At 60.9% G+C, this 57199-nt stretch carries 49 protein-coding genes, 2 tRNA genes, 2 rRNA genes and 2 pseudogenes (2 of these 55 running past the window's edge); 22 read left to right on the top strand and 33 right to left on the bottom strand.

The window, feature by feature from the left end:
• From NE852_RS22355 to NE852_RS22340, 4 genes are all read left to right on the top strand, one after another.
• Positions 1–771 carry the 3' portion of an alpha/beta fold hydrolase gene (locus NE852_RS22355; RefSeq protein WP_008536144.1) on the top strand. It extends 78 nt beyond the left edge of the window, so 771 of the gene's 849 nt are visible here — the last part of the coding sequence; the start codon falls outside the window, past its left edge; the stop codon is at positions 769–771.
• Between the two features lie 150 nt (positions 772–921).
• Positions 922–1191: a 30S ribosomal protein S15 gene (gene rpsO, locus NE852_RS22350; RefSeq protein WP_008536146.1), complete on the top strand. Its 270-nt coding sequence runs from the start codon at positions 922–924 to the stop codon at positions 1189–1191.
• A gap of 342 nt (positions 1192–1533) precedes the next feature.
• Positions 1534–3672 (top strand): polyribonucleotide nucleotidyltransferase, encoded by a 2139-nt coding sequence (gene pnp, locus NE852_RS22345; RefSeq protein WP_008536147.1) that lies wholly within the window; start codon positions 1534–1536, stop codon positions 3670–3672.
• Between the two features lie 124 nt (positions 3673–3796).
• Positions 3797–4813, top strand: coding sequence for a class I SAM-dependent methyltransferase (locus NE852_RS22340; RefSeq protein ID WP_008536149.1), 1017 nt, complete (start codon positions 3797–3799; stop codon positions 4811–4813).
• A 97-nt stretch (positions 4814–4910) separates the two neighbouring features.
• Here the strand turns inward: NE852_RS22340 and fabI are convergent, their stop codons facing one another.
• Genes fabI through fabA form a run of 3 tightly spaced genes read right to left on the bottom strand, consistent with a single transcriptional unit; the run spans position 4911 to position 7515 of the window.
• Positions 4911–5717, bottom strand: a complete 807-nt coding sequence (gene fabI / locus NE852_RS22335; RefSeq protein WP_008536150.1) for an enoyl-ACP reductase FabI — start codon at positions 5715–5717, stop codon at positions 4911–4913.
• A 4-nt stretch (positions 5718–5721) separates the two neighbouring features.
• Entirely contained in the window at positions 5722–6954 is a 1233-nt protein-coding gene (gene fabB / locus NE852_RS22330) for a beta-ketoacyl-ACP synthase I (protein ID WP_008536153.1), read from the bottom strand.
• 45 nt (positions 6955–6999) lie between these two features.
• The gene (gene fabA / locus NE852_RS22325; protein ID WP_008536155.1) at positions 7000–7515 is read right to left on the bottom strand and encodes a 3-hydroxyacyl-[acyl-carrier-protein] dehydratase FabA; all 516 of its coding nucleotides are present in this window, start codon (positions 7513–7515) and stop codon (positions 7000–7002) included.
• 301 nt (positions 7516–7816) lie between these two features.
• Between fabA and irrA the strand changes: the two genes are divergently transcribed.
• Complete coding sequence (gene irrA, locus NE852_RS22320; protein WP_008536158.1) at positions 7817–8236, top strand: iron response transcriptional regulator IrrA; 420 nt, start codon at positions 7817–7819, stop codon at positions 8234–8236.
• A gap of 12 nt (positions 8237–8248) precedes the next feature.
• On the opposite strand, the gene NE852_RS22315 is transcribed toward irrA, so the two are convergent.
• The gene (locus NE852_RS22315; protein ID WP_008536160.1) at positions 8249–8884 is read right to left on the bottom strand and encodes a trimeric intracellular cation channel family protein; all 636 of its coding nucleotides are present in this window, start codon (positions 8882–8884) and stop codon (positions 8249–8251) included.
• Between the two features lie 177 nt (positions 8885–9061).
• Between NE852_RS22315 and NE852_RS22310 the strand changes: the two genes are divergently transcribed.
• Complete coding sequence (locus tag NE852_RS22310) at positions 9062–9535, top strand: hypothetical protein (protein ID WP_008536161.1); 474 nt, start codon at positions 9062–9064, stop codon at positions 9533–9535.
• 53 nt (positions 9536–9588) lie between these two features.
• Here NE852_RS22310 and NE852_RS22305 read toward each other — a convergent pair whose 3' ends face one another.
• Together NE852_RS22305 and NE852_RS22300 are read right to left on the bottom strand one after the other, a co-directional pair.
• Positions 9589–10377: a YdcF family protein gene (locus NE852_RS22305; protein WP_008536162.1), complete on the bottom strand. Its 789-nt coding sequence runs from the start codon at positions 10375–10377 to the stop codon at positions 9589–9591.
• Between the two features lie 68 nt (positions 10378–10445).
• Positions 10446–11168 carry a YoaK family protein gene (locus NE852_RS22300; RefSeq protein WP_037175450.1) on the bottom strand — a complete coding sequence of 241 codons (723 nt, stop codon included), beginning with the start codon at positions 11166–11168 and terminating at the stop codon, positions 10446–10448.
• Positions 11169–11478: 310 nt separating this feature from the next.
• Between NE852_RS22300 and NE852_RS22295 the strand changes: the two genes are divergently transcribed.
• Together NE852_RS22295 and NE852_RS22290 are read left to right on the top strand one after the other, a co-directional pair.
• Positions 11479–12333: a helix-turn-helix transcriptional regulator gene (locus NE852_RS22295; protein ID WP_008536164.1), complete on the top strand. Its 855-nt coding sequence runs from the start codon at positions 11479–11481 to the stop codon at positions 12331–12333.
• Between the two features lie 38 nt (positions 12334–12371).
• Positions 12372–12914: a YbhB/YbcL family Raf kinase inhibitor-like protein gene (locus NE852_RS22290; RefSeq protein WP_008536165.1), complete on the top strand. Its 543-nt coding sequence runs from the start codon at positions 12372–12374 to the stop codon at positions 12912–12914.
• A 35-nt stretch (positions 12915–12949) separates the two neighbouring features.
• On the opposite strand, the pseudogene NE852_RS22285 reads toward NE852_RS22290, so the two are convergent.
• Positions 12950–13092, bottom strand: a pseudogene (locus NE852_RS22285) (DUF1275 domain-containing protein); the annotation flags it as partial.
• A gap of 219 nt (positions 13093–13311) precedes the next feature.
• Here NE852_RS22285 and NE852_RS22280 point away from each other — a divergent pair.
• Positions 13312–13548: a DUF2798 domain-containing protein gene (locus NE852_RS22280; RefSeq protein WP_008536166.1), complete on the top strand. Its 237-nt coding sequence runs from the start codon at positions 13312–13314 to the stop codon at positions 13546–13548.
• A 52-nt stretch (positions 13549–13600) separates the two neighbouring features.
• On the opposite strand, the pseudogene NE852_RS22275 reads toward NE852_RS22280, so the two are convergent.
• The 3 genes and pseudogenes from NE852_RS22275 to NE852_RS22265 all read right to left on the bottom strand — a co-directional run bounded on the left by NE852_RS22275 (position 13601) and on the right by NE852_RS22265 (position 14567).
• A pseudogene (locus tag NE852_RS22275) lies at positions 13601–13839 on the bottom strand (GIY-YIG nuclease family protein).
• A gap of 120 nt (positions 13840–13959) precedes the next feature.
• Positions 13960–14035 (bottom strand) — tRNA-Ala (locus NE852_RS22270).
• Positions 14036–14183: 148 nt separating this feature from the next.
• On the bottom strand, positions 14184–14567 hold the full coding sequence (locus NE852_RS22265) for a TIGR02300 family protein (RefSeq protein WP_008536167.1): 384 nt from the start codon (positions 14565–14567) through the stop codon (positions 14184–14186).
• A gap of 418 nt (positions 14568–14985) precedes the next feature.
• Between NE852_RS22265 and cmk the strand changes: the two genes are divergently transcribed.
• Positions 14986–15633 (top strand): (d)CMP kinase, encoded by a 648-nt coding sequence (gene cmk / locus NE852_RS22260; RefSeq protein WP_258156109.1) that lies wholly within the window; start codon positions 14986–14988, stop codon positions 15631–15633.
• Positions 15634–15809: 176 nt separating this feature from the next.
• Positions 15810–17513, top strand: coding sequence for a 30S ribosomal protein S1 (gene rpsA / locus NE852_RS22255; protein ID WP_008536171.1), 1704 nt, complete (start codon positions 15810–15812; stop codon positions 17511–17513).
• A gap of 77 nt (positions 17514–17590) precedes the next feature.
• Here rpsA and NE852_RS22250 read toward each other — a convergent pair whose 3' ends face one another.
• From NE852_RS22250 to NE852_RS22240, 3 genes are all read right to left on the bottom strand, one after another.
• Positions 17591–19129 carry a hypothetical protein gene (locus NE852_RS22250; RefSeq protein WP_258156108.1) on the bottom strand — a complete coding sequence of 513 codons (1539 nt, stop codon included), beginning with the start codon at positions 19127–19129 and terminating at the stop codon, positions 17591–17593.
• A gap of 227 nt (positions 19130–19356) precedes the next feature.
• Positions 19357–19983 carry a ribonuclease D gene (locus tag NE852_RS22245; RefSeq protein WP_008536176.1) on the bottom strand — a complete coding sequence of 209 codons (627 nt, stop codon included), beginning with the start codon at positions 19981–19983 and terminating at the stop codon, positions 19357–19359.
• Between the two features lie 143 nt (positions 19984–20126).
• The gene (locus NE852_RS22240; protein ID WP_008536177.1) at positions 20127–20936 is read right to left on the bottom strand and encodes a MerR family transcriptional regulator; all 810 of its coding nucleotides are present in this window, start codon (positions 20934–20936) and stop codon (positions 20127–20129) included.
• Positions 20937–21105: 169 nt separating this feature from the next.
• Between NE852_RS22240 and NE852_RS22235 the strand changes: the two genes are divergently transcribed.
• Entirely contained in the window at positions 21106–22386 is a 1281-nt protein-coding gene (locus NE852_RS22235; RefSeq protein ID WP_008536179.1) for a 4-aminobutyrate--2-oxoglutarate transaminase, read from the top strand.
• A 65-nt stretch (positions 22387–22451) separates the two neighbouring features.
• Complete coding sequence (locus NE852_RS22230; protein WP_008536181.1) at positions 22452–23933, top strand: NAD-dependent succinate-semialdehyde dehydrogenase; 1482 nt, start codon at positions 22452–22454, stop codon at positions 23931–23933.
• A gap of 57 nt (positions 23934–23990) precedes the next feature.
• On the opposite strand, the gene NE852_RS22225 is transcribed toward NE852_RS22230, so the two are convergent.
• Positions 23991–24200, bottom strand: a complete 210-nt coding sequence (locus NE852_RS22225) for a SlyX family protein (protein WP_008536184.1) — start codon at positions 24198–24200, stop codon at positions 23991–23993.
• 179 nt (positions 24201–24379) lie between these two features.
• Between NE852_RS22225 and uxaC the strand changes: the two genes are divergently transcribed.
• Both uxaC and NE852_RS22215 read left to right on the top strand, forming a co-directional pair.
• Positions 24380–25795, top strand: a complete 1416-nt coding sequence (gene uxaC / locus NE852_RS22220; RefSeq protein ID WP_258156107.1) for a glucuronate isomerase — start codon at positions 24380–24382, stop codon at positions 25793–25795.
• A complete protein-coding gene (locus NE852_RS22215) occupies positions 25792–27249 on the top strand; it encodes a mannitol dehydrogenase family protein (protein WP_258156106.1) in 1458 nt (485 codons plus the stop codon). The genes uxaC and NE852_RS22215 overlap by 4 nt, the downstream gene beginning before the upstream one ends.
• A 61-nt stretch (positions 27250–27310) precedes the next feature.
• On the opposite strand, the gene NE852_RS22210 is transcribed toward NE852_RS22215, so the two are convergent.
• The 7 genes from NE852_RS22210 to NE852_RS22180 form a co-directional block, all read right to left on the bottom strand.
• Positions 27311–29761 carry an FAD-dependent oxidoreductase gene (locus tag NE852_RS22210; RefSeq protein ID WP_008536198.1) on the bottom strand — a complete coding sequence of 817 codons (2451 nt, stop codon included), beginning with the start codon at positions 29759–29761 and terminating at the stop codon, positions 27311–27313.
• Positions 29762–30637 (bottom strand): phosphotransferase, encoded by an 876-nt coding sequence (locus NE852_RS22205; protein WP_258156105.1) that lies wholly within the window; start codon positions 30635–30637, stop codon positions 29762–29764.
• Between the two features lie 151 nt (positions 30638–30788).
• Positions 30789–31865: an ABC transporter ATP-binding protein gene (locus NE852_RS22200; RefSeq protein ID WP_008536202.1), complete on the bottom strand. Its 1077-nt coding sequence runs from the start codon at positions 31863–31865 to the stop codon at positions 30789–30791.
• 26 nt (positions 31866–31891) lie between these two features.
• Positions 31892–32989, bottom strand: a complete 1098-nt coding sequence (locus NE852_RS22195) for a Gfo/Idh/MocA family protein (protein WP_205622001.1) — start codon at positions 32987–32989, stop codon at positions 31892–31894.
• Positions 32989–33876, bottom strand: coding sequence for a carbohydrate ABC transporter permease (locus NE852_RS22190; protein ID WP_126925108.1), 888 nt, complete (start codon positions 33874–33876; stop codon positions 32989–32991). Before NE852_RS22190 ends, NE852_RS22195 begins: the two co-directional genes overlap by 1 nt.
• Positions 33869–34828, bottom strand: coding sequence for a carbohydrate ABC transporter permease (locus tag NE852_RS22185; RefSeq protein WP_037175466.1), 960 nt, complete (start codon positions 34826–34828; stop codon positions 33869–33871). The genes NE852_RS22190 and NE852_RS22185 overlap by 8 nt, the downstream gene beginning before the upstream one ends.
• 6 nt (positions 34829–34834) lie before the next feature.
• Complete coding sequence (locus NE852_RS22180) at positions 34835–36121, bottom strand: ABC transporter substrate-binding protein (RefSeq protein WP_008536206.1); 1287 nt, start codon at positions 36119–36121, stop codon at positions 34835–34837.
• Between the two features lie 204 nt (positions 36122–36325).
• On the opposite strand from NE852_RS22180, the gene NE852_RS22175 reads away from it, so the two are divergent.
• From NE852_RS22175 to NE852_RS22155, 5 genes are all read left to right on the top strand, one after another.
• Complete coding sequence (locus NE852_RS22175) at positions 36326–37003, top strand: TetR/AcrR family transcriptional regulator (RefSeq protein ID WP_008536207.1); 678 nt, start codon at positions 36326–36328, stop codon at positions 37001–37003.
• 147 nt (positions 37004–37150) lie between these two features.
• Positions 37151–38299, top strand: a complete 1149-nt coding sequence (locus NE852_RS22170; RefSeq protein ID WP_008536208.1) for a Gfo/Idh/MocA family protein — start codon at positions 37151–37153, stop codon at positions 38297–38299.
• A 3-nt stretch (positions 38300–38302) separates the two neighbouring features.
• Positions 38303–39466, top strand: coding sequence for a dihydrodipicolinate synthase family protein (locus NE852_RS22165; RefSeq protein ID WP_008536209.1), 1164 nt, complete (start codon positions 38303–38305; stop codon positions 39464–39466).
• Between the two features lie 29 nt (positions 39467–39495).
• Positions 39496–40326, top strand: a complete 831-nt coding sequence (locus NE852_RS22160; protein WP_258156104.1) for a sugar phosphate isomerase/epimerase — start codon at positions 39496–39498, stop codon at positions 40324–40326.
• Positions 40327–40367: 41 nt separating this feature from the next.
• On the top strand, positions 40368–41642 hold the full coding sequence (locus tag NE852_RS22155; protein ID WP_008536213.1) for a Gfo/Idh/MocA family protein: 1275 nt from the start codon (positions 40368–40370) through the stop codon (positions 41640–41642).
• Between the two features lie 28 nt (positions 41643–41670).
• On the opposite strand, the gene NE852_RS22150 is transcribed toward NE852_RS22155, so the two are convergent.
• The 3 genes from NE852_RS22150 to NE852_RS22140 are packed head-to-tail and all read right to left on the bottom strand — an operon-like array spanning position 41671 to position 45575.
• On the bottom strand, positions 41671–42684 hold the full coding sequence (locus NE852_RS22150; RefSeq protein ID WP_008536215.1) for a hydroxyacid dehydrogenase: 1014 nt from the start codon (positions 42682–42684) through the stop codon (positions 41671–41673).
• Positions 42681–44537: a DUF2264 domain-containing protein gene (locus NE852_RS22145; RefSeq protein ID WP_258156103.1), complete on the bottom strand. Its 1857-nt coding sequence runs from the start codon at positions 44535–44537 to the stop codon at positions 42681–42683. Before NE852_RS22145 ends, NE852_RS22150 begins: the two co-directional genes overlap by 4 nt.
• A 9-nt stretch (positions 44538–44546) precedes the next feature.
• Positions 44547–45575, bottom strand: a complete 1029-nt coding sequence (locus NE852_RS22140) for a LacI family DNA-binding transcriptional regulator (RefSeq protein WP_008536217.1) — start codon at positions 45573–45575, stop codon at positions 44547–44549.
• Positions 45576–45722: 147 nt separating this feature from the next.
• Here NE852_RS22140 and NE852_RS22135 point away from each other — a divergent pair, with 147 nt between their 5' ends.
• On the top strand, positions 45723–47012 hold the full coding sequence (locus NE852_RS22135; RefSeq protein ID WP_258156102.1) for an ABC transporter substrate-binding protein: 1290 nt from the start codon (positions 45723–45725) through the stop codon (positions 47010–47012).
• 64 nt (positions 47013–47076) lie between these two features.
• Here the strand turns inward: NE852_RS22135 and NE852_RS22130 are convergent, their stop codons facing one another.
• Genes NE852_RS22130 through NE852_RS22110 form a run of 5 tightly spaced genes read right to left on the bottom strand, consistent with a single transcriptional unit; the run spans position 47077 to position 52471 of the window.
• A complete protein-coding gene (locus tag NE852_RS22130; protein WP_258156101.1) occupies positions 47077–48048 on the bottom strand; it encodes a glycoside hydrolase family 26 protein in 972 nt (323 codons plus the stop codon).
• Between the two features lie 12 nt (positions 48049–48060).
• A complete protein-coding gene (locus NE852_RS22125; RefSeq protein ID WP_037175483.1) occupies positions 48061–48573 on the bottom strand; it encodes a DUF995 domain-containing protein in 513 nt (170 codons plus the stop codon).
• 37 nt (positions 48574–48610) lie between these two features.
• A complete protein-coding gene (locus tag NE852_RS22120; RefSeq protein ID WP_258156100.1) occupies positions 48611–50467 on the bottom strand; it encodes a glycosyltransferase family 2 protein in 1857 nt (618 codons plus the stop codon).
• A complete protein-coding gene (gene galE, locus NE852_RS22115; RefSeq protein WP_008536235.1) occupies positions 50464–51447 on the bottom strand; it encodes a UDP-glucose 4-epimerase GalE in 984 nt (327 codons plus the stop codon). Before galE ends, NE852_RS22120 begins: the two co-directional genes overlap by 4 nt.
• Position 51448: 1 nt before the next feature.
• Positions 51449–52471 (bottom strand): UDP-glucuronic acid decarboxylase family protein, encoded by a 1023-nt coding sequence (locus tag NE852_RS22110; protein WP_258156099.1) that lies wholly within the window; start codon positions 52469–52471, stop codon positions 51449–51451.
• A gap of 384 nt (positions 52472–52855) precedes the next feature.
• On the opposite strand from NE852_RS22110, the gene NE852_RS22105 reads away from it, so the two are divergent.
• Positions 52856–53161, top strand: a complete 306-nt coding sequence (locus NE852_RS22105; protein ID WP_037175497.1) for a hypothetical protein — start codon at positions 52856–52858, stop codon at positions 53159–53161.
• Between the two features lie 15 nt (positions 53162–53176).
• Here the strand turns inward: NE852_RS22105 and NE852_RS22100 are convergent, their stop codons facing one another.
• From NE852_RS22100 to NE852_RS22085, 4 genes are all read right to left on the bottom strand, one after another.
• Complete coding sequence (locus tag NE852_RS22100) at positions 53177–53959, bottom strand: response regulator transcription factor (protein ID WP_258156098.1); 783 nt, start codon at positions 53957–53959, stop codon at positions 53177–53179.
• A gap of 1113 nt (positions 53960–55072) precedes the next feature.
• Positions 55073–55149 (bottom strand) — tRNA-Met (locus tag NE852_RS22095).
• Between the two features lie 120 nt (positions 55150–55269).
• Positions 55270–55384 (bottom strand): 5S ribosomal RNA (rrf, locus tag NE852_RS22090).
• A 131-nt stretch (positions 55385–55515) separates the two neighbouring features.
• Positions 55516–57199, bottom strand: a 23S ribosomal RNA gene (locus tag NE852_RS22085) (it continues 1114 nt past the right edge of the window).

Raw genomic sequence — 57199 nt, 5'->3', positions numbered from 1 at the left:
GCCGAGCTTCCGGCCTTTCCTTCGATGCCGGCGGCGAAGACGAGCGGCATGGCCGATGTGAACGACATCAAGATGTATTACGCCGAATTTGGCGAAGGCGATCCGATCCTCTTCATCCATGGCGGTCTGGGAAATGCCGACCTCTGGGGCCATCAGGTGGCAGAGTTTGCAAGGGATCATCGGGTCATCGTCGCCGACAGCCGCGGTCACGGGCGTTCGACACGCAGCGGGCAGCCTTTCGGTTACGATCTCATGACCTCGGATTACGTCGCCCTGCTCGACTATCTGAAAATCGACAAGGTGACGCTTGTGGGCTGGTCGGACGGCGGCATTATCGGCATCGACATGGCGATGAACCATCCGGAAAAGCTGACCCGCGTCATTGCCCAGGCAGCCAACGTCACGACTGACGGCGTCAAGCCCGACGTCTTGGAGAACAAGACCTTCAGCCACTACATCGACGTTGCCGGCGACCAATACAGAAAGCTTTCGCCGACGCCGACCGAATACCGAGCCTTCTTCAAGCAGATCTCCAAGATGTGGGACACCCAGCCGGCCTGGACAGCTGCCGATCTTGCGAAGATCTCGGTCCCGGTGACACTTGCGATCGGCGATCACGATGAAGCCGTCAAGCTCGACCATACGGAAATGATGGCAAGGGAGATTCCGGGCGCCAAACTCGTGATCCTGAAGAATGCGAGCCATTTCGCCATGCTGCAGGATCCCGAAGGTTACGACGGGATGATCCGGGATGCCATGGCGGGCCATTGAAGCGCTGGGAACACTCCCTCTTTCCATCGGTGCTTATTTGGTTTATAGGCAGCGCCAGCGTCAGGTCCGCCTGCTCGCATTCACGGCCAAAGCTGGACGGCATCCCGGCTTTTGGCGACTTCAATCTCCTCTCATAGAAAGGATCATCCGATGTCGATCACTGCTGAGCGCAAGGCTGCGCTGATCAAGGAATACGCAACCGCCGAAGGCGACACCGGTTCTCCTGAGGTTCAGGTCGCGATCCTGACCGAACGCATCAACAACCTGACCGAACACTTCAAGGACCACAAGAAGGATAACCATTCCCGCCGTGGCCTGTTGACGATGGTTTCGAGCCGCCGCTCGCTTCTTGACTATCTCAAGAAGAAGGATGAAGGCCGCTATTCCAAGCTGATCGGCAGCCTGGGTATCCGCCGCTAAGATTGTCCGGCGGGCGCTTCCGAGCGTCCGCCGGATCTGTTTCGGGACGATGTTCCCGATGAAATGTTCCAGCCGCGCTCTATCTTATGCGGTGGAACGACCGGCGGACCCGGATGGGCCGGATCTGCCAAACCAACCGCTGACCTGTCATGGGGCAGGATTGCCGGATGCTTTCGGCCAAGGCTTCTCAAAGAGCTTTGGCCCGGTTTCCCTCGCCCGAGGGAACCGAGGATGAAAAGCCTCCCGTTGTCTTGCCCGTGATACGTCACATTGATTGCGGTCGACTGTGCGCTGCGCCTTGATATCGGCGATGGCGCGTGCTCCCGCATTGAAGGACAAGACATGTTCGATACACATACAGTGGAAATCGAGTGGGCCGGACGCCCGCTGAAGCTCGAAACCGGCAAGATCGCCCGTCAGGCCGACGGCGCCGTTCTCGCCACCTACGGCGAAACCGTCGTTCTCGCCACCGTCGTCTCGGCCAAGGCGCCGAAGCCAGGCCAGGACTTCTTTCCCCTCACCGTCAACTATCAGGAAAAGACCTACGCAGCCGGCAAGATCCCCGGCGGCTATTTCAAGCGTGAGGGCCGTCCGAGCGAAAACGAGACCCTCGTTTCCCGCCTGATCGACCGCCCGATCCGCCCGCTCTTCCCGGAAGGCTATAAGAACGACACGCAGGTCGTCGTCACCGTCATCCAGCACGACCTTGAAAACAATCCCGATGTCCTGTCGATGGTCGCGACTTCGGCTGCGCTGACACTGTCGGGCGTTCCCTTCATGGGCCCGGTCGGCGGCGCGCGCGTCGGCTACATCAACGGCGAATACGTTCTCAACCCGCATCTCGACGAGATGGACGAGTCGAGCCTCGACCTCGTCGTCGCCGGCACCTACGACGCCGTGCTGATGGTTGAATCCGAAGCCAAGGAACTCAACGAAGACGTCATGCTCGGCGCCGTCATGTTCGGCCACAAGGGCTTCCAGCCGGTTCTCGACGCGATCATCAAGCTCGCCGAAGTTGCCGCCAAGGAGCCGCGCGACTTCCAGCCGGAAGACTATTCCGCTCTCGAAAGCGAAATGCTCGGCCTCGCCGAAGGCGAACTTCGCGAAGCCTACAAGATCACCCAGAAGGCCGATCGCTACGCCGCCGTCGACGCCGTCAAGGCGAAGGTGAAGGCGCACTTCCTCCCCGAGGAAGGCGAAGCCAAGTACACGGCCGAAGAAGTCGGCGCGATCTTCAAGCACCTGCAGGCCAAGATCGTCCGCTGGAACATTCTCGACACCAAGAGCCGCATCGACGGTCGCGACCTCGAAACCGTTCGTCCGATCGTATCGGAAGTTGGCCTTCTGCCGCGCACGCACGGTTCGGCGCTCTTTACCCGCGGTGAAACGCAGGCGATCGTCGTTGCCACCCTCGGCACCGGCGAAGACGAGCAGTATGTCGACTCCTTGACGGGCATGTACAAGGAGCGCTTCCTGCTCCATTACAACTTCCCTCCCTACTCGGTTGGCGAAACCGGCCGCATGGGCTCCCCAGGCCGTCGCGAAATCGGTCATGGCAAGCTCGCTTGGCGCGCGATCCGTCCGATGCTGCCGTCGGCTGAGCAGTTCCCCTACACGCTGCGCGTCGTCTCCGAGATCACCGAGTCGAACGGCTCGTCCTCGATGGCGACCGTCTGCGGCACCTCGCTCGCTCTGATGGACGCAGGTGTACCGCTTGCCAAGCCGGTTGCCGGTATCGCCATGGGCCTGATCCTGGAAGGCGAGCGTTTCGCCGTCCTCTCCGACATTCTCGGTGACGAAGATCACCTCGGCGACATGGACTTCAAGGTCGCAGGTACCGCCGACGGCATCACCTCGCTGCAGATGGACATCAAGATCGCCGGCATCACCGAAGAGATCATGAAGGTCGCCCTTGGCCAGGCCCAGGGTGGTCGCGCCCACATTCTCGGCGAAATGGCCAAGGCCATCACCGAAAGCCGTGGCCAGCTCGGCGAATTCGCTCCGCGCATCGAAGTCATGAACATTCCGGTCGACAAGATCCGCGAAGTCATCGGCTCCGGCGGCAAGGTCATCCGCGAAATCGTCGAAAAGACCGGCGCGAAGATCAACATCGAGGATGACGGCACCGTCAAGATCGCCTCCTCCTCGGGCAAGGAAATCGAAGCGGCCCGCAAGTGGATCCACTCGATCGTCGCCGAGCCTGAGATCGGCCAGATCTACGAAGGCACTGTTGTCAAGACCGCCGACTTCGGCGCCTTCGTCAACTTCTTCGGCGCCCGTGACGGTCTCGTGCACATCTCGCAGCTTGCTTCCGAGCGTGTTGCCAAGACCCAGGACGTCGTCAAGGAAGGCGACAAGGTCTGGGTCAAGCTGCTCGGCTTCGACGAACGCGGCAAGGTTCGCCTGTCGATGAAGGTTGTCGACCAGGCCACCGGCCAGGAGATCCCGAACGAGAAGAAGAAGGAAGAAGCGGCCGAATAAGCCGCGTCTTCCCGCGCATAACCTCGACAATCGAAAGCGATTTTCGGAAAGGATTATGCGCAGCTTAACTCCGGGCGCGGGACTCTTCCGCGCCCTTTTTCTATTCAAGAACGAGACGAGATCCATGAGCCGCGAGACGCTGAAGACCCTGTTCCATCCCTTTGCCAGCGGCACAGTCCAGGCGCCCGGCAAGGGCGAGCGCGTGCTCTTCCTCGGCGCCGAGGCAGGCTTTGCGCTGCCGGAAGGCTTTGCCGCCTCCCTCAGCGCCGTCCAGGGCTTCCGTCCGCTCTATCGGCAGCTGCTGGCGCAGCGGATCGAAGCGACGCCTGAGATCGACGGCGAGGATTATGACGCGGCGCTGGTGCTCTGCACCAAGCACAAGGGCGAAAACGAGGCCAATCTCGCCGCGGCGATAGCCCGCACGCGGATGGGCGGCCTGATCGTCGTTGCCGGCGCCAAGGAAGACGGCATCCAGCCGCTGCGCAAGCGTCTGGAAGGTTTCGGCCTCGCCATCGACCACATGCCGAAATATCATGGCGTCGCCTTCTGGTTCGGCCGGCCGGCAGAGGCCGGGGATATCGTCTCCAAGCTGGTGAAGACGCCGGTGCGTGTCGACGGTCGCTTCCATGCGAGCGCCGGCATGTTTTCGCACGACCGGATCGATGCCGGATCGGAACTGCTCGCCTCCCGCCTGCCGCAGGATTTCACCGGGGACGTCGCGGATTTCGGCGCCGGATGGGGCTATCTCTCTGTCGAGATGGCGCAGGGATCGCGCGGGCTCACACGCCTTGACCTCTACGAGGCCAACCACGCAGCCCTGGAGGCCGCCAGGGACAATCTGGCGGAGAATTGCCCGAACGCACCTGCGCGCTTCTTCTGGCACGATCTGGCGGGCGAGCAGGTCAAGGACAAGTACGATCTCGTCATCATGAACCCGCCCTTCCACGAGGGCCATGCTGCCGAACCGTCGCTCGGCCAAGCGATGATCAAGGCAGCCGCATCCGCGCTGCGCGGCGGCGGCCGGCTGATGCTCGTCGCTAATCGCGGCCTGCCCTATGAGCCGGTTCTGGCGGCAAATTTCAGGGAAAGCGGCGAAACCTGCCGCAACGCCCGCTTCAAGGTGCTGTGGGCGAAAAAATAACCCTCAGGCGCGGTTCGCGCCGATTTTTCATCAACGAAAGCAAAAAGGCCGTGCGCATCATCTGCGCACGGCCTTTAAAATTTCAAACAGGCGACGATTATTCGACGTCGGCTTTGCGCAGCGTATCCAGCGTCGGCATGGAGGTGATGTTAAAGCCCGCGTCGACGAAGTGGATCTCGCCGGTGACGCCGACGGAAAGGTCGGAGAGCAAGTAAAGCGCCGAACTGCCGACCTGGTCGATGGTGACCGTCTTGCGCAGCGGCGCATTGCGCTGGTTCCAGGAAAGGATCGCGCGCGCATCCGAAATACCGGCGCCGGCAAGCGTGCGGATCGGGCCTGCGGAAATGGCATTGACGCGGATGTTGCGCGGGCCGTAGTCGGCGGCGAGATAGCGCACCGAAGCCTCGAGCGCCGCCTTGGCGACACCCATGACGTTGTAATTCGGGATGACCCGGGTCGAGCCGTTATAGGTCAGCGTCAGCATCGCGCCGCCGTCTTCCATCAAGGGAGCGCAACGCTTGGCGATTTCCGTGAAGGAGAAACAGGAAATGACCATGGTGCGGCTGAAATTCTCGCGCGTCGTATCGGCGTAGAGACCTTTCAGCTCGTTCTTGTCGGAAAAACCGATGGCGTGGACGATGAAATCGAGCTTGCCCCAGCGCTCGCCGATCGCGTCGACCAGGGCATCGACCGAGGCGATGTCCTCGACGTCGCACGGCACCACAAAATCCGAACCGAGCTCGGAGGCAAGCGGCTTGACGCGCTTGCCGAGCGCATCACCCTGATAGGTGAAGGCGAGTTCCGCACCCTGTGCGGCGAGAGCTTTTGAAATCCCCCAGGCGATCGAGTGGTTATTTGCGACGCCCATGATGAGCCCGCGCTTACCCTGCATGATTCCCGTCATGTTGTTATCCGTTATAACGCTGGAAGACCAGCGTGGCGTTTGTGCCGCCGAAGCCGAAGGAGTTGGAGAGGGCGATATCGATCTTCGCATTGTCGATACGCTTGCGCACGATCGGCACGCCTTCGAATTCGGGATCGAGTTCGGTGATATGGGCGCTTTCGCCTATGAAGCCTTGCTGCATCATCAGCAGGGAATAGATCGATTCTTGCACGCCGGCAGCACCCAGCGAATGGCCGGTGAGCGACTTGGTCGACTGAATATGCGGGATCCTCGATCCGAATACCTCGCGGATGGCGCCGATTTCCTTGCTGTCACCAACCGGCGTCGACGTACCATGGGTATTGACATAGTCGACGTCGCCTTTGACCGTGGCAAGCGCCTGGCGCATGCAGCGGATGGCGCCCTCGCCCGAGGGTGCGACCATGTCGTAGCCGTCGGAGGTTGCGCCATAGCCGACGATTTCGGCGTAGATCTTGGCACCGCGGGCCTTGGCGCGTTCCAGTTCCTCGAGCACGAGTACGCCGGCGCCGCCGGCGATGACGAAACCGTCGCGGTTGACGTCATAGGCGCGCGAGGCGCTGTCGGGCGTATCATTGTACTTGGAGGACATCGCGCCCATTGCGTCGAAGAGATTGGACATCGTCCAGTCGAGATCTTCGTGGCCGCCGGCAAACATCACATCCTGCTTGCCCCACTGGATCATCTCGGCGGCGTTGCCGATGCAATGCGCGGATGTCGAGCAGGCCGATGAGATCGAATAGTTGACGCCGTGGATCTTGAACCAGGTGGCGAGCGTGGCCGATGCGGTCGAAGACATCGCCTTCGGCACGGCAAAGGGGCCGATGCGCTTCGGGCTGTTGTTCTTCACCGTGATTTCGGCAGCCTCGATCAGGGTGCGGGTGGACGGACCACCGGAGCCCATGATGATGCCGACACGTTCGTTCTGAGCGTAGTCCTTCTCCTCGAGGCCGGAATCGGCAAGCGCCTGCTTCATGGCCACATGGTTCCAGGCGCCGCCCTGCGACAGGAAGCGCATGGCGCGGCGATCAACCAGCTCCGCCAGTTCCGTGGCGCCAAGCTTGGGGCTGCCCCAAACCTGGCACTTGAAGCCGTGTTCGGCGAAATCGCTGGAGAAGGAAATACCCGACTTTGCCTGCCGCAAGGATTCGGTGACTTCGGCCGCGTCGTTTCCGATCGAGGACACGATACCCAGACCCGTAACAACTACCCGTCTCATCTGATCAAACCTTTGTTGTTTTCGTCAGCCGCTTGAAAATGCGGTTCAGGCCGTCTTGTCTTTCGATAGGCCGACGCGAAGGTCAGCCGCCTGATAAATTGTTTCACCGTCCGCCTTCAGCCAGCCGTCGGCGGTGCCGAGCACCAGACGGCCGCGCATGACGCGCTTGAAGTCGATGCCGTATTCGATCAGCTTCGTGTGCGGGCGCACCATGCCCTTGAATTTCACTTCGCCTGTCGAAAGCGCCATGCCGCGGCCTTCCTCGCCGAGCCAGCCGAGGAAGAAGCCGGTCAGCTGCCACATGCCGTCAAGGCCGAGGCAGCCCGGCATGATCGGGTTGCCTTCGAAATGGCAGGGAAAATACCAGTCGTCGGGACGTACGTCGTATGCGGCTCTCAGATAACCCTTGTCGAAGGCTCCGCCCGTTTCGGAAATCTCCGTGATGCGATGAACCATCAGCATGGGCGGCAGGGGCAGCTGCGCATTGCCGGGTCCGAACAGTTCGCCATGTGCGCAGGCGATGAGTTCTTCGTACGAGAAGCTGGACTGTCTGGTGGTCATAAAGTTTCTTTTTCCCCCCGCGTGAAGCCGATGGATGTGAACGTGTAGTCCAAGTTCTCCAGAAAATGAAGCACGAGCAAGGCAGCTTCTTTCATGGCTCCGGACCAGGCTTTCGCCTTTATTTGGTGGTCGCATACAGGAAGGCTAGGGCTGCGACCAGACCTATTTGCGTCGAAAGCCCGTTTTTGCCGCGTTTATCAGGCTCTTGTCCCCATTGAACTATTGAAAGGCTCGGATGCAAAAGTTATACCGCTTGAAGAAACATGATTGCTTTATGCAGGAATAATCGGAGTTGGTCTTGATGGCGGGTGCATCCCCGATCGCAATAGAGGTAAGGCTGCGCGGCGCGGGCCTGCGCCCCACCCGCCAGCGCGTCGCGCTCGGCGACCTTCTGTTTGCCAAGGGTGACCGGCATCTGACCGTCGAGGAACTGCATGAGGAGGCGGTTGCCGCCGGCGTGCCGGTTTCGCTGGCGACCGTCTACAACACGCTGCATCAGTTCACGGAAGCCGGCCTGATCCGCGTTCTCGCCGTCGAGAGCGCCAAGACCTATTTCGATACCAATGTTTCCGACCATCACCATTTCTTCGTCGAGGGCCACAACGAGGTGCTCGACATTCCGGTCAGCAATCTGACGATCGACAATCTGCCGGAACCGCCCGAAGGCATGGAGATCGCCCATGTCGACGTGGTGATCCGCCTGCGGGCGAAGCAAGCCTGATACACAGCCGCCTCACATGACATCGTCGGGATGCCGGCCGGGTTTGTGTTTGTAGGTCGGGAAAGTCCAGCCGAACCAGAGAGCTCCGCCGCGCACGGCAAAAGCCGCCGCGACGCCGCAGGCGGAAGCCAGGTAGAGCTGCATTCCCAGCCCATTGGCGAGCGTAAAGACGCCGGCGCCGACGAGGGCTGCGGTCACGTAGATTTCCGGCCGCAACAGCACCGACGGTTCGTTTGCCATCAGATCGCGCAGAATACCGCCGAAGGTCGCCGTCAGCGTGCCGGTGACGATCGCGATGGTCGGCGAGCCGGTGGCGGCAAGCCCCTTGGCGGCGCCAAGCACGCAATAGGCAGCAAGGCCGATCGCATCCAGCCAGATCAGCAGGCGATAGCGCGATTCCAGGAGATGGGCGGTGAAGAAGACGATGACGCCCACGATGCAGCAGACGAGGATATAGGCCGGGTTCAGCACCCAGAAGACCGGCACACGGCCGAGCACGATATCACGCACCGTGCCTCCGCCCGTTCCGGTCACCATGGCGAAAAACAGAAAGCCGATCAGGTCCAGCTGCTTGCGCGATGCGGCGAGTGCACCTGTTGCGGCAAACAGCGCAATGCCGGCATAATCGAGATAGACGAGCAAGGACATGCGGACCTCGGAACCGGCAGAAATTTTACCGAAAGAACCACGGCGGCAAGGGCGGCGCAAGGCGACCGCGCCATAAAGCTGAAGTCTTTATTCGATGCATGTCGTCGCCCCGAAACCGCTGCACATTTTTGGACGACATGCATCAGGCTACAGAGCCTTATCCATAAGAGGAAAGCCGTGAAAACGCCGCTGCTCGCCGTTCTGAATATCGTCATGCTGCTGGTGGTGCCCGTTGCCGCCTTCGGTCAGCAATCGCTGATCTCCGATCCTGAGATCTACGAGAAGAAGCACTTCCAGGAGCAATGCAAGGCTGCCGAATTCGGCGACGGCTTCGTTATCAGGCAGGACATCAACAATGACGGCCTGATCGATGCCGTGGTCAACGAGGGCCAGCTGACCTGCGACGGGCAGAAAGGGCCGCAATGCAATGACGACGGCTGCACCTATAATTTCTATCTGCAGGTTGCCGAGGGCGGCTATTTCATGATCGCGACGGCGCAGATCTACGGCTACGACTTCGTCCAGCGTTTCGGCAACATGGTGCTGGCAATGAAGATGCATCCGCGTTTCTGCGACCGTACCGAGGGTGATCCCTGCATCGTGACGGCCCGCGTCCGCGGCACGAAATTCGTCACCATCTCGAAGAAATAGCTTAGCGCCCAACCCCGCGCAAATTCAAAGCGATAAAGCGTCCTCGGCGCGCCCTATCGCGGATAGAGCTCCGACGTCCGGCCGGCGAGATAGTAGCCGATCAGGCCGTACCATTCGCGGATCGCTGTCGCCATGTTCTGCGCATTGAGGCTCGGCTGGGTGAAATCCAGCCCCGGCTTCACCTTGCCGTCGGTGCGATAGTCGGTCGGCCAGGGCACAACGTCGATGCCGAGCTTGCGGAAGATGCCGACAGAGCGCGGCATGTGATAACCCGAAGTGATCAGCAGGCAATTGGAAAGGCCCTGGCTCGCCAGGAATTCTTTGGTGTTGACGGCGTTTTCAAAAGTCGTGCGCGATTGCCTCTCCTCGATCAGGCGGTCTCTGCTGACGCCGAAGAGCGGGAAGAAACGGGCCGATGCGGCCGCATCACCCTCGTAGATGCCCGAAATGGAACCGTCGCCGCCCGACACCAGAATGCGTGACTGGGGAAATTTCTCCGCGAGCCGCAAAGCTTCGATGAAGCGGTCGGCAGCGCTGCTGAATTCTATGCCGTGACGCGCCGTATTCACTTCGCTTTCGAAGGCGCCACCCAGTACGATCATGCATTGCAGGTTTTCGGGATCGACGGCTGGCCTTGCGAAACGCTGCTCGAGATCCTGCATGAGAAGATTGCCGGCGGTGGTGTAGAGCGTGACGAACAGGATCAGGGCCGAGCCCGTCGCGGCAAGGAGGCTCAAGGTGCGCCGACGCAGAAGCCCGGCGATGAGGGCGAGGAACACAAGAAAGAATGCCAGCGACAGCGGCTGGCCGAAAATCCAGACGAGCTTCGAAATGAAGAACAAGACCTACTCCTTGAGGATGGGCGGCGGCCTTTCCTATCCGATTCGACGGTAACAGGAATGCGACGGTTCTATTTCCGGCCGGCAATCACCGATCGGTTCGGCGGGATCTGCTGATTAAATCGCCGCTGGAGCGGCCGCGGGATCAGCATGGCGGCAAGCGAGAGCGCCATGGCGAAGAGGGAGACCAGCCAGAGTGCATGCCCGCCCACCAGCCGCGTCAGGACGGCGCCGGCGATCGCACCGAGCACCATGCCGCCCCAGGGCACGATCTGGATCGTCCATTCGACACGGCGATCGCCGATGATCCAGCGGCCGATGCCGCGGCCGAACCGCGACAGGGCGCCGGTCACATAGGTCAGGCCGATCGGCAGGCCTTCGATGTGCTCGACGGCAGCATTCACCATGCCCATGGCGAAAACGATCATGTAGAACCGCGCCAGGAGCAGGTTCTGCATGGTCAGCATGGAGGCAAGCGCCAGGACGAGGCCGACGCAGCCGAGCACCACGAAGATGCGGCGCTGAGAGACATGCGCGATGACGATGCCCGCCGCATTGCCGAGCACGAAAACGAGGATGGCCGAGACCAGCACTGCCGCGTGATAGAGATTGCCGTCGCTCAAGGCCAATGCGGCCCGCGTCGTGTTGCCCGTCATGAAGGAGACGAAATCGCCGGTCAGCAGAAGACCGGTCGCATCCGTCATGCCGGCAAGAAAGGAGATCGCGCCGACGAGGGCGACCCCGGTCACGGTTCGCCGGGTACGGATGATGCGGCGGCGTCTTGCTCTGGTCATTGGCTGAAGGTCCTGAAGCCGAATCGCTGGGATTGCGGCAACAAGGATAAATCCTCTCATTGAGGAATTGGCAAAGGCGATGGAACGGACAGGAAATATTCCAAAGCACGTCGCGATCTCCCATATTCGCTTGCCGCGCTTTTAGGTCTTTGGTTTTCCGCATGTCGGAATCGCAAGCCGCTGCATACTTTTGGGCAGCATGCTCTGGCGAATTGCCAGAATAACCCTGTGCTATTCGCCATCTTGGCTTCGGTCCCGCGATCTGGCAGACGGAGCTTATGAGCCGCCATCCCGTATCGCAGGGGAACGTATGGAGCATCAAAATTTTCTCATTCCAACCGGAGCCGTGATCCGGCAGGGCGGACGGGCCTGTTTCCGCCGCCTCGTCAATACGAGCCCCTTGTTGATACGGGTGCAATCGGGAACGAAGATCGTCGCGGCAGATGACAAGCCCTTGCGGCTGGATACCGGGGCCTACGGCCTGCTGCCCGACTATCAACCGCTGACGATGGAGAACATTCCAAAGGCTCCGCAGCAGTATCAGACCATTGCGCTCTCTGTTCCGAGACAATTGTTCGAGGACGCCTATGCGCGCATGGGCTCGATCGCCATCCCGTCGACACCCCTTCCCATGCGCTCTTCCAACATGCCTGATGAAGCGGCTGTCTTGTTCGACTATTGCTGTCAGCCCGGTAATCTCGCCAGGCTTCCCGGCGCCATCGCCAGGGCTCGCTTGATGGAACTCATCACCTGGTTTGCGTTATACGGGGCGGTGTTGGGCCAAAGCCGAAGCCCTCGGCTCGAAGACCGTCTGAGACAGCTGATCGAAACCGATCCGGCCTTCGACTGGACGCTGCGGCATGCGGCGCGCTCGTTCAATATGAGTGAAGCGACGCTCAGGCGGAAACTCGCGGCCGAGAATACCGGCTTCAGCGAGATCCTGAGCGACACCCGGATGAACCGGGCTTTGGGTCTCGTTCAGATGTCGACCCTTTCCATGGCGCAGGTTGCGCTCGAAGTCGGTTACGACTCGCCGTCTCAATTCGCGGCGCGTTTCAAGGAGCGGTTCGGCGTCAGTCCGCGCCATGTGCGCAGCGGATCCGAGCCGGTTGAGCGGATCGGGACAGAAGTTGAGCATAGCGGGGCAGACGTGCTTTCCCGGTGACGATAGCTCTGCGGCATCATCAACCGCAGGAAAGCAACATGCGTTTCATAACAGCACTTCTCGCAACGTCCCTTATCGGCGCCACGACCGCGCATGCGGAAATGAAGCTCACCTCCAGCGATCTGAACGCAGGCAAACCCATGGCCGACGAGCAGGTCTTCAACAGCTTCGGCTGCTCGGGCAAGAACATCTCACCCGAACTGGCCTGGTCCGGCGCTCCCGAGGGCACCAAGAGCTTCGCCGTCATGGCCTACGATCCGGATGCTCCGACCGGCTCGGGATGGTGGCACTGGTCGGTGTTCAATATCCCGGCGAATGTCTCGAAGATTGCCACCGGCGCAAGCGGTGACAAGAAGCTTCCCGACGGCGTCGTGGAAGGCCGCACCGACTTCGGCGTATCGGGATATGGCGGTGCTTGCCCGCCAGCCGGCGACAAACCGCACCACTACCAGTTCACGGTCTACGCGCTGTCAGTCGAAAAGCTTCCACTGCCCGATACGGCGCCTGCCGCCATGGTCGGCTTCTACGTCAGGGCCAATACGCTCGGCAAGGCCTCCATCGAGGTCACCTACGGCCGCTGAGACCGGTTTTGGATCGCGGTTGCGATCCGTCCGAATGTCGTGAAGGACTTGAAATCGCCGGTGAGCAGAAGACCGGACGCATCCGTCGTGCCGGTAGAAACGAGATCGAACCGAGGAGGGCAAGCCCCGTCACGGTTCGTCTGGTGCGGATGATACGGCGGCGTCCTGCTCTGCTCATCGGCTGAGGTGCTGAAGCCGGATCCTCACGATTGCGGCAACAAGCTCGGTGAGGGCGATCCGGAATGCGGCCGGCGCGGGCTTGAACAGCAACATGTTTTCGGCCATAAAATCGGCGTCGCTTTAGATCGAAGCTCCGTAAGCGTTTACGTCAATCAACGCGCAACCCGCCGGTCGGCGCTGCGCACCTGTTCTGATCGGCACCTTACGGAGATCATAAATGCCCAAAGGCAAACTCCCCAAACGCTATAATATAATCGTGATGCCGCTCATCCTCTCGCTGCTGATGACATGCGTCGTCTCGGCAATCAGCATTCTGAGAGCACACGGCCCGACCGCGCCTGCCCTTGCCATGTGGCCCTCCACATGGGCACTGTCCTGGGCGATCGCATTTCCCGTTCTGCTGCTGGTGTTGCCGGTGGTCAGGCGGCTGACGGCAGCCATCGTCGAGATGTGAGGCTCGATGCCGGCGGGCCGCGCAAAGCGGTCTGCCGGAATTGATCAGGCAATTATAGTCTTTTCTTTGCGAATGCCCGGCTCGAAGCCGACTTCAGATACTTCTCGAAGCAAAGGGCCTGCGTTTCATCGGAGAAGGCAAGATAGGTCTTGAGGGACCAAGGAGCATATTTCGAGGTGTGAGAGACTTCGCCGGCGTTGTGTTTTGCCAGGCGTGACCTCAGGTCGCTTGTCGGCCGACGTAATAGCGATCCGAAAATTCGACATTGTGGAAAATGTAGACATATTTCACGGAAGGATCATAGCCCGCCTACATTGCTTCGCAACTTCGGCGCGGCAGCCTCCGCTCCCTTCTCGCCCTCGTCCGGCCAAGCCTTCCGGCTTGCCGAGCCGAAGCTCGAAGAGCGTAGACTGGTGGAGCTAAGCGGGATCGAACCGCTGACCTCTTGCATGCCATGCAAGCGCTCTCCCAGCTGAGCTATAGCCCCATCAAAGATGGTCCGGCGGGCCGGTCCTGGGATACTCCGGAGGGCGTTTCCTCAGGAGTGGCGGCTTATTACTTGCGGTTTTCGCAGATAGCAAGCCTAAAAAACCCGGCCCGGAAATTTTTTGTCATCCGGGCCGTCATTCGTCCGATCAGACTTCGTCTTCGTCGCCGGTCACGCCGATGATGTCGCTCATGTCGTCATCGTCGTCGTCTTCGTCCGGCGTGAGGAAGGTATCGTCATCGTCGTCACCTTCGATTTCAACATCGTCATCGCCCATATCGGGGATGTCGTCGCCGGCGGCGGCGTCATCGGCGTCTTCCAGCGAAACCAGTTCGACTTCGGTGTTTTCGGTATCGACTTCCGCAACCTCGTCTTCTTCGGCAACGTCGGCGATCGCCGAGGTTTCTTCGAAGAAGGACAGGGGATAGGACTTGCCGGTATAAGGGGAAACGATCGGGTCCCGGTTCAGGTCGTAGAACTTCTTGCCGGTTTCCGGATCGGTGCGCTTGGTTCCAAGTTCCGCTTTCGCCACTATAAGCCTCGTGAGAATGGCCGAATTCGAGATTCGGCAAATGCCGTTCAAGCCGGCGTTCCATCGGAATTTATAAGCCGGTCCCCTTAATCGCTGCGGCTTCCCATGTCAAAGCCAATCTTTATGATCGCCGCGCGGGGTTTTTCGCGCGCCGGCGGATGACCGCCCGGCGCGTTTATGGTAACGAGCCGCGGCAGCCGCAGAACCGGGCGAATAATCCCGCCGTTTGTATCGGGACGTCGGAGGAAATACGCCGCATTTACAAAGGATTACGCTATGTCGCATGGCTCCGCACCCAGGCCCGCCGCCGCCCGTAAATCCGCAAATCTTTCCGGCATCGCCCGCATTCCCGGCAATGAATCGATCTTACGAAGGCGTGCCGAATGAATAATGGACCAGCCGCCGCAGGATTGATCGCATGACACCTAAGACTTTCACAATTGCCATCGACGGGCCGGCGGCTGCCGGCAAGGGCACGCTTTCGCGCCGCATCGCCGAGCAATACGGCTTTCATCATCTGGACACGGGCCTGACCTATCGCGCCACCGCTAAGGCGCTGCTCGACGCTGGCCTACCGCTCGACGACGAGGCGGTGGCGGAAAAGATCGCGCTGGAGGTTGAACTCGCCGGACTGGATCGCGATATACTTTCCAAACACGAGATTGGCGAAGCCGCATCGAAGATAGCGGTCATGCCGGCCGTGCGCCGGGCGCTGGTCGAGGCGCAGCGCAGGTTTGCGGCAAAGACGCCGGGAACGGTACTCGACGGGCGCGATATCGGTACGGTCGTCTGCCCGGATGCGCCGGTGAAACTGTATGTGACCGCGTCGCCGGAGGTTCGCGCAAGACGCCGTTACGACGAAATCCTCGGCAAGGGTGCGACGGCGGATTTCGATGCGATCTTCGAAGACGTCAAGCGGCGCGACGATCGCGATATGAATAGGGCGGACAGCCCGATGAAACCGGCGGTCGATGCACACTTGCTTGACACGTCGGAAATGAGTATAGAGGCCGCGTTTCAAGCTGCTAAGTCGTTCATCGACGCCGCCTTGGACCGAAATGCCTAAATAAGCGGTTTTCCGTGCTTCGTGCGCGGGACGCTCATGCAAAGCAAGCCTGAAATTCCGTCCAAGCGCCGGATTGCCTTCGTGAAAGAGGGCGGACTGGGTTCAGGCCCATTCAACTCGAACCAACCGGCGCATATGTGAGCCTTGAAGCTATCGAAGGCCACACAGGAGATTTTATGTCAGTAGCAACTCCCTCTCGCGAGGATTTCGCGGCCCTTCTGGAAGAATCCTTTGCCAAGAACGACCTGGCCGAAGGCTATGTCACCAAGGGTATCGTCACGGGCATCGAAAAGGATGTCGCCGTTGTCGACGTCGGCCTGAAGGTCGAAGGCCGCATCGCGCTCAAGGAATTCGGCGCCCGCGCCAAGGACGGCCAGCTCAAGGTTGGCGATGAAGTCGAAGTTTACGTTGAGCGCATCGAAAACGCGCTCGGCGAAGCCGTTCTGTCGCGCGAGAAGGCTCGCCGCGAAGAAAGCTGGGTCAAGCTCGAAGCCAAGTTCGAAGCCGGCGAGCGCGTCGAAGGCGTTATCTTCAACCAGGTCAAGGGTGGCTTCACGGTCGACCTCGACGGTGCGATCGCCTTCCTGCCGCGTTCGCAGGTCGACATCCGTCCGATCCGCGACGTTACACCGCTGATGCACAACCCGCAGCCCTTCGAAATCCTCAAGATGGACAAGCGTCGCGGCAACATCGTGGTTTCGCGCCGCACGGTTCTGGAAGAATCCCGTGCCGAGCAGCGTTCTGAAATCGTTCAGAACCTCGAAGAAGGTCAGGTTGTCGACGGCGTCGTCAAGAACATCACCGATTACGGTGCGTTCGTCGACCTCGGCGGCATCGACGGCCTGCTGCACGTCACCGACATGGCATGGCGCCGTGTGAACCATCCGTCGGAAATCCTGAACATCGGCCAGCAGGTCAAGGTTCAGATCATCCGCATCAACCAGGAAACCCATCGTATTTCGCTCGGCATGAAGCAGCTCGAGTCCGATCCGTGGGATGGCATCCAGGCCAAGTATCCGGAAGGCAAGAAGATTTCCGGTACCGTCACGAACATCACCGACTACGGTGCGTTCGTCGAGCTGGAGCCGGGCATCGAAGGCCTGATCCACATTTCGGAAATGTCCTGGACGAAGAAGAACGTTCACCCCGGCAAGATCCTGTCCACGAGCCAGGAAGTCGAAGTCGTCGTTCTCGAAGTCGATCCGTCCAAGCGTCGTATTTCGCTCGGCCTCAAGCAGACGCTGGAAAACCCGTGGGCAGCATTCGCCCGCAGCCATCCGGCCGGCACTGAAGTCGAAGGCGAAGTCAAGAACAAGACCGAATTCGGCCTGTTCATCGGCCTCGACGGCGATGTCGACGGCATGGTGCACCTCTCCGACCTCGACTGGAACCGTCCGGGCGAACAGGTCATCGAGGAGTTCAACAAGGGTGACGTCGTCAAGGCCGTCGTTCTCGATGTCGACGTCGAGAAGGAACGCATCTCGCTCGGCATCAAGCAGCTCGGCAAGGATGCGGTCGGTGAAGCAGCAGCTTCCGGTGACCTGCGCAAGAACGCAGTGGTTTCCTGCGAAATCATCGCGATCAACGACGGCGGCATCGAAGTGAAGCTCGTCAACCACGAGGACATCACTTCCTTCATCCGTCGCGCCGATCTCGCCCGCGACCGCGACGAGCAGCGTCCTGAGCGCTTCTCGGTCGGCCAGGTCGTCGACGCCCGCGTCACCAACTTCTCCAAGAAGGACCGCAAGATCATGCTGTCCATCAAGGCTCTGGAGATTGCGGAAGAGAAGGAAGCCGTCGCTCAGTTCGGTTCGTCCGACTCGGGCGCCTCGCTCGGCGACATTCTGGGCGCAGCCCTGAAGAACCGCGGCGGCGAATAAGCCTCGCAACGGCCTCTGATTTGAAGAACCCGCCGGAGCGATCCGGCGGGTTCTTCATTTTTAGGCGATGAAGAGGGTCATTCCCAGCCGACCATGCGCTGATAGAGCGCATAAACCGGGTCGGCGGCCGCGCCTGCCGGATGAGCCGACGGCTCGGCATCGATCATCCTCGGCGCCCTGCGCGCCGGCCGGGCATCGGCCTCCTCTGCATCGGATTCGGCATCTTTGCCATCGGACTGCGCTTGCTGCTGATCCTCGGGGGCCTCGTCATCTTGATGCTGGTGCCGGTGGTGCGTTTCGCCTGCCGTGTCGCTCGGAAGCGTTTCCTTGGCGAACTGATAGGGCACGTGGGCATAGGGGAGGCCATCGGGCATTCTTGCCGCGAGCGGAAGATAGGAAGCCTCGACCGGCTCGATCATCGGCATCGCTTCCGGTTGCGCGGCAATTTCCTTCGGCTGACGGGTTGCCGCAGCCGCTATTTCCATATCCATCGGCAGCGGGCGAGGCGCCGCGGACGGACGCGCGTCGGACGCGGCAAGGTCCGCCGGCTGCCTGGTCAAGGTCTCGGTCGCGTCGCTAATCACGGCTTCATCGAGAATCGCATCGATCTCCACCGCCGCTTCTACGGGAACATCTTCCGGGAGGAGTTCGACTTCCTGCTCACGGATGATGGTGACGATCATCTCGGAGACTTCTTCGGTCATGGAGGCGACAATTCCCGCCCAATTCCTGGGAATGACGGGATCGACCTTCTCGGATGCCGCGCGCGGCTGGATTGCAGGCGGTTTTGCCATCTCCCCGGCATCGTCTGCCGCGGCAGTCTCCGGTGCCAATAATTGCCGGGCGTCAGCTTCCTGCGGCCCGCTATCTTCCCGAGCAGTGTTGGTTTCCGTCACCGGAGTGGATCGAGCCTGGCTTTCGGGCCGCGATTGCGGATCGGCATCCTCCACAGCCTTGACGATAGCCGCTTCCTCGACTGTCACGGTTGCCGCGGCCTCGGTCTGCGGCTCTGCCGGCAGGGGCTGCTTTTCCACCGGCTGGCGCGTGGCGGGCAGGCTGCCCTCATGCAGCTGAATCTCCGGGCGGGCATCGGTGCGCATCGGCGAAGCGTCGTTTTGACCGTAGGAGCGCATAACGGCGCGAGCGACAAGATCGCGATCCTTGTTACGGACAATCTCAAGATAGGCGACGATACGGGCGGCTTCCGGCCCGGTGGGGTTCTTCAGGGCTTCGGCGATCACCCTGAGCGGCAGGCTATGGCCCTGGTCGATCAGTTGACGCTCGGCCTCGTCGATCCTGGCGGCAGGCAGCCGCCGGATGGCGTCGGCAAGCCGGGAGGCGAAGGCAAGATTGGTCTCGTCCTCGCCGCGATCAAGCGAGATCGAGCGGCCGGCCGCATCGATGACATCGAACAAGGCGTCGACCATGCGCTCACGTGCAGCCAGGAGGAGAATATTGAGCTTGCCGGCGATGGCGGAATTGAGATCGGTGGCTTCGACGGCGTTGACAGGCGTGGGCGCGACCACCGAACCGCCGAGACCGCCAGAGACGATTGCCGCAGTCTGGCCTTGGGACGAAAAGCTCGCATTGGACGCTGCACGAATGGGAGACAACATGGCATGCCCTTTCGTAAAGTGACGATGAAAGCAGGCTCTATGAAAGGACCGCGCTCATCCGGCCCCTTGCATCCCAGCAGATCCTCCTATCCGCATGACGCAATTCCAGCGTCATCGAATGCATAAAAATTGAATCAATTATTAAAAAAGAGACCTTAACGAATCGCTAACGGCCGCGGACGACGCTCGCTCGCGGCCCTAAAAAAGCTGAAGTGAAGGCAATTCGCTCAGCTATGGGCGAAGATATCGGCCTCTTCCCAACCGAGCAGATCGAGCTTGGCGCGGGTCGGCAGGAATGCGAAGCAGGCCGTGGCGTGGTCGAAACGGCCATCGCGGATCAAGCGCTCGGTCAGCTTATCGCGCAGGGCGTGCAGATACAGCACGTCTGACGCGGCATATTCGAGTTGGGCCGGAGACAGCGTCTCGGCCGCCCAATCGGAGGATTGCTGCGTCTTGGAGATATCGACGTCGAGCATTTCCTTGAGATTGTCCTTGAGGCCGTGGCGATCCGTATAGGTCCGGCAGAGCCGCGAGGCGATTTTGGTGCAGAAAACGGGCGTCGTCGTCACGCCGAAGGTGTGAAAGAGCACGGCAATATCGAAACGACCGTAATGGAAGATTTTCTGGTGGGTGGGATCTTCGAGCAAAGCGAGGAGATTGGGCGCCTCTTTCTGGCCGGCAGCGATGCGGATGACGTCGGCGGTGCCGTCACCCGGCGACAGCTGGACGACACAGAGCCGATCCCGCCGCGGCACCAGGCCCAGGGTCTCGGTATCGATCGCGACCGCGCCGGTATAGCGGGCCGCATCGGCCGCGGAAATATCGCCTTCGTGATAACGGATGGTGGCGGCCATGAGACTGTCTTTCGTTTCAATGCTTCCTTTGGCGCTATAGCGCAAAGGCAGAGGTTACGAAACCGCTTTCCCGCCTCTGAGAGAGCCGTACCTCCTCCCGGACGAAATTCGATTGCGATTTACCGGCCGATACGCGAGCCCGCTCAGAATGTCGGCGGCGTGTTGACCCAGAGCAGCACGGTTTCACCGTCGTGGCGGTTGCGCCAGGAATGGTAGCGGCGGCTTTCGAAATAAAGCGAATCGCCCGGGCCGAGATCGAAGAACTGATCACTGTCGAGCACCAGTTCGAGCCGGCCGGACAGGACATGCATGAATTCTTCGCCCTCATGGCGATAGGCGCCCTCGCTCGCCGCACCCGGCGCCAGCACGAAACGGTGGCAATCCATCATCCTGCGGCCTTCGGCAAGAAGCTGCACCGTGACGCCTGGCGTCGTTTCCGGCCAGTTTCGCCATTCCCCGGCGCGTACCAGCACCCCCATCTCCTCGCTTTCCTCGCCGGAAAGACGCGAGACGGTGGTGCCGTAATAATCGGCGAGATCGTGCAGCGTCTTGAAGCCGACGCCCTGGGAGGTCCGCTCCAGCGTCGAGAGCGTCGAAGAGGTGACGCCGATGTCGCCGGCCACCTGATCGAGTGTTTTGCCGCTCGCATGGCGCAGGCTGCGCAGCTTGCGGCCGAGACCGGAATCCTGGCTTGTTTCCATTCCATCGGCGGAAGGCTCCTCGCCCTCCAGCGCCTCGCGGATCGCCGCCGGATTGAGGCCGCGTTCGACGCGGTACCAGGAGATGCGCTTCAGGCGCGCCACATCATCGGCGCTGTATTGCCGATGGCCGGTTTCGGAGCGCCCGGGAACCACCAGGCCCTGGCTTTCCCAGAGGCGCAAGGTCGAGGCTGAAACCCCCGCCAACCGCGCGGCCTCCGCCACCCTGTAGCGTACAGGCCCGTTATCATTCATCCCAGCATATCCTCGATTCAGATCGCCCGCGAGCATTCATCAAAAGGCATGATGTTTGAAGCAAAAAATGCCCCTTGTTTTCTTGCAGGAAAAATGTAGGAATTTTTTACATGTCTTGCAGAACTTATGCAAGATCGTTTTCAAGCCCTTTCAGCGCAGGAGCGTATCGATGAACGGAACAAGCCTTACCGACCGCAAGAATGCTGCGATTTCCCGCGGCGTCGGCATGACGACCCAGATCTACGCGGATCGCGCGGAGAATGCCGAAATCTGGGACAAGGAGGGCCGCCGCTACATCGACTTCGCCGCCGGCATCGCCGTTCTCAACACCGGCCACCGTCACCCCCGGATCATTGCCGCGGTCAAGGATCAGCTCGACCGCTTCACCCATACCTGCCATCAGGTCGTGCCCTACGAGACCTACGTTCACCTCGCCGAACGGCTGAATGCGCTGGTGCCCGGCAATTTCGAGAAGAAGACGATCTTCGTCACCACAGGTGCTGAAGCAGTCGAGAACGCGGTCAAGATCGCGCGCGCCGCAACCGGCCGCTCTGCGGTCATCGCCTTCGGCGGCGGCTTCCACGGCCGCACTTTCATGGGCATGGCGCTGACCGGCAAGGTCGTGCCCTACAAGGTCGGCTTCGGTGCGATGCCGGGCGATGTATTCCATGTTCCCTTCCCGATCGAACTGCACGGCGTCAGCGCCGATCAGTCGCTTGCGGCGCTGAAGAAGCTTTTCGCCGCCGACGTCGACCCGCAGCGCGTCGCAGCCATCATCATCGAACCGGTGCAGGGCGAAGGCGGCTTCTATCCGGCACCCGCCGCCTTCATGAAGGCGCTGCGCGAACTCTGCGACCAGCACGGCATCCTCTTGATCGCCGACGAGGTGCAGACCGGTTTTGCCCGCACCGGCAAGATGTTCGCGATGGATCATCACGAGGTGGCGCCCGATCTGACCACGATGGCAAAGAGCCTTGCCGGCGGCTTTCCGCTTGCCGCCGTCACCGGCCGCGCCGCGATCATGGACGCGCCGGGACCGGGCGGGCTCGGCGGCACCTATGGCGGCAATCCGCTCGGCATCGCGGCCGCCCATGCCGTCCTCGACGTTATCGCCGACGAGGATCTCTGCAACCGTGCCAACCAGCTCGGCGGCCGGCTGAAGCAGCGGCTGGAATCGCTGCGCGAGAAGGTGTCGGAGATCGTCGATATCCGCGGGCCGGGCTTCATGAACGCCGTCGAGTTCAACGACAGGGCGACTGGACTGCCGAGCGCCGAATTCGCCAACCGGGTGCGGCTAATCGCTCTCGACAAGGGACTGATCCTGCTCACCTGCGGCGTCCACGGCAACGTCATCCGCTTCCTCGCGCCGATCACCATCCAGGACGAGATCCTCGGCGAGGCGCTCGACATTCTGGAAGCCTCGATGCTGGAGGCAACTGCGGGCAAGTGACCGCGCCGAAACCGCATTCATGGCTGCCGGCCAACCGGCAGCCTCATTTCCAATGAGGATATGACATGGCTTTCACCACCGCACTGACGAAGCACGTTCCCTTCTCTTCACCCCTCCTGCGCGCCACAGGCTATATCAACGGTGTCTGGACATCCGGCAATGCCACGAAGACCTTCGACGTGTTGAACCCGGCAACCGGTGAGCTGCTCGCATCGTTGCCCGACATGGGCGCTGCTGAGACTCGAACGGCGATCGATGCGGCCCATTCCGCCCAGCCGGCCTGGGCCGCCCGCCCGGCCAAGGAGCGGAGCGCCATCCTGCGCAAATGGTTCGACCTGATGGTCGCCAATGCCGACGAGCTCGCCGCGATCCTGACTGCCGAGATGGGCAAGCCCTTCGCGGAGGCGCGCGGAGAGATCCTCTATGCCGCCGCCTATATCGAGTGGTATGCGGAGGAGGCCAAGCGCATCTACGGCGAGACGATTCCCGCGCCGTCCGACGACAAGCGCATGATCGTCATCAAACAGCCGGTCGGCGTCGTCGGCACGATCACGCCGTGGAATTTCCCGGCGGCGATGATCACCCGCAAGATCGCCCCCGCACTCGCCGTCGGTTGCACTGTTGTTTCGAAGCCCGCCGAACAGACACCGCTGACCGCGATTGCACTTGCGGTGCTCGCCGAACAGGCCGGCCTTCCCTCAGGCGTCTTCAACGTCATCGTCGGGACCGACGGTCCGGCGATCGGCCGCGAGCTTTGCGGCAACGAAAAGGTGCGCAAGATCAGCTTCACCGGCTCGACCGAGGTCGGCCGTATCCTGATGCGCCAGTGCGCCGACCAGATCAAGAAGGTGAGCCTGGAGCTCGGCGGCAATGCGCCTTTCATCGTCTTTGACGATGCCGATCTCGACGCCGCCGTCGAAGGCGCGATCGCGTCGAAATATCGCAACGCCGGCCAGACCTGCGTTTGCGCCAACCGTCTTTATGTCCAGTCCAACGTCTATGACGCTTTTGCCGCCAAGCTTGCCGCGAAGGTCGCCGAGATGTCGGTCGGCGACGGTTTCAAGGCGGGCGTCGTGATCGGGCCGCTGATCGACGAGCAGGGTCTTGCCAAAGTGGAAGACCATGTCAGCGACGCGCTTGCCAAGGGCGCCAAGGTGCTAACCGGCGGCAAGCGTATCGACGGTGCCGGCACCTTCTTTGCGCCGACGGTACTGACCGGCGTTGCCCGCGGCATGAAGGTGGCGCGCGAGGAAACCTTCGGGCCGGTGGCGCCGCTCTTCCGTTTCGAGACGGTCGAGGATGTCATCGCCCAGGCCAACGATACGGAATTCGGTCTTGCCGCCTATTTCTATGCCGGCGACCTGAAGAAGGTCTGGCGGGTGGCGGAAGCGCTGGAATACGGCATGATTGGCATCAATACCGGCCTGATGTCGTCCGAGACGGCGCCTTTCGGCGGCATCAAGCAATCCGGCCTTGGCCGCGAGGGCTCGCGCCACGGCGCCGACGACTATCTTGAAATGAAATATCTCTGCATCGGCAGCGTCTGATCCGCCGTCAGACAGTGCAGGAAGTATCGGCTGCACGCGGCATTGCGCCGCGTGTGGTCAATAGTGCGGTGGGCGGGTGATCGCTGGCGCATCCAGCGACTGCTCCTCGAGTGACAGGAAACGTTCGGTGAGCCAATCGAGCTTGGTGCGCATCTGCTCGACTGTCTTCCATTGTTCGGCGAGCTGATCGGAAAGCTCCTCGATCGTCTTTGCCTGGTGGGCCAGCATTTCTTCCAGCCGGGTGATGCGGTTCGTCTCGTCGGACATCGATCCTCCTTTGCCGGAACCGGCAGAACAGATGGTTCTCCCAAAGCGGAAATGGGCCGCGTCGTCAATGCTTTCAATGGCGGGCGAGGCTATCGCAAAACTGTACCGTTTGGTTACTGAAAGACCTTGCCGTGCCTGATGTTGTGGGGTAGGCCCTTATCGATCAGGGAGGAATACTGATGGATGTAGGGAATGGCTTTCTTCATCCGGACCGGCTCTTTCCGGCCGATCCGGCAACACGGAGCGTCGCGCGGGACCTCTACGAGACGGTGCGTAACCTTCCGATCGTCAGCCCGCACGGGCATACCGAACCGTCCTGGTTCGCCGACGACAAGCCGTTCGAAGACGCGGCCTCGCTGCTGGTCATTCCCGATCACTATCTCTTCCGCATGCTGCACAGCGTCGGCGTCACATTGGACGATCTCGGCGTGCCCAGGCTCGACGGCAAGCCTGTTGCAACGGGGCGCGCGATCTGGCGGACCTTTGCTGCGCATTACCATCTTTTCCGCGGGACACCATCGAGCCTCTGGGTCGACCACGCGATGTCGGCCGTACTCGGCTGCACTGAGCCGCTGACGGCCGAGAATGCCGATGCGCTCTACGATCACATCAATGCCCAGCTCGCCCTTCCCGAATTTCGCCCGCGGGCGCTGCATCAGCGATTCGGCATCGAAACGATCGCGACAACGGAAGGCGCGCTCGACCCACTCGTGCATCACCAGAAGATGGCGGCGGACGGCTGGATCGGCAAAGTGCGCACCACCTACCGGCCGGACAGCGTCACCGATCCTGACGCCGTCGGCTTCCGCGACAATCTCCTCAAATTTGGAGAGATCACCGGCACTGATGTAGCGCGCTGGGGCGGCCTGATCGAGGCGCATCGGCGCAGGCGCGCCTATTTCCGCCAGTTCGGCGCGACTGCGACCGATCACGGCGTGCCGACCCCCTTTACATCGGATCTGCCCCTCACGGAAAAGCAGGCGCTGCTCGACAAAGCGCTGAAAGGTCCGCTTTCCCCTGGGGAGGCCGAACTCTTCCGCGGCCAGATGATGACCGAGATGGCCGGCCTTTCGGCCGAAGACGGCATGGTGATGCAGATCCATGCCGGCTCGAGGCGCAATACCGACCGCACGCTCTTTGCAGCGCGCGGCCCCAATATGGGTGCCGATATCCCGACATCGACGGATTGGGTCGGCGGCCTGAATGCGCTGCTTTCCAAATATGGTCACGCGCCGGGCCTGCGCGTGCTGCTCTTCACGCTCGACGAGACGACCTATGCCCGCGAGATGGCACCAATGGTCGGCCACTGGCCCTGCCTGATGATCGGCCCGCCCTGGTGGTTCCACGACAGCCCGCTCGGCATTCGCCGCTATCTCGACCAGGTGGTGGAGACGGCCGGTTTTGCCAATATGGCGGGTTTCAACGACGATACACGCGCGCTGCTTTCGATCCCTGCGCGGCATGACGTCTGGCGGCGCGAAGTCTGCCGTTTCCTCGCTCAACTCGCCGCCGAGCACCGGATTTCCAAGCGGGAGGCCGAGATCGTGGCGGGCGAGCTCTCCTATGGCAATGCGAAGAAGGCCTATAAACTGTGACGGAACGACTCCAATCCCTTACCGGCCTCGCCTCGACGGCGAAGCTGCCCGCCTATGACCGCAGCCGGCTGAAAAGCGGCATCCTGCATCTTGGGCCTGGCGCCTTTTTCCGCGCCCATTTCGCGCCCTTTACCGATGCGGCGCTTGCCGTTGGCGGCGGAGACTGGGGAATCGAGGTGGCGAGCCTGCGCACTGCCGATGTCGCCGATCACCTCAATGAGCAGAACGGCCTCTATACGATGCTCATCCGCGATACGTCGGGCACGACGGCGCAGGTGATTGGCCCCGTCCTGCGGGCGCATGTGGCGACACGCGATCCGGCCGGCCTGCTGGCGCGGCTCGAAGACCCGGATATCCGCATCGTCAGCATGACGGTGACGGAAAAGGCCTATGGTTTCGATCCTGCGACGGGCGGCCTCGACCTGAAGCACCCCGATATCGTCGCCGACCTCGCCAACCGGCATGCGCCGCGCGGCGTCATCGGCTATCTCGTCGAAGGCCTCGCACGCCGCCGGCAGAAGGGCATCTCGCCCTTCACGCCGCTGAGCTGCGACAACCTGCCGAGCAACGGCGCGGTCCTGAAGCGGCTCGTGCTGGAATTCACCTCCCGGATCGATCCCGAGCTGCATCGCTGGATCGAAACGAACGTGCCCTTCCCCTCCACGATGGTCGACCGCATCACGCCGGCAAGCACCGAGGCGACCTATGCCGATGCCGAGCGGCTGACGGGCCGCACCGACATGGCGGCGATCGAGACGGAGCCCTTTACGCAGTGGGTCATCGAAGACCATTTCGTCAATGGTCGGCCGGCTTGGGAAAAGATACACGGCGCGCTGATGGTCGAAGAAGTCTCGGCCTACGAAAAGATGAAGCTCCGGATGCTGAACGGCGCCCACTCGCTGCTTGCCTATCTCGGTTATATCGGCGGCTATGAATTCATCCGCGACGTCATGGACGATGCCGGCCTGGCGGCTCTTGCCTACCGCCACATGCATGCGGCGGCGCGAACGCTCGATGCTGTGCCCGGCATCAACCTCGACGACTACGCCAGCGAATTGATAGCACGCTTTGCAAACAAGGCGATCGCGCACCGCACCTATCAGATCGCCATGGATGGCACGCAGAAACTGCCGCAACGGCTGCTGGAGCCGGCCTGCGAGGCTCTGGCGCATGGCGACCGGGCGGAAACCTATGCGATCGCCGTTGCGGCTTGGATGCGCTATGCTATCGGCGAGCGCGGCAATGGCGAGCGCTATGAGCTGCGCGATCCCCGCGCCGCAGAAATCGCCGCTTTGATTGCAGATGTGCCCCGCACCGGCCCGGCGATCTCGGCGGCTCTCTTCACCCTTCCAGGCCTCTTCCCATCAGCTTTGACTGGACATCGGGCGTGGACGCAGGATGTTTCCGACAAGTTGGAGATCCTGATCCAGGACGACCGTTTGCCGTTGTTCTGAGGATTGGAGCCCTTCGGGCAAAAGAGAAGGCGGCCACGGCACGCCTTCTCCTTGAGTCACCTCACACCTTCACCCGCGCCATATCGGGATCGTATAGCGGCGACAGCGACACTTTGCAGGGAATGCGTTCCCTGGCGACATCGAGCTCATAGGTGCCGGAGAGCACGAAATCCTCCGTCACGCCATCGGCGTTGCGGACGTAGCCGTAGCCGATCGGTTTGCCGAGCGTATAGCCGAAACCTCCGCTCGACAGCCAGCCGACACGCTTGCCGTCGCGATAGATCGTTTCGCGGCCGAGCAGAACGGTATCGGGATCGTCGGGAACGAAGCAGGCGAGACGCTTTTTCACGCCGCCCGCAAGCTGTCGCTCGATCGCCTCGCGGCCGCGGAAGGGAATGTTCTTGCGCATCTTCACCGCCCATCCGAGGCCGGCTTCGACGGGCGTATGGTCCGGACCGACATCTGAGCCCCAGGCGCGATAGCCTTTTTCCAGGCGGCAGCTCTCGATGGCACGGTAGCCGGCATTGACGAGGCCGAATTCGCCGCCCGCGGCCATCAGCACGTCATAGACCGTCGTCGCATATTCGACCGGGATATGCAGTTCGTAGCCGAGTTCACCGACATAGGTGATGCGCAGCGCCCGCACCGGGCAGCCCGATATGCCGATAGTCCTGACCTGGCCGAAGGGGAAGGCCGCGTTCGAGACGTCGCTGCCGGTCACCTTCTCCAGCACGGCGCGCGAATTCGGCCCCATCAGCGACAGCACGGAATAGGCTGACGTGACGTCGACCAGCTCGGCATGCATGTCCGCCGGAATATTGCGTGCGATCCAGTTGAAGTCATGCGTGGCGAAGCCGGTGCCGGTGACGATGTAATATTCGTTCTCGGCGATGCGCGCGACCGTCACATCGCATTCGATGCCGCCCTTGTCGTTCAGCATCTGGGTGTAGATCAGCGATCCCACGGGCCTTGCGACATCGTTGGAGGCGATCCAGGAGAGGACCGCCTCGGCATCCCTGCCCTTCAGCACGAATTTGGCGAATGAGGTCTGGTCGAAAATAACGGCCGCTTCGCGCACCGCTCTGTGCTCACGGCCGACAGCCCCGAACCAGTTCTGCCTGGCGTAGCTGTAGACATCCCTCGGCTCTTCGTTGGCGAAGAGATCGGCAAACCAGTTCGGCCTCTCCCAGCCGAGTTTTTCGCCGAAGCAGGCACCTTGCGCCTTCAGCCGGTCATAGAGCGGCGACTTGCGGCAAGGGCGGCCGCTTGAATGTTCCTCGAGAGGCCAAGCCATGGTGTAGTGTTTGCCATAGGCTTCGAGCGTGCGCGTGCGCACCCAGTCGGTATCGAAATGCGGGCGTCCGAAACGGCGGATGTCGACTGGCCAGAGATCGTAGGGCGGCTCGCCCTTCGTCACCCATTCGGCGAGCGCCATGCCGGCACCGCCGGCGGACGCGATGCCGAAGGCGTTGAAACCGGCGCCGACGAAGAAGTTCTTCAGCTCCGGCGCCTCGCCGAGAATGAAATTACCGTCGGGGGTGAAGCTTTCCGGACCGTTCAAAAGCTGCTTGACGCCGACATTCTCCAGCGCCGGAACGCGGCCGAGCGCCTGTTCCATGATCTGCTCGAAATGATCGAACCTGCTGTCGAGCAGCGTATAGTGGAATCCTTCCGGAATTCCTTTTTCCGCCCAGGCAACTGGGTTCGGCTCGTAGCCACCCATGACGATGCCGCCGACCTCCTCCTTGTAATAGGTCAGGCGATCGGGATCGCGCAGCGTCGGCAGGTTGGAGGGCACGCCGAAGGATTCGGTGATGATATATTGATGCTCGACGGAGACGAGCGGTACGTTGACACCGAAGCGGCTGGCGAAGGCGCGCGTCCACTGGCCGGCGCAGACGACGACGCGCTCGCATTCGATGCGGCCTTGCGCCGTGATGACGGCGCGGATCTTGCCCTTGTCGATTTCGAGGTCGAGGACTTCGGTATCCTCGAAGATCGAAACGCCGGACATGCGGGCGCCCTTGGCCAGCGCCTGGGTGATGTCGGAGGGATTGGCCTGGCCGTCCGTGGGGAGGAAGGCGGCGCCGACGAGATCGTCTGTCGTCATCAGCGGCCAGAGATCGAAGGCCTCCTGCGGCGTCAGCAATTGCATTTCGAGACCGAATGACTGGGCTGTGGTCGCCTGGCGCCTGACCTCGGTCCAGCGCTCTTCGTTGCAGGCGAGGCGCAGGCCGCCGTTCATCTTCCAACCGGTGCCGAGACCGGTTTCCTCTTCCAGCCGCTTGTAGAGATCGACGGAATAGCCGAGCAGCTGGGTGATGTTGGCGCTGGTGCGCAGCTGGCCGACGAGGCCGGCGGCATGGAAGGTGGTGCCCGAGGTGAGCTTCTTGCGCTCCAGGAGGACGGTATCGGTCCAGCCGAGCTTGCCGAGGTGATAGGCTGTCGAGCAGCCGATGATGCCGCCGCCGATGACCACGGCTTTCGCCGTCTTCGGTAATTGTCTCGTCATTTATCGATCCTGTTCAAAGGCTTGATAGGCGCGCTCGAAACGCGCGAGATTTTCGGCCGTGTAGGTGGAATAATCGAAATCGATGGTGGAATGGATTTCCGAAATCATACTCCAGAGCGTCTCGCGCAGCAGCGAGGCCGATTTCATCGCGCCGTAGCGCGTGCGAAGATCTGGTGTCAGCGGCCGGTCGAAATAGGTCTCCAGCATCATGCGCTCGACCGTTTCCGAAAATTCGTTATTGGAGGCCAATCCGCCGAGGTCGAACAGCGGCGTGTTGAAGCCGGCATAGTCCCAGTCGATCAGCCAGAGCCGCTTGCCGTCATCGAGGAAATTGGCGGCGAGCAGGTCGTTATGGCCGAAGGCGATCTCGAAAGGTCCCGCCGCCTTTTCCAGCGTCTCGGCCTTGCCGATCAGCTCCGACAGCAGGGGGAGATAGGCGCTCCTGGATTCTTTGAGGCTTGCGGCATAATCGCGGACGACATGGAAGACCCAGAAGATCATCGCCGGACCGCGAAAATGCCGGGCAATGTCGCGATGGCAGGCGCGCACCAGGGGCAAGACCCGGGCCAGCATGTCAGGCGTCCTGACATCCTCCGGCGAAAGCGCCCTTGCTTCGATATATTCGAGCACCAGTACGCCGGGCGAATGATGGATGACGGCGGGCGATATGCCTGCCGCATGCGCGGCATAACTTGCGGCAAGCTCGTTCTGCCGGCTGATGTGATGGATCGGAATATCGGTGCCGAGCCTGACCACGCACCGCGCCACGGCATCGCTGACCAGATAGTTCCTGTTGGTGATGCCGCCTGCTATCGGCGAAATTTCGATCGGGCCTTGCCAGATGCCAAGCGCATGAATCCTATCCTCAGGCGTCATGCTTATCCCCCCAGAGCACGATGCCGAAAAGTGTGCGCGGCTTCGGACGACATCATGCTCTAACTATTTAAGATAGAACAGGATTCTTCCTGTTCTATCGGCCCCGTCATCGAAATGATGGGACAGAGGGGGATCTGATGTCAAGCAGCGGTCAGATCGCCGTACCCGTGGCGTTGAAGACGTGGCAGCTGGCCGGATCGAAAAAGGTCTGCACATTGCTGCCGCGCTCGACCTTCTGCTGGCCATCGAGCGCGATGGTCAGGAGCTGGCCATCGGGCGTAGTGGTGTAGAGCATGGTGGCGCCGCCGAGATTTTCGACGAGATCGACATTGACGGTGGAGAGCGCGATGGCACCGCCGGCAAGCGAAAGATGCTCGGGGCGGATGCCGAAGGTGACGTCCTGGCCGGCCTCGCCTTTCAGCCTGCGCGGCAGGCGGACGGAATTGCCGCAGACATGGATGCTGGTTTCGGCCTCGCCGACCTGCTCGATGCGTGCCTTGAGGAAATTCATCTTCGGGCTGCCGATGAAGCCGGCGACAAAGCGGTTGGCCGGGTTGTTATAGAGATCGAGGGGCGCGCCCACCTGCTCGATGCGGCCGGAATTCAGCACGACGATCTTGTCGGCCATCGTCATGGCTTCGACCTGGTCGTGTGTGACGTAGATCATGGTGTTGCCGAGCTGCCGGTGCAGGCGGGAGATCTCGACGCGCATCTGCACGCGCAGTTCCGCATCGAGGTTGGACAACGGTTCGTCGAACAGGAAGATGCGCGGCTCGCGCACGATCGCCCGGCCGATCGCGACACGCTGGCGCTGGCCGCCCGAGAGCGCCTTCGGCTTGCGCTCAAGCAGCTTCTCAATTTGCAGGATCTCGGCGGCGCGCTTTACCTTCGGCTGGATATCGGCCTTCTTGTAACCCGCCGTCTCCAGGCCGAAAGCGAGGTTCTTGTAAACCGACATGTGGGGATAGAGCGCGTAGGACTGGAAGACCATGGCGATGCCGCGCTTGGCCGGCGCCACCTCGTTCATCCGCTCGCTGTCGAGCAGCAGAGCGCCTCCCGAGATCTCCTCAAGGCCGGCGATCATCCGTAGAAGCGTCGATTTTCCGCAGCCGGATGGGCCGACGAAAACGACGAATTCGCCGGGATCGATCGTCAGGTCGATGCCATGGATCACGTCCATCGCGCCGTAGCGCTTCTCGACCTTCTGAAGAACGACACTGGTTGCCATCGTCTCTACACCCTCTCTTTTGCCGGTTACTTCGTTCTTGCGCGCCAATCGGCGTATTTCGGACTGTCGGGACCGACCGGCAGCGGCACTTCGGCGCCGCTGTCGGAAGACTGGTAGATAGCGGTGACGAGCTCCAGCGCGCGGCGCGCATCCTTCGTCGTCACCGGCAGCGGCGCCTGGCCGCTGAGGAAGGCATGGAACTGGCCCATCTGCGTGGTGAAACGCGGTGCAACCGGCTGCCAGTCGCCGACGACCCGGTCGATCTTCTCTCGCACGTCATCATTGGCGGCGATGATCTTCCAGGGATCCTTGCCCGGCGTATAGGGTTCATGCGTGCTTTCGAAGGTGACGTTCTCGAAATGCAATCTCAGCCGGCTGATCTGCTCCTGCGAACCGAGCGTGCAGGAGAGCGAGACGAACGCGCCGTTTTCCATCAGCAGGCTGGCGGAGGCGCAATCCTCGACCTCGATATCGTTGACGCGGGTGGCGACGCGGCCGAAGACCCTTGCTGCCGGCCCCATCAGATGCATCAGCATATCGTGCAGGTGCAGCGCATGGGTGACGAGCACGCCGCCAAGCTCCGTCGCCCATTTGCCGCGCCAGGGCACGGCGTAATATTCGGGCTTGCGCAGCCAGAAAGTTTCGACCGAGCCGGTATAGGCTTTGCCGGCGATACCGGCATCGATGATCCGCTTGGCCTTCTGGATGCCGTCGCCGTAGCGGTACTGGAAGATCGGCATCAGCACGCCCCTGGCGGTCTTTTCGGCTTCCATGATCGTATCGACGGCGGCGAGCGACCCCGTCAGCGGCTTTTCGCAAACGACATGTTTGCCAGCAGCGAGTGCGGCGACCACCTGTTCGAGATGGACGCCCGGAGGGGTGCAGATATCGATGATGTCGATCGTGTCGTCGGCCAAGAGCTCCGCAAAGGACGTTGTGCGGCGCTCGATGCCGAACTCGTCGCCGACGTCAGCCAGGCGCTGCTCGTTCAGGTCGCAGATCGCCACGACCTTGAACTTGTCGGAATGCGGCAGGTAGCCTTCGACGATGTGGGAGCGGCCGATGCCGCAGCCGACGATCGCGACCGTCTTGATGCTCATGTCACTCTTTCCCGTTGCCGCCATCAGCGTTTCATGCCCGTCGTGGCGATGCCCTCGATCAGCAGGCGCTGGAAGAACAGGAAGAAGAAGAATACCGGCACGAGGGTCAGGGTCGACATGGCGAACAGACCGCCCCAGTCCGATGCGCTTGTGGAATCCACGAAGGTGCGCAGACCGAGCTGGATCGTGTAGGTGTTCATGTCGTTCAGGTAGATCAGCGGACCGAAGAAATCGTCCCAGGTCCAGATGAAGGAGAAGATGGCGGCCGTCGCCAGGACCGGCAGCGACAGCGGCAGCATGATCTTCCAGTATATGCGCCAGGCGCTGCAGCCATCCATCATCGCCGCCTCGTCCAATTCGCGCGGGATGCCGCGGAAGAACTGCACCATCAGGAAGATGAAAAAGGCGTCGCTTGCCAGGAACTTCGGCACGACGAGCGGCAGGATGGTGTTGACCCAACCGAGGTTGAGGAAGAGCACATATTGCGGGATCAGCGTCACGTGATAGGGGATCATCAGCGTGCCGAGCATGATCGCGAACCAGAAGTTCCGGCCGGCAAAACGAAGCCGCGCAAAGGCGAAGGCCGTCAGCGAACAGGCGATGACATTGCCCGTCACCACCAGCAGCGAGATGACGAGCGAATTCCAGAAGAACCGGCCGAAGCTGACATCGAGGCCGACCCAACCGCGCGCATATGAGGAGAAATCGATCGACGACGGGATGAGCGAGGTCGACGAGAATATCTCGTTTTCCGGCCTGACCGATGCCGAAACCATCCACAGCAGCGGGTAGAGCATGAGAAGCGAAGCGGCGATCAGCAGCGCGTGGATGATGAGCGACGCCGGCAGACTGCGTTTGGTGATATCGGATGGCGGCCTGGCCGCAGTGACGGAAGCGGTCATCTCAGTCATCGTAGTGCACCCAATAACGCGAGCTTAGGAAGGAGAAGGCAGTGAAGATCGCGATGATCACCACCAGGATCCAGGCGAGCGCCGAGGCGTAGCCCATTCGGAAATTGCCGAAGGCTTCCTGGTAGAGGTAGAGCGTATAAAAGAGCGTCGAGTTGATCGGACCGCCCGTGCCGCCTGATATGATGAAGGCCGGCGTGAATGCCTTGAAGGCTTCGATCGTCTGGACGACGGCGTTGAAGAAGATCACCGGCGTCAGAAGCGGCAGCGTGATCTTGTAGAATTGCCGGAATTTCGAAGCGCCGTCGAGGCTCGCGGCCTCGTACATATCCTGCGGAATCTGACGCAGGCCGGCCAGGAAGATGATCATCGGCGAGCCGAACTGCCAGACGGACAAAGCCACCAGCGTGTAGATCGAATAGCTCGGATGCGAGATCCAGCTCGGACCCTCGATGCCGAAATGCGAGAGCGCGGCATTGACGAGGCCGTCGCTGGCGAAAAGCTGCCGCCAGAGCACGGCGATCGCCACGCTGCCGCCGAGCAATGAGGGGAGATAGAAGATGGCGCGATAGATCGGCAAGCCGCGCAGACCGCGGTTCAGCGCCATGGCGACGAGCAAGGCAAAGGTCAGTTTGAACGGCACCGAGAAGACCACATAGGTCAGGGTGACGTGCATGGCGGCCGAAAATTTCGGATCCGCCGTGGCGATGCGCACGTAATTCGCAGCTCCAACCCACCGCGGCGACTGAAGCATGTCGAAGTCGGTGAAGGAGAGATAGAGCGAAATCAGGGCCGGCCCGAGTGTCAGCCCGAAAAAGCCGATAAGCCACGGGAGAAGGAAGAGATAGCCGGGAGCATTGGCGTTCCAGAGACGCCGGAAACGTCCCTCGGCCACCGCCCCCTGATATCTTTCCACATTTATGGCCCCTGCGGGCGTGCGCATCGCATTACTCATACGGGATCAGCCTCGTGCGAGAACTTGCGTAATTCCGTCGACAAGCTGCTTGCCGCCGTCGGAAGGAGATATCTGTCCGAAGGCGACCTGTTCGGCGATGTTACGCAGAATAAGGGTGCCTTCACCTGCTCCGGTCGGTGGCGGGGGCGGCAGCGGGCCTGCGAGATCGCCGAGCCCGGCGACGTAGGCAAGCGGAACCTTGCCAGTTTCGTCAAGCTTGGTGGCAACGACATCCCGCATTGCCTTTGATTCAGGAATGCCGCGTTCGACGTCGAGGATTACCGCCGCATCCGGATTCTTGACGAAGAAGTTGACGTAGTCGACCGCTTGATCCATCACCTTCGACTGCGCTGAGACCGAGAAGAACATCGAAGGCTTGCGGTAATGGCCGCCCTTGGAGTCTGGGGTGATGCGCATGTAGTTGGTCAGGGCGAGCTTGTCCTTGACCATGGCCTGATAACCGACGAACTGGTTGCTGTGTGCATAGTCGCAGGCAGCCTTGCCAACGGTGAGCGGGCTGGTATCGATCGTATCCTTGTATAGAGCCTGGATGTCAGGGGTAACACAAGCTCCAGCTTCGCGGAACTTGGCCCACATATCGAACCATTCAGTAGCTTCTTCAGGACCGAAAGCGATCTTTGAGTCCGCAGTGTAGAGCGCCTTGCCGCGTTGGCGGAGGTAATTTTCGAGGGCCGGTTCGACGCCACTGCCGTCGGCAAAACCGAAGTAACCCTTGCGCTTACCGGCCTTGGTCATCTCGGCACCGATCTTGCCGAATTCTTCCCACGTCGTCTTCTGCGTCGGCATATCGATGCCGGCTTCCTTGAAGGCCACAGTGTTCAACACGGTTGCAGCCGAGTTGGCGCCGAGGCTGACGCCATAAAGATGGCCGTCGACCTTGCCTCCTTCGATCTGCGCAGGGTCGAAATCGTCGAGCTGCAGCTTCGACGGCATGTAGGATTCCAGAGGGGCGAGGGCGCCACGCCGGGCATATTCGACGATATAACGGTAGTCCATCTGGATGATGTCAGGGGCATTACGGCCAGCGACTTGGGTTGCAAGTCGTGGCCAGTAATCGGCCCATCCAAGAAATTCACCGGTGATGGCGGTGCCGGCATTCTTAGTCTTGTAAAGCTCCGAGACCTTGTTGGTGCGGTCGGCGCGCGGCTGCGAGCCCCACCACAGGAGACGCAGGCGCGTTTCCTCGGCCAAAGCGCTGGTTCCAAGCGCCGAAAGCGAAAGAAGCGTGGCCCCTCCCGCAACGAAATTACGTCTGCTTACACGTAGGGTCATTTTTTCCTCCTCCAAAGGGAAGCGCCTCCACACGCTTCCTAACTAGTTACGCTTGCGCAAATAACTAATTGGTTACAAGCTACGGGCAAAGCGGCAAGCATGTCAAGCGGTGTCGGCTCGCGCAGGCAGCCCTTCTAAATTCGGTTTTTACAATTTCGCACCGAAGGCTTATGAGCGCAACACGGGAAGACGGAGGGTGGAGCGATGAACGACAGCGGCGAGTATGGGGAAAAGAAGAGGTCCCGGCGCCCGTCCCAGGAGCGGACGAGCCAGCGCGATCCGGAGCGGACGCGCGCCGCGATCCTGGAGGCCGCCACCCGGGAATTTGCCGAAAACGGTATGGGCGGCGCCCGTGTCGATGCCATCGCCGAGCGCGCCGGCACCAATAAGCGCATGCTCTATCATTATTTCGGCGACAAGGAGCAGCTCTACCTCCGGGTGCTCGAAGAGGCCTATGTCGGCATCCGCACAGCCGAGCGCGCGCTGCATATCGGCGATCGCAGCCCCGAGGAAGGCATCGGCGAACTCGCGCTCTTCACCTGGCGTTATTTCCTCGAGCACCCGGAGTTCCTGAGCCTGCTCGGCACGGAAAACCTGCACCGCGCCCGGTGGCTGCGCCAGTCCATCCGGCTCAAGGAGCTGCATTCGCATCTGATCGGCGAGCTTTCCCAAGTGCTCGAGCAGGGAAAGAAGCAGGGCGTCTTCATCGAGGCCGCCGATCCCCTGCATGTCTATCTGACGATTGCCTCGCTCGGCTATTTCTACCTTTCCAACCAGTACACGCTTTCGACCATTTTCGGCCGCGACCTGATCGAGCCGGCCCATCTCAGCGCCTGGGAGAAGCATATCGTCCACGTCACGCTCGCTTCGATCAAGCGTTAGAGCCTTTCCGGGTTAGATCCCGAAAGCAGGATTTGACTCTTGACAGGTTCGCCGCTCTTCTGTCATCAAGTAACTGTTTAGTTACCGGCTTGGGAGGGCCAGGGCAGGATGCCCGCTCCCGCAGCGAGAGATTGCAGGGAGGAAAAAATGGCACGCTTGGGGATCATCTTGCATGGCGTTACCGGCCGCATGGGTTACAACCAGCACCTGGTGCGCTCGATTCTGGCCTTCCGCGACCAGGGCGGCATCACGCTGAAGTCCGGCGAAAAACTCGAGATCGACCCGATCATCGTCGGCCGCAACGGCGCCAAGATGGAAGAGCTGGCGAAGAAGCACAACATCAAGCGCTGGTCGACCGATCTCGATGCCGCTCTCGCCAATCCCGACGATACGATCTTCTTCGATGCCGGCACGACGCTGATGCGCGCCGAGCTTCTGTCGAAAGCGCTCGACGCCGGCAAGCACATCTATTGCGAAAAGCCGATTTCCGACGACCTGCAGGTGGCGATCGATCTCGCCCGCAAGGCGCGCCGCTCCGGGCTCAAGCACGGCGTCGTGCAGGACAAGCTCTTCCTGCCGGGCCTGCGCAAGCTGGCGTTGCTCAAGGATTCCGGCTTCTTCGGCAAGATCCTCTCGGTACGCGGCGAATTCGGCTACTGGGTCTTCGAGGGCGATTGGGGCGTGCCCGCTCAGCGTCCCTCCTGGAACTACCGCAAGGCCGACGGCGGCGGCATCATCCTCGACATGCTGTGCCATTGGCGCTACGTGCTCGACAACCTATTCGGCGAGGTCAAGGCCGTATCCTGCCTTGGCGCCACGCATATTCCGCGCCGCATCGACGAACAGGGCAAGCCCTACGATTGCGACACCGACGATGCGGCCTACGCGACCTTCGAGCTTGAGGGCGGCGCGATCGCGCAGGTCAATTCCTCCTGGGCCGTGCGCGTACGCCGCGACGATCTCGTCACCTTCCAGGTCGACGGCACGCATGGTTCGGCCGTCGCCGGCCTGACGAAATGCTGGAGCCAGCACCGTGTCAACACGCCGAAGCCGGTCTGGAACCCCGACCAGCCGCAGACGATCGACTTCTACAAGACCTGGGACGAGGTTCCGGATACGCAGGCCTTCGACAACGGCTTCAAGGCGCAGTGGGAAATGTTCATCCGCCATGTCGTCGAAGATGCGCCGTGGCCCTATGGCCTGGAAGCAGGCGCCAAGGGCGTGCAGCTGGCCGAACTCGGCCTCAAATCCTGGGCCGAACGCCGCTGGCTCGATGTTCCCGCACTGGAGTTCTGAGCCGTGACCACGATCAATCTTCCCCTCGACGGCAAGATCGTTCCCTACACGCTGACCAGCACGCCGATCGAACTTAGAAAACGGGAGGCCAAGAGCTTCCCGCGCATCGCCTTTGCTGCCGCGCATGTGGTCGCCGATCCGCTCGCCAACAATGATCCATGGCTGACGCCGGCGATCGACTGGGATCGCACGCTCGCCTTCCGCCACCGGCTCTGGGATCTCGGCCTCGGCGTTGCCGAAGCAATGGATACCGCACAACGTGGCATGGGTCTCGGCTGGTCTGAAGCCCGCGACCTCATCCGCCGCGCACTTAGCGAAGCCGCCGGCCGCCGGGATGCGCTGATTGCCTGCGGCGCCGGCACCGACCATCTGACGCCCGGCCCCGACGTCACCATCGACACGATTATCAAAGCCTATGAGGAGCAGATCGAAACGGTGGAGGCCGCTGGCGGACGCATCATCCTGATGGCGAGCCGCGCGCTCGCCATCACGGCAAAAGGGCCGGACGACTATGTCAGGGTCTATGACCGCATCCTCCGCCAGGTCAAGGAACCCGTCATCATCCACTGGCTCGGCGAAATGTTCGATCCGGCGCTGGAAGGCTACTGGGGCAATGGCGATCATCTGAAGGCGATGGACACCTGCCTTGATGTGATTGAAGCCAATGCTACCAAGGTCGACGGCATCAAGATCTCGCTTCTTTCCAAGGAGAAGGAAGTGACCATGCGCCGGCAATTGCCGAAGAGTGTGCGCATGTATACCGGCGACGACTTCAACTATGCCGAACTGATAGCCGGCGATGAAGAGGGCCATTCCGACGCGCTGCTCGGCATTTTCGATGCGATCGCGCCGGCAGCGTCCGCCGCACTGGAGGCGCTCGGCCGCAAGAGCAACCGCGAATTCTTCGATCTGCTCGAGCCAACTGTGCCGCTGTCGCGCCACATCTTCAAGGCGCCGACGCGCTTCTACAAGACCGGCGTCGTCTTCCTTGCCTATCTCAACGGCCTGCAGGACCATTTCATCATGGTCGGCGGCCAGCAGAGCACGCGCTCGCTGGCGCATCTGGCCGAACTCTTCCGGCTGGCCGACAAGGCGCGGGTTCTCACCGATCCGGAACTTGCGGCGACGCGCATGAAACAGGTGCTTGCCGTCCACGGCGTCCACTGAAAGCCGGCGCGGTAATGGGAGGAAATGGCATGCAGGTCGAAGGACTTTCGATCAATCTCGCGACGATCCGCGAGCAATGCGGCTTTGCCGAGGCCGTCGATATCTGCCTGAAGCACGGCATCACTTCGATCGCACCCTGGCGCGACCAGGTTGCTAAGGCCGGCCTCGACGAGGCGGTGCGAATCGTCAAATCGAACGGCATCAAGCTGACCGGGCTCTGCCGCGGCGGCTTCTTCCCGGCGGCAAACGATGCCGATTGGCAAAAGAATCTCGATGACAACAGGCGCGCTATCGATGAGGCGGCGGCGTTTTCCGCCGATTGCCTAGTGCTCGTCGTCGGCGGCCTGCCGGGCGGTTCGAAGGATATCGCTGCTGCCCGGCAGATGGTGTTCGACGGCATCGCCGCCGTTTTGCCGCATGCGCAGGCCGCAGGCGTGAAGCTCGCCATCGAGCCGCTGCACCCGATGTATGCCGCCGACCGTGCCTGTGTGAACACGCTCGGCCAGGCGCTCGACATGTGCAATGAACTCGGCGAAGACGTCGGCGTTGCGATCGACGTCTACCATGTCTGGTGGGATCCCGATCTCGCCAGTCAGATTGCCCGCGCCGGGCGCATGAACCGCATCTTCGCCCATCACATCTGCGACTGGCTGGTGCCGACCAAGGACATGCTGCTTGACCGCGGCATGATGGGCGATGGCCTCATCGACCTCAAGGGCATAAGACGGATGATCGAAGCCGCCGGTTTCTTCGGCGCGCAGGAGGTGGAGATCTTTTCGGCCGAAAACTGGTGGAAGCGGCCCGCCGACGAGGTGATAGCCACCTGCGTCGAACGCTTCCGAAGCTGTTGCCAGGCCTGATTTCAGTATTCGTTTCATCATGCATGCAGGAGGATCATTCGATGGAGAAACGCCGTTTTGCCCTGATCGGCACCGGGAACCGCGGCACGACCATGTGGGGCAAGGACCTGCTTGCCGGCTGGCGCGAGCATGTCGACCTGACGGCGATCGTCGAGAAGAATTCGCTGCGCGGCGAGCGCGCGCGCAACATGATCGGCAGCAATGCTCCGCTCTATGAAAACATCGATTCCATGCTCGCCGAACAGAAGCCGGATCTGGTCATCGTCTGCACGCCCGACCATACCCATGACGATATCGTCGTGCGGGCGCTGGAGTCCGGCATCGACGTCATCACCGAAAAGCCGATGACCACCTCGGTCGAGAAGATTCGCCGGATTCTGGACGCTGAAAAGCGCACCGGCCGTCGGGTCGACGTCTCCTTCAACTATCGTTATGCGCCGACGGCCGCAAAGATCAAGGAGTTGCTCAATGCCAGCGAGATCGGCCGGGTCACCTCCGTCGACTTTCACTGGTACTTGAACACCAAGCATGGCGCCGACTATTTCCGCCGCTGGCATGCCTATGCGGAAAATTCCGGTAGCCTGTTCGTCCACAAGGCGACCCACCATTTCGATCTGCTGAACTGGTATCTCGACAGCGATCCCGAGGCCGTCACCTCCTTCGCTGATCTCCAGAACTATGGCCGCAAAGGCCCGTTCCGTGGGCCTCGCTGCAAGCTCTGTCCGCATGCGCAGGAATGCGACTACTATCTCGATCTCGAAGCCGATCCCTTCCTCGATTCGCTTTACGAGGACCCTTCGAAGATTGACGGCTATTTCCGGGACGGCTGCGTTTTCCGCGAAGACATCGATATTCCCGATACGATGGTCGTTTCCCTCCGCTACCGCAACAACGTCCATGTCTCCTATTCGCTGAACACGTTCCAGCCGATCGAAGGCCATCACCTGGCCTTCAACGGAACGAAGGGCCGCATCGAAATCCGCCAATATGAGGCCCAGCCCTGGGAAGAGCCGAAGCAGGATACGATCCTGCTCATCCGCAATTTCCCGAACGGCAAAGAGGCCGTGGAGCGCATCGTCGTGCCGCATTTCACCGGCGGCCATTACGGCGGCGACGACCGGATGCGCAACATGATCTTCAAGCCGGATATGGAAGACCGGCTCGCCCAACGCGCCGGCACGCGGGCGGGCGCCATGTCCGTGCTCTGCGGCATTGCCGCGCTGACAAGCTCGCGCACCGGCAAGGTGGTCGACATCGCCGAGCTGATGCCCGAGCTTGCCAATGACGGTTCGCCGAATTCGCTGAGGACGCGCTGACCGCAGCACCCGCTTGACGCGGCATGCGTCAGGCGATGTTTTCGAGATTCTCCCGATGGATCTGGTAGAGCAGCGGCCGGCCGGCCACAAAGCGCTCGACCTCATCTGCCGCCATCTCGCCGAGACGGGCCCGTTCCAGGCCGATGGCACCAGCGATATGCGGCGTCAGGAAGACGTTCGGCAGATCGTAGAAGGCCGAACCCACTTCAGGAATTTCCGGATCGGTCACATCGATGACCGCGTCGATGCGGCCGGTCTTCAGCTTCAAAAGCAGGGCGGCCTCATCGATGAGAATGCCGCGTGCCGTGTTGATGAGCGTTGCCCCGTCCTTCATCAGCGATAGCCTTCGCGCATCGATCATGTGCCGCGTCGACGGCAGCGACGGCGCATGCAGCGAAACGATATCCGCCCTTTGCATCAACTCGTCGAGATCGACCTTTTCCGCTCCCAGTCCGGCTGCCTCGGCGGCATCGAGCATGGGATCGAACAGCAGCAGCCGGTAGTCGAAGGGTTTCAACAGTTCGATCACCCGCCTGCCGATGCGCGAGGCGCCGACGATGCCGACGGTGCGGCCATAATTCCCGATTGCTTCGCGCTGCATCGGATAGGTCCGATCGCGGTTGCGGTCGGCGACATAGAGATCGCGGAAACGGAAGGCGCGTTTGCCGGCGAAGAGGATTGCGGCAAGCGTGAATTCGGCAACCGGCACGGCATTGGCCTCGGCCGAATGGCTGACCGCAATGGTGGCGGTTTCGAAGATGGCTTCGTCGATGATGCCCTTCACCGTGCCGGCTGCGTGCACGATGAGGCGAAGCCGCGGCGCGGCAGCGGGAAGCTCGGGTCCAACATAGGGGGCGCCCCAGCCGGTGATCAGGACTTCGGCTTCGGAGAGCAGGCGTCTTGCCCGCCCATCGTCGAGGCGCTGCAGCGGTTCGGGGTCCAGCAGGCGGCCGATGGTGTTGAGCCGGCGCAGGACCTCGTCGGGCAGGACATGCTCCGTACGCGATGGTTCCATGGCAAGGACGATGGCCGGACGGCTCATGGCATCTGTCCCGGCGCTTCGATGGCGCTGACGGTCACGCCCTTTTCTCTCACCAGACCTTCCAGCGCCGCAAGGTCCGGCGCTTTCGGCGGCTGAGTCCAGGCGGACGAGACGGCAGCGGGATCATCGAGCGCCAGCACCGCTGTCACCAGGATGGTCTCGCCGACCGGAATCTGACCACGCAGTTGCGGCACAATGGTCTTCGCCACGATCACATTGGTGTTGGGCTGGGCCTTCTGGGCAAGGCCCGAGCGTTTGACCGACGAGCCGAGGTCGAGAATACCGGTGAAATCGGCCTCGCCGATCGCGTAGGCTGCCCCTTCCGAAGCCGACAGCGTATCCAGCTCGAAATCCCGACGGGAGATGGCAAAGCCGCCTTCGGCAATCCGTAGCGGCCGGTCCGTCCTGATCCGGTGGAGGCGGATATGCCAGGGGGCGGCGGGCAAGAGCCAGGTTTCGACGTCGACATCGGGGAAAGGCGTCCATTTCGAATGAAGCACATCGCCGGCGAGCCGGGCTTCCTGGTTCGTTTCGCGTACGCGGTAGTGCAGGCCGTCATCGCTGAAAGCGAGCATCGAATCGAAGGCGGCAAGCGCAAAGGCGCGTTCATCGGATTCGACACTGAAGCCGTAGCGCGTGGAATAGGCGAACTTCGCGTATTTTTCCGTGCCGAATCGCATCTGCAGGTTTTCCTGGCCGGAGGATAGCGCCACGACGTCACCGCCTGCCCGCATCATCACCATGCCGGGATGACGCTGGGGCACGATCTCAGGTGCCGGCTCCGGCGTCTTTTCGTCGGCGGTCCAAAAAGGATGGTCCCCGGCGAGCGCGAGCGGCAGGAAAGCCTTGAGAGCCCAGTAGGGCGAGCCGGCGGAATTGTAGCTCTCCGACATCAGCAGGTTCGGATAGCCGAAGCCGATCGACAACACGCCGTCGCGATCGGCGATCGGCTTGTCCTTCCACCAGCGCAGATGCTGCAGGCAGAGATGCTTGATCTCGCCCCAGGGCAAGGCCTCGACATCGGCGAAGGCAAGCGCCGACCAGAAGCCCGCGCAGGCAAAACGATAGGTCAGACTGCGGCCGAAGGGGATCGTGGCCCCGTCGGCCGCAAACCAATGGCGGAAGTCCCGGGCGAAGAGGATGGCGCGCTCGCGGTAGCGCTTGGCATAATCGTCATCGACGAGCTTCGAATAGATGAGGCCGTAGAAATGCATGGCGAAGGGAATGTAGTGGTCGACGCGGCGCACGTTTCCGTCGCGATACCAGCCGTCGCCGATATAGAAACCTTCGAGCTCCTCCAGATATTGCCACGTCAGGCTGCGATCGAAATCGGCGCCGAGGCGGTCGAGCGCGATATCGACGAAGATGCGGAAGAATTTCCAGTTGTTGTCGGCATAGTCGAATTGCCTGGCATGCTTGAGGTAGGCGACGATATTGCCGCGGGCGCGCTGATCGAGCGGCTCCCAGATCTTTTCCGGCACCAGCGCCAGGGCAAAGCCCAAGGCGGCAAGCTCGACCATGCGTTGGTCGCGGCCATTGACCGTTCCCCAATATTCGGGATGGGCAGGATCGGTACCGTTTGCGAGGCCTTCGGCAAAACGATGCCAATAGGGAAAGTCTCCTCCGCCGGCGCCGAGCGGCGCCAATCCCCAGAGCGGGCGGGCGAAGCCTTCGAGATCGGCGGCCGCCCGGTCGAAATGGGCGGCGGCGCCATTGAGCCTGACGCGGGCATTGCCTTGCGAGAAACAGGACAGCAGCGGATCGAAGAGCGCGAGCAAGGCTCGGCTCATATCGGCGCGGGTTTCCAAAGGATTGCCGGCAAGCGGGTTGGCGCTGGCGGGATCATAGGTCATCGGCACCTCTCAAGGTTTTTCAGTATTTGCAACGGTTCCTCCCGCAACGGGGACGACCGCCTGGCAGATGTGGCGGGCCGCTGCCGTTCTGTTGCGGAAGCGGGTCAGCATCAGTGAAATGGCCTCGCGCCCGAGCGTAGCGCGATCGACGCGCATGGTGGAAAGCCGCGGATTGGTCATCAGCGCGCAGGGCAGATCGTCGAAGCCGACGATCGCGAAATCCTCCGGTACGCGCAGACCAGCCTCGATGACAGCCTCGAGCACGCCGACGGCGATGAAATCATTCATGCAGAAGGCGGCTGTAAAGCCGGCATCCTCAGCGAGTGCAGCGGTCGTGCGTTCATGCGCCTCGCGGCTGGCGTTCCCCTGGAAGACCATGGGCACGAGACGGCCCTCAGCACCTGGCACCGCGGCGATCGCAGCCTCGAAACCGCGTATGCGCTCGCGGATCGTGTGGCGATGGGAGCCGGTGAGGTGCAGGATGCGGCGATGACCGGCTTTCAGGAGCCGGCTGGTCGCCTCGTAAGCGCCGAAGAAATTGGCCGGCGAAACGCCGTCGAAGTGCATCCTGGGATCGGTGCCGTTGACGAGAACGGTCGGCGTCGTGCTTTCCGCCAGCCAGTCACGCAGCGGCTCGTTGGGATCGATGCCGACAAGGAAAAGACCCTCGGCGCCCGCGGCCTGCATATAGTCGCGCACGGCTTCCGGCGTCGTGCGATCCTCACGGACCAGCCGGATATCGAAGGGCATGCCCGCATCGGCGGCCCCTGCGCGCAGGCCTTCGACGATCGCTTCGTAGAAGATGCTGAGCCCGCCCGTGACGCCGTCGCTGGCAATCAGCGCCAGCCCGCCGGCAACGGTTTCAGTAGCGGCTTTGACCGGATAGCCGTGCTCGGCCGCCACCTTCAATATCTGACGGCGGACAGTCTCGCTGATGCCCGGTTCATTCGCCAGCACGCGCGAAACCGTGGAGACGGAGACGCCGGCCAGGGTGGCTATGTCGGCCTGCCGCGGCCGTCTGGTTTTCTGATCGCTCATAAGTCAAACACTATGCAAATAATGCAAATTTGCAAGACATTCATTATTTCTTGCAAAGAAGATATTTTTGCGTACTCTGATCGCCGAAATGCCCCGGCACGCCGTTGGAGGGGCGGCAGAGGGCATATTGGGAACAAGGAGGATATCATGCAGGTCAATCGCCGTTCATTCCTGATGGGTTCTGCCGGGGTAGCAGCCGGGCTCGCCTTCGGCGCGGGAAGCGCCGTTCCGGCCTTTGCCGAAGACACGCAGCTCCGGGCCATGTGGTGGGGCTCCAACGACCGCGCCAAACGCACGCTCGATGTCGCCAAGCTCTACCAGTCGAAAACACCCGGCGTGACCGTGGTCGGGGAATCGCTCTCCGGCGACGGTTACTGGACGAAACTCGCAACCCAGATGGCCGGCCGCGCCATCGCAGACGTCTTCCAGCTGGAGCCAAGCACGATCTCGGACTATTCGAAACGCGGCGCCTGCCTGCCGCTCGACGAATTCGTGCCCGCGACGCTGAAGGTCCAGTCCTTCGGCGCCGACATGCTGAAGCTCACCACCGTCGACAGCAAGCTCTACGGCATCGGGCTCGGCCTCAACTCATTCGCGATGTTCTTCGACACCGTCTTCTTCGAAAAAGCCGGCTTGCCGCTGCCGACAACCGACCTCACCTGGGATGAATATGCCAAGCTTGCCGTCGAACTGACGAAGGCCGGGGGCAAGGAGGGCTTTGCCGGCGGGCCCTATGCGGCGCGCTATGCTTACGTCTTCGATGCCTGGCTGCGCCAGCGCGGCAAGAGCCTCTACCAAGGCGGCACCCTCGGCTTTACCGCCGACGACGCCAAGGAATGGTTCAGCTATTGGGAGGACCTGCGCAAGAAGGGCGGCACGGTCGCCGCAGACGTGCAGACGCTCGACCAGAATACGATCGACACCAATTGCCTGGCGCTCGGCAAGTCGGCGATCGGCATGGCCTATTCCAACCAGATGATCGGCTATCAGTTGATCATCAAGAACAAGATCGGCATCACCACGCTGCCGCGCGAGAAGAAGGGTGGGCCGTCGGGCCATTATTACCGTCCCGCGCTGACCTGGAGCGTCGGTGCCACGACAAAGAATGGCGAAGCGGCCGCCAAGTTCATCGACTTCTTCGTCAACGACGTCGAGGCCGGCAAGATCCTTGGCGTCGAGCGCGGCGTGCCGATGTCGCCGACGGTGCGCGAAGCCATTCTGCCGCAGCTCAACCCGACCGAGCAGGAGACGGTCAAATACGTCAATCTTCTCAAGGATCAGGTTGGCGAATACCCGGCGCCGGCGCCGATGGGGTCGACGCAGTTCGACCAGCGCGTGCTGCGCCCGCTCTGCGACGAGCTCGCCTTCGAGCGGGTCTCACCCGCCGATGCGGCAACCCGGCTCATCGAAGAGGGTAAAGCAACGATCAAGGGATGATCGCTTGCCTGGCATGAGAGGAGAGGCCCGCAAACCCCGGCGGGCCTTTCTGCTTTCAGGAATGTCAGTTGGCGGCCAGGCTTTCGACCACGCGCCAATCCGGCCGGCCGAGGTTAAACGGCCAGGCATGCACGTCCCGGTCGTTGAAATAGACCACCTCCTGCAGATTCGGAAAAGCGCTCTGCTTCAGCGTAGCGGTTTCGATCCAGGGCTTCATGTAGGCATCGCCGCCCTGATAGCCGAGTTCCGCCACCCAGATGGGCTTTCCGTAGCCGGCGACGAGATCATAGCCCTGCTTCAGCGCCTCGGAGAATGTCCGGTGCTTGTTGTAGGCAAGCTCGTCGTAGCGCTCCAGACCGAAGACCGAGAGCCCGACAACATCGACATATTTGTCGCCGGGATAGTAGGCGTCGAGGCCGGGTTCCCCCTTCGGCGACCACATGAGCTCCGTCCCGGGCGCTTCCTCGCGGACGATGTCCATCATCCGCTGGTAGGCCGCGATGTAGTCCTGCGGGTTCCAGCCGGACCATGAGAACTGCCCTGATTTGTCCTCCATCTCCTGTCCCCAGCGGAGGACCACCGGGCTTTTCAGCTGGGATATCATCTGGGCGATCGCACGCATGTTGACATCGTAGTCGCCGCGCAGGACCTTTCGGCGAAGCTCGTTGGAGCTCAGCCGCCAATTGACGTCCCACGACCAGGGTTCCACCGTGATCAGCAGATTGCGGCCTCTCGCCAGCGCGTAGGCATCGGCGACGCGCAGCGTTTCCAAATCAACGTCCTCCCAGGGCAGGAACAGGTGTTCCGTCGCGACATTCGCCTGCGCACCGAAATCGCCGTTCGGATCGTAGGCGCCGAACTTGATGCCGTCGGCATGAACGACGGGGCGTTTATCGGTGATCGTGCGTACGCTCGCCGCCGGGTTCGGGACAATGCCGGCATATTGCATTTCGCTTCGGCCCGGCAGATCCGCGACTGACAGCAACAACAGGGCCATCGCGACGGTCGAGAGGTGTTTTTTTGTCAGCGTCTTCATGGCTCGCCCTCCTTATCGGGCTACTTCCTGGCTCAGCAGGACCTGCTTCAGTTCGAGCGCCTTCGCGCTCACGGTATCCACAGGAATGAGCTTGCGAAATTCATCATCATCCCGCGCCGTCGCATGGCGAAACACGTACCAATTGCCGTCCGGCTGGCGCCGCTGATAGATGACCTTGCCGATCTTCTGGTGGCCGAAGCAGGTGCTGGCGCGGCCTGCACCCTCTGCATTCGTCCAGGTGGCGCGCATGCAGAGCTGGCCGAAATCATCGACCACCCATCTGCCTTCGGCAAAGGACTGCTTGCCCTTGTCGTTGGTCCAGGCGACGAACCGCCGGCCTTCAGCGAAGAAATGACCGCCGCCGGTGCCCCAGGTCCAGGTCCTGTCGCCATACATCCGATAGAGCTCATAGGCGCTGAGCGGCGTCGGCGCCGCCTTCCCCGCCGCCTCGGCGCCGTGTGCCACCACAGGCAAGCATAGGCTGAGTGCGAGGGCCGCTCCATATAATCTCGATCCGATACTCATTACATCCTCCTACTCGACACCTGCCGGTTCCGCCGGCTCAGACACCTTGTTCATCCCGGCCGATGTTCCCAAACCCGTTCCATTTCAGGCGGAATTTCACGATCCTGGTCTTGCCGCCGAGGCCGGCGCCGGCCACGGCAAATTGCGATTGACTGAAACTGATGAGCGTCTGGCCATGGGAAAGCGCCTCGAGGCTGCGCAAGCCATGGCTGCCCGCCTGCATGCCGCCGGTAATGCAGATCGCAAGTCCGGTGGCGGTCGCAAGCCACAGCCCGCGCGATTGCGGCAGCAGTGGCAGATCGTTTTCGATCGCATGGCGAACGACGATCAACACCGTCAGTGACAAATAGATCGCCAGATTCATTGCAGCGAAGATATAAAAGCCCTGGGCGGCAGCGGCCTCGCTGGCGAGCGCCATGGCGATGGTGCAAAGGCCGGCGAGCCCGATATAGGGCGCGATCACCCGAAGCGGCAAAGACCGCTGCTGCTGCCGTCCCTTCGGCGTGATGCGAAAATCGACGAAGGAGCCGCAAATATGATCGCGCACGGCAGCAAGACTGCCGGCGAGCGACCACGGCCAGCGCATGAAGATGAAGGCCATCCCCTCCCAGCCGAACAGTTTCGCATTGTACGGCCTGAAGGTGCCCGTTGCCCGCCAGAAGAGGGCAAACAGCGTCAGCACGATCGATATCGGCGTGAAATGCAGCAGGAAATCCGGATAGGTCACGTTGACGAAGACCTGGCCCGTCAGCAGGGCCGCAACCGGCAGCAGGAACATCACGGCCATGAATGCCGAAAAGAGTGGATACCAAAGCTGCGAGAACAGGAACTGGAATCTCAGCCGCCAGGGCAGACGTGGGACATAGTGGCGGGAATGCTGCAACAGAATGGTGACGAGGCTGCGCGACCACTGGAACTCCTGGACGACGAGATCGGCAAAATTCGCGGGCCCATCGCCATGGGCGATCGCATCGACGGCGTGAACGCCGCGCCAGCCGCCGGCATTCATCATCAGCGTCGTCGAATGGTCTTCGGCAAGCTCGGGGCCGAGGCCGCCGATCTGGCGGAGGGCCGATGTACGAACCGCATAATGCGAGCCGATGCAGAGCGGCGCCCCGCCATTATTGTAGCCGGTCTGCAGCGAACCGTGCAGGCTTGCCTCCGCGTAGAGCCTGCCACGCGCCGCCCAGCTTGTCCCGGCATTGGCGTCACAGATGCTGGGAGCCGAGACATAGCCGATCTCGGGGTCGGCAAAGGGACGCAGGATTTCCCGGAGATAGGTCGGCGTCGGCACATGATCGGCATCGAACTGGGCGACAAAATCGTAACGCGCATAGCCGAAATTGTCGTAGAAATAGGCGAGGTTGCCCTCCTTGCAGCGCGTTCGGCGCGGCCAGGTGGTGCGGTGATATTCCGCCACGCCCTTTCGGGTGGAGATCAGCACGCCGTGCTCGGCGCACCAGCGTCTGGTTTCCTCCGACGGATCCTCGTCGGCCAACCAGACATCGAAATCGACGCCGACCTGGTCGAGCATCGCCTGAAGCGTGGCGCGGACGACGGCGAAGGGCTCGGACGGCGCCTTGGTGACGACCATCGCCACCCGACCCTCCGGCAGGCGTGCCGTGGGACTGACCGTCCTCGCATCAAGGAAGATCAGAATGAAATAAGCCGGCACGAGCGTGATCCAGGCAACGACGAGAGTGACCAGCACGAAGGCTGGCCAGGAAATGATATGGACGGACTGGCACCACCAGATCCAGAAATAGCCGAGTGCCGCCAGCCAGGAGAAGATGCCGAGGCCATAAACGACACGATTCCGGCCGATGAAGACAGGATCGAACATGTCCGCTTTCGCCATCCTGGCACCGCAGCCGATCTGCGATGCCTCGCTCATGCTCTCACCTCAAGTCCGAAGGTGGGACTGGCGGTGCGGATGATCGTATCGATATCCGAGAGCACGGGTGTGAAACGGAGTTCCGCCTGCGCCCTTGCCGTATTGGCAAAGAGGATCGGCGGATCGCCGGGACGGCGAGCGCGATAGCGGACGGGAACCTCCCGGCCGGTCGTGCGGTAGATCGCTTCAAGAATTTCGCGCACCGAGGTGCCGCGGCCGGAACCGAGATTGACGCTGAGCGATTCCCCGTCCTCTATCAGATGATTGACGGCGGCAAGATGCGCCTGAGCGAGATCGCTGACATGGATATAGTCGCGAACGCAGGTTCCGTCCTCCGTCGGATAGTCGGTGCCGAAGATATCGAGCCGGTCCAGTCTGCCGGCGGCAGCGAGAAGGGCGCGAGGAATGAGATGCGTCTCGGGTTGGTGACGCTCGGCAAGCTCGCCTTCGGGATCGGCCCCGGCGGCGTTGAAATAACGCAGCGCTGCAAAACGAATGCCATAGGCTGCGGCAAAGTCTTCGAGCGCCATCTCGAAGATCAGCTTGGTGCGGCCATAGGGATTGACCGGCTGCTGCGGGCTTTCCTCCCGGATCGGCAGTGAGGCGGGAATGCCATAGGTGGCGCAGCTGCTCGAAAAGACGATCCGGTCGATGTCCTGGTCGAGACAGGCTTCGAGCAGGGTGAGGCTACCGACGACGTTGTTCCGGTAATATTTCCTGGGCATGTCGACGGATTCGCCGACGTAGGCATTGGCGCCGCAGTGGATGACGCATTCTGGCGAAAATTCCGCCAGCGTCCGGCGCAGCGCGACGGCATCGCCGAGTTCGGCCCGAATGAGCGGCCCCCAGCGGACGCTGTCCGCATGTCCGGTGGAGAGATTGTCGTAGGTGACCGGAACCATGCCGGCGCGCGACAGCGCTTTGCAGATATGACTGCCTATGAAACCGGCGCCGCCGGTGACGAGAATGTAGCGGAGCATCTCATACGACCTCCGCCTTCTTCTCGCTGGAAAGCAGCGCGTCGAAATAATCGACGGTGCGTACCAGCCCGGTTTCGAGTCCGACCAGTGGCTGCCAGCCCAGATCGGCCAGGGCGCGGGAAATATCCGGCCGCCGCTGGCGCGGGTCGTCGGTGACCCTGGGCAGGTGGACGATCCGCGAGCGGGAGTTCGTCAGCTCCAGGACGATTTCTGCCAGGCGGCGAACGGTGATCTCGGCCGGGTTGCCGAGGTTGATCGGACCGATGCAGGCGCTGCCGGCGGCGGAGAAGCGCAGGAAACCCTCGACGAGATCGTCGACATAGCAGAAAGAGCGCGTCTGCTCGCCATCGCCATAGATCGTCAGGTCATCATTGCGCAGCGCCTGCACGATGAAATTGGAGACGACCCGACCGTCGTCCTGGCGCATACGCGGTCCATAGGTGTTGAAGATGCGGCCGACCTTGATGTCGACACCGTAGGTCCTGTGATAATCGAAGAACAAGGTCTCGGCGCTGCGCTTGCCTTCATCGTAGCAGCCGCGCGGCCCGATCTGGTTGACATTGCCGCAATAGGATTCGTGCTGTGGATTCTGGTTCGGGTCGCCATAGACTTCCGATGTCGACGACTGAACCACGGTCGCGCCTGTTTTGCGCGCGCAATCCAGGGTGTTGACGGCGCCGAGCACGTTGGTGAGCATCGTTCCCACCGGATCCCGCTGGTAATCTGGCGGAGAAGCGGGAGAGGCGAAATTGAAGATCAGCGATGCTTCGATATCGAAGGGCTGGCGAACATCGTGATCGATGATGTGGAAACGGGCGTTCGATAGGAGATGCTCGACATTCGAACCGCGACCGGTGGAAAAATTGTCGAGACATATGACGCGGTGGCCGCGCTCCAGAAGCCTTTCACAGAGATGCGAACCAAGGAATCCAGCTCCACCATTCACCAGAGCGGTGCCCTGTCCCCGGAGTCCCGGCTTGCCTGCCCCTTCAGAATAGCCTTCGTTGGGAACGAAATGACGCATTACAAACTCCTTCCCATGTATCTAGTCTTTTTGTTCGGTAAGCAATTCATTCCTCGGTTATCCGATAAGATATTCACGAATTGAAGAATAGATCCTTGAACAACTTTGGAATTACTCTTCAGACAACCGAATTACTATTAAAATAATAAGACCGTCACGGCTGCGGTCAACTTTAAAAATCCTAAGTATCCAAAATAATTACTCAACTATTCTTTAAAATAACAAATGATTAATCATCTATAATACTTCGCCGTCGAAATGCCTGCCTTTGCTGCTCAAGCTTCGCTCCATGAAGCTAATATACGAGGGAACGAGAGAGGTTGGCCGTGCTCGACTGTACGGCCGGACTGCATTCGGAAGCGCCATATGCGAGGGGTTTTGGCCATGCGGAAAAGTCAAGCTGCAGCGCAGGTGAAAAGCCGGCGTCCGTTCCGTTCTTCTGTTGTGCTTGTCTGGGGAACGATGCTGCTCGCGATCGGACAGACGGCCTGCACGATCGCCGGCGACGATATCGCTGTCGTGCTCGAGGCGCCGCGCGTCTCCAGGGCCTACGCCTATCCGGCGAGTGCGACCGAACGCCAGGCGCCTACACCGGTCCGCGCCGTCGCCTATCATGGCTCGGCGCCTTATATCTGCTCTCCAAGCGGCTTCGGACAGAAGTCGCGCTGCTTTGCGCGTCCCTCGATCTGAAGCAACAGCGTTAGATCAATTGCGCCACCGCCCGGACATGTCGTCTTCGCCGACAGGGTGTTCGTTGAAGAAACGGGACGCGGCTTCTGTGCGGTTACGTACGTTCATCTTCTTGTAGATGTTGCGAACGTGAACCTTCACGGTGTTTTCGGAAAGGTGGAGCTTGTCGGCGATGATCTTGTTCTGGGTCCCCTTGCAGATGAGATCCAGGATCTGAACCTCCCGGGTCGTCAATGAGGAGATGCTGTCGCGCCTCAGCTTGAGCGCGTTGTTGCGTGCCGCGTCGACCGATTTCGTCTGATAGAGCGAAGGCTCCAGCTGGTCGTTCTTATTGGCAAGGCGATTGAGGAGCGCGGAAGGGAAATGCTCGCCGCCCTTCATCAATAGATCCACGGCAGCCATGAAGACGTCGAGCCTAAGGTTGAGCGGCAGGACGCCGTCGATGATTCTTGCCTCCACCAGCCGCCGGACATAGGGTTCGAGCATGTCGATCGCTTCGACGACAAGACCGATCGAGGTTTCCGGATGATTTTCGCGGACCGCGTGCAGCGCCTCATGGAGCTCTGGACCAGGTATGTGATAGAATAAAACGAGCTTCATGTCGCTGCTATCTTTTTCCAGCATCGGCTTTACGCTCGTTATACTTGCAACTTCACAGTTCGGAAATTTCTTTCCCAGTGCTTCGGCCATGCATTCCGAAAATAAATCCGCCCTGGCCACCACCATTATAGTATCTGCGGACGTACCCAACTTCCGACTCTGGTCCGCATTCTCCATTCCTGAGCCTGTCATGAACATATACGCCTCCCCTTGCGTTACACTTTACTCAAACGTCCAGCGATGGCGGGTACTGGTTATTATGAAATGCCGGTCCCTGATGTCACCGCGTTATTTTTTTAGACATTTCTTAATTATGTTAATACGGATTGAGAAGGAAGGAAATGGCCCAAAGTAATTAGTTTTAGGGAGGAAAAACCATGATTTACAACACCGTGGTTGCATTTTTACTGAACTGAATACTTAAGCGTTACATATGGCCTCGTTACAGGAAAACTTAGAGCCGTAATATTTCAGTACATTTTGTCGTGAAGCAGTCATGTACGACGATACTTTAATATTGAGCAGAAAAGCATTTGAGATAGTTCCCCTGTCGAGCAATGACTGTGGCAACCCCTCTCGCACGCGCCTGCCGAGTGCTGCGGACGTATACTTGGAGATGGGATTATTTTACTGTCGCAAATCCGTCTTAGCCCGAATTGATATCTATCGAATCCACATTTTTCCGCAATCTGTGATCGTTGCCCCGTGGCGACCTAGAACGCCAAAGTATAGTTATGCGTTTTTGATACCTTGCTACCGACGAGGGAAGGCAAGCAAAAGTGGACATGAAAATTCGATATCCTCTCCCCAACCGCTCTCAACTATGCCGCCAAGGCAGGCGCCGCGCTCGAACGTATCCGCGCAGTCGCCGAAGACATTTCTGCCGGAAACCGGCTACGCCATCTCAGCGAAAAACGCCGGTCGCTCCTGCATTGATGAGGTTTTCATATCGCGGAAATGCGTTCGGATGGCTTTACGTACAAAACGGCAAGATCTTTGATTTTGAGCCGCGATCGTTGCGAATAGAGGCACGAGCCTATTTTAGTGATCGGTCATGCAGACGAACGCAGATGGCGCCGAACGGGAACGGCGTTCTCGATCGAACGCCGCCGGCGCGTCCTGCCATTCCGCGTTGAGGGACTCCGTAAGGCAGGACTGACGCTTCGGAATGATGGTCGCTGCTGAGAGAACCGGTTCGAGCCCATGGCGAAGATACTCGTTCGGATCGGAGCTATCGGCAGCAGGCCTGTTCTTGAATCAAAAAAGCCTGCCGAGGGGGCAGGCTTGGATCTTTGTATCTGGGAAGAGATTTGGTTGCGGGGGCAGGATTTGAACCTGCGGCCTTCAGGTTATGAGCCTGACGAGCTACCGGGCTGCTCCACCCCGCGCCATCGCAAATCGTTTTGATTTGCGGCAGTATATTAACACAAAAGGCCGCGTTAAGCGGCCCTTTAGTGACGGCATGGGCCGTTTGGTGTTCAGAGAAGATATTGAGTTGCGATTAGCAGACCTGGCAGCGACCTACTCTCCCGCGTCTTAAGACGAAGTACCATGGGCGCAGGGGCGTTTCACGGCCGTGTTCGGAAAGGGAACGGGTGCAGCCACCCCGCCATAACCACCAGGTCGGCAAAGCGCAACTTAATGTTTGAGAAGCTGGTGATGTTTTCACATCGTTTTATTTGAACACGTCTTCAAGCATCATCGATCCGGACGACCGCTTTGCGGTCGCCTTGAGATGAGCATAGTCAATGAGAACGATCAAGCCGATCGAGCTATTAGTACCGGTAAGCTTCATGCGTTGCCGCACTTCCACACCCGGCCTATCAACGTGGTCGTCTTCCACGGCTCTGATAGGGAACACTCGTTTTCAGGTGGGTTTCCCGCTTAGATGCCTTCAGCGGTTATCCCGTCCATATATAGCTACCCTGCTATGCCCTTGGCAGGACAACAGGTCCACCAGAGATATGTCCATCCCGGTCCTCTCGTACTAGGGACAGATCCTGTCAATATTCCTACACCCACGGCAGATAGGGACCGAACTGTCTCACGACGTTCTGAACCCAGCTCACGTACCGCTTTAATTGGCGAACAGCCAAACCCTTGGGACCTGCTCCAGCCCCAGGATGCGATGAGCCGACATCGAGGTGCCAAACAACCCCGTCGATATGGACTCTTGGGGGTCATCAGCCTGTTATCCCCGGCGTACCTTTTATCCGTTGAGCGATGGCCCTTCCACGCGGGACCACCGGATCACTATGACCGACTTTCGTCTCTGCTCGACTTGTCAGTCTCGCAGTCAGGCGGGCTTATGCCATTGCACTCGACGACCGATTTCCGACCGGTCTGAGCCCACCATCGCGCGCCTCCGTTACTCTTTCGGAGGCGACCGCCCCAGTCAAACTACCCACCATACACTGTCCCGGACCCGGATGACGGGTCGCGGTTAGACATCCATGACGATAAGGGTGGTATTTCAAGGATGGCTCCACGGAAACTGGCGTCCCCGCTTCAAAGCCTACCACCTATCCTACACATGCCGACACGAATGCCAGTGTAAAGCTATAGTAAAGGTGCACGGGGTCTTTCCGTCTGACCGCAGGAACCCCGCATCTTCACGGGGAATTCAATTTCACTGAGTCTATGTTGGAGACAGCGGGGAAGTCGTTACGCCATTCGTGCAGGTCGGAACTTACCCGACAAGGAATTTCGCTACCTTAGGACCGTTATAGTTACGGCCGCCGTTTACTGGGGCTTCGATTCAAAGCTTGCACCTCTCCTCTTAACCTTCCAGCACCGGGCAGGCGTCAGACCCTATACGTCGTCTTGCGACTTCGCAGAGCCCTGTGTTTTTGATAAACAGTCGCTACCCCCTGGTCTGTGCCACCCCATAATAGTTGCCTAGCATGGGGTCACGCTTCTTCCGAAGTTACGCGTGCAATTTGCCGAGTTCCTTCAACATAGTTCTCTCAAGCGCCTTGGTATACTCTACCTGACCACCTGTGTCGGTTTCGGGTACGGTCTATACGGTGGAGCTATTTCCTGGAACCGCTCCGCTGCCCATCCAATCCAATAAGAATGAACAACTTGTGCAATCCGTCACTACCACCAGGCCCACGAATATTAACGTGGTTCCCATCGACTACGCGTGTCCGCCTCGTCTTAGGGGCCGGCTAACCCTGCTCAGATTAACTTTAAGCAGGAACCCTTGGTCTTTCGGCGAGAGGGTCTCTCACCCTCTTTATCGTTACTCATGTCAACATTCGCACTTCCGATACCTCCAGGAGCCCTCACAGGTCTCCCTTCATCAGCTTACGGAACGCTCCGCTACCACGTGTATTGCTACACATCCTCAGCTTCGGTGCATGGCTTCAGCCCCGTTACATTTTCGGCGCAAAGACCCTTATTTAGACCAGTGAGCTGTTACGCTTTCTTTAAATG

The organism is Rhizobium sp. Pop5 (assembly GCF_024721175.1).
GTDB lineage: Bacteria > Pseudomonadota > Alphaproteobacteria > Rhizobiales > Rhizobiaceae > Rhizobium.
The sequence above is the reverse complement of the archived record's forward strand: the minus strand, read 5'-3'. Positions and strand labels throughout refer to the sequence as shown.

Bases quoted from the DNA above. Each gene is read 5' to 3' on its own strand.
- NE852_RS22120 (WP_258156100.1), bottom strand. From the start codon at position 50,467: ATGAGCGAGGCATCGCAGATCGGCTGCGGTGCCAGGATGGCGAAAGCG.
- NE852_RS22150 (WP_008536215.1), bottom strand. From the start codon at position 42,684: ATGAGCCGTCCGGCCATCGTCCTTGCCATGGAACCATCGCGTACGGAG.
- NE852_RS22210 (WP_008536198.1), bottom strand. From the start codon at position 29,761: ATGACGAGACAATTACCGAAGACGGCGAAAGCCGTGGTCATCGGCGGC.
- fabA (WP_008536155.1), bottom strand. From the start codon at position 7,515: ATGACCACCAGACAGTCCAGCTTCTCGTACGAAGAACTCATCGCCTGC.
- uxaC (WP_258156107.1), top strand. From the start codon at position 24,380: ATGGATGTAGGGAATGGCTTTCTTCATCCGGACCGGCTCTTTCCGGCC.
- NE852_RS22170 (WP_008536208.1), top strand. From the start codon at position 37,151: ATGGCACGCTTGGGGATCATCTTGCATGGCGTTACCGGCCGCATGGGT.
- NE852_RS22140 (WP_008536217.1), bottom strand. From the start codon at position 45,575: ATGAGCGATCAGAAAACCAGACGGCCGCGGCAGGCCGACATAGCCACC.
- NE852_RS22100 (WP_258156098.1), bottom strand. From the start codon at position 53,959: ATGTTCATGACAGGCTCAGGAATGGAGAATGCGGACCAGAGTCGGAAG.
- NE852_RS22160 (WP_258156104.1), top strand. From the start codon at position 39,496: ATGCAGGTCGAAGGACTTTCGATCAATCTCGCGACGATCCGCGAGCAA.
- NE852_RS22290 (WP_008536165.1), top strand. From the start codon at position 12,372: ATGCGTTTCATAACAGCACTTCTCGCAACGTCCCTTATCGGCGCCACG.
- NE852_RS22110 (WP_258156099.1), bottom strand. From the start codon at position 52,471: ATGCGTCATTTCGTTCCCAACGAAGGCTATTCTGAAGGGGCAGGCAAG.
- rpsA (WP_008536171.1), top strand. From the start codon at position 15,810: ATGTCAGTAGCAACTCCCTCTCGCGAGGATTTCGCGGCCCTTCTGGAA.
- cmk (WP_258156109.1), top strand. From the start codon at position 14,986: ATGACACCTAAGACTTTCACAATTGCCATCGACGGGCCGGCGGCTGCC.
- pnp (WP_008536147.1), top strand. From the start codon at position 1,534: ATGTTCGATACACATACAGTGGAAATCGAGTGGGCCGGACGCCCGCTG.
- NE852_RS22280 (WP_008536166.1), top strand. From the start codon at position 13,312: ATGCCCAAAGGCAAACTCCCCAAACGCTATAATATAATCGTGATGCCG.
- NE852_RS22105 (WP_037175497.1), top strand. From the start codon at position 52,856: ATGCGGAAAAGTCAAGCTGCAGCGCAGGTGAAAAGCCGGCGTCCGTTC.
- NE852_RS22185 (WP_037175466.1), bottom strand. From the start codon at position 34,828: ATGAGTAATGCGATGCGCACGCCCGCAGGGGCCATAAATGTGGAAAGA.
- NE852_RS22190 (WP_126925108.1), bottom strand. From the start codon at position 33,876: ATGACTGAGATGACCGCTTCCGTCACTGCGGCCAGGCCGCCATCCGAT.
- NE852_RS22205 (WP_258156105.1), bottom strand. From the start codon at position 30,637: ATGACGCCTGAGGATAGGATTCATGCGCTTGGCATCTGGCAAGGCCCG.
- fabB (WP_008536153.1), bottom strand. From the start codon at position 6,954: ATGAGACGGGTAGTTGTTACGGGTCTGGGTATCGTGTCCTCGATCGGA.
- NE852_RS22130 (WP_258156101.1), bottom strand. From the start codon at position 48,048: ATGAAGACGCTGACAAAAAAACACCTCTCGACCGTCGCGATGGCCCTG.
- NE852_RS22180 (WP_008536206.1), bottom strand. From the start codon at position 36,121: ATGACCCTACGTGTAAGCAGACGTAATTTCGTTGCGGGAGGGGCCACG.
- NE852_RS22240 (WP_008536177.1), bottom strand. From the start codon at position 20,936: ATGAATGATAACGGGCCTGTACGCTACAGGGTGGCGGAGGCCGCGCGG.
- NE852_RS22340 (WP_008536149.1), top strand. From the start codon at position 3,797: ATGAGCCGCGAGACGCTGAAGACCCTGTTCCATCCCTTTGCCAGCGGC.
- NE852_RS22245 (WP_008536176.1), bottom strand. From the start codon at position 19,983: ATGGCCGCCACCATCCGTTATCACGAAGGCGATATTTCCGCGGCCGAT.
- fabI (WP_008536150.1), bottom strand. From the start codon at position 5,717: ATGACGGGAATCATGCAGGGTAAGCGCGGGCTCATCATGGGCGTCGCA.
- galE (WP_008536235.1), bottom strand. From the start codon at position 51,447: ATGCTCCGCTACATTCTCGTCACCGGCGGCGCCGGTTTCATAGGCAGT.
- NE852_RS22295 (WP_008536164.1), top strand. From the start codon at position 11,479: ATGGAGCATCAAAATTTTCTCATTCCAACCGGAGCCGTGATCCGGCAG.
- NE852_RS22175 (WP_008536207.1), top strand. From the start codon at position 36,326: ATGAACGACAGCGGCGAGTATGGGGAAAAGAAGAGGTCCCGGCGCCCG.
- rpsO (WP_008536146.1), top strand. From the start codon at position 922: ATGTCGATCACTGCTGAGCGCAAGGCTGCGCTGATCAAGGAATACGCA.
- NE852_RS22315 (WP_008536160.1), bottom strand. From the start codon at position 8,884: ATGTCCTTGCTCGTCTATCTCGATTATGCCGGCATTGCGCTGTTTGCC.
- NE852_RS22155 (WP_008536213.1), top strand. From the start codon at position 40,368: ATGGAGAAACGCCGTTTTGCCCTGATCGGCACCGGGAACCGCGGCACG.
- NE852_RS22135 (WP_258156102.1), top strand. From the start codon at position 45,723: ATGCAGGTCAATCGCCGTTCATTCCTGATGGGTTCTGCCGGGGTAGCA.
- irrA (WP_008536158.1), top strand. From the start codon at position 7,817: ATGGCGGGTGCATCCCCGATCGCAATAGAGGTAAGGCTGCGCGGCGCG.
- NE852_RS22250 (WP_258156108.1), bottom strand. From the start codon at position 19,129: ATGTTGTCTCCCATTCGTGCAGCGTCCAATGCGAGCTTTTCGTCCCAA.
- NE852_RS22200 (WP_008536202.1), bottom strand. From the start codon at position 31,865: ATGGCAACCAGTGTCGTTCTTCAGAAGGTCGAGAAGCGCTACGGCGCG.
- NE852_RS22125 (WP_037175483.1), bottom strand. From the start codon at position 48,573: ATGAGTATCGGATCGAGATTATATGGAGCGGCCCTCGCACTCAGCCTA.
- NE852_RS22145 (WP_258156103.1), bottom strand. From the start codon at position 44,537: ATGACCTATGATCCCGCCAGCGCCAACCCGCTTGCCGGCAATCCTTTG.
- NE852_RS22230 (WP_008536181.1), top strand. From the start codon at position 22,452: ATGGCTTTCACCACCGCACTGACGAAGCACGTTCCCTTCTCTTCACCC.
- NE852_RS22300 (WP_037175450.1), bottom strand. From the start codon at position 11,168: ATGACCAGAGCAAGACGCCGCCGCATCATCCGTACCCGGCGAACCGTG.
- NE852_RS22235 (WP_008536179.1), top strand. From the start codon at position 21,106: ATGAACGGAACAAGCCTTACCGACCGCAAGAATGCTGCGATTTCCCGC.
- NE852_RS22195 (WP_205622001.1), bottom strand. From the start codon at position 32,989: ATGGCGGCAACGGGAAAGAGTGACATGAGCATCAAGACGGTCGCGATC.
- NE852_RS22225 (WP_008536184.1), bottom strand. From the start codon at position 24,200: ATGTCCGACGAGACGAACCGCATCACCCGGCTGGAAGAAATGCTGGCC.